Source organism: Bacillus sp. 3255 (genome assembly GCF_031456485.1).
In the GTDB taxonomy this organism is placed as follows: Bacteria; Bacillota; Bacilli; order Paenibacillales; family NBRC-103111; genus Paenibacillus_E.
On record NZ_JAVDUS010000027.1, the window covers coordinates 1 to 57,671 of the forward strand.

The following is a 57,671-nucleotide window of genomic DNA, read 5'->3' on the forward strand; positions in this document are numbered from 1 at the left end:
TCGGGTCAAATTGGCGGAATAGCGTCGCAGCAGTCCGTTAGCGTTATAAATCTGCGGGGAATCGCCGAATAAGCGCATCTGTGTCCGTTAGCCGGACGGCGGACGCGGCGCATCCTTGAGATATTAATTTTTTATTCACAAATATCCGGTATGATGGAGTCATAGATCCAATGTTCAGGGGAGTGTGACGTGTGAAAACCGTACTGGTGGTAGACGACGATCTTAATATTTGCCGCATAACGAAGCTGTATCTGGAGAAAAGCGGCTATACGGTAGTGACGGCGCATGACGGGGAGCAGGCGCTCGTGCAGTTCGAGCTCCTTCAGCCCGACTTCATCGTGCTGGATATCATGCTGCCGAAGAAGGACGGCTGGTCGGTATGCCGAAACATTCGCACCATGAGCGATGTGCCCATCCTGATGCTGACAGCCCGGGGCCACGTGGACGAGCGGATCGAAGGCTTGCAAATGGGAGCGGACGATTATTTGGTGAAGCCCTTCGATCCGAACGAGTTGGTCGCCCGCGTGGGGACGATCCTTCGCCGGACGCTCGCCCGGCCCGAAGCTGCGGTACCGTCTCACATTTATGAAGCCGGCAGCCTGCGGGTGGACGCGCTGTCCCACGACGTCACCGTGGATGGCCAGCTGGTCGCTCTGCCCAAGAAAGAGTACGAGCTGCTGCTGTTTTTCGTACGTAATCCGAATCAAGTGTTCACCCGGGAAGATTTGATCACGAAGATTTGGGGGTGGGACTTCGAGGGCGAGGATCGCGTCGTCGATCTGTACATCAAGCGGCTGAGGCAGAAGCTGACGGCGCCTGGCCAAAGCAAAGCGGACTGGAGTATCCGCACGGTCTGGGGCATCGGCTACAAGTTTGAGGGGCCGGAGTCATGCTGAACTCTTTTTACCGTAAAATGCTGTTCATCTATATGTCCATCACAATCGTGTCGATTATGGCGATTTCCGGGACGATCGGTTATTCCATGAAACAGAAGACGTACGACCGCAGCGAAAAGCTGCTGCTGGAGAAGGCCGACCAGGTCGATGAGCTGGCGAAGGCGCTGTTCGACGGTTCTACGCTGCAGAAGGATTTCCGCAAGCAGATTAGCGCCATCGAGAAGTCTTCCAACGTGCGCGTTGCTGTCATTAAGCATCCGAAGGCCATTAACGATAAAATCCAAACGATCGGCGAGACCCCTGCCCGTAAGGAGTGGCTGGAGAAGGTGCTTGCCGGGAACCAAGTGACGGCGCGGGGCAACTTCGCCCCGAACAGCACGGTCAAAATGCTCATCGTCGGCCGTCCGGTAACGCTGGAGAACCGCGTGGCGGGAGCGATATTCCTCTATACGCCGATCATCAATATCCAAGGCACCATTAACGATATCAACCGGGCTATCTTCGTCTCGGCCATTTCGGTGGCGCTGCTGGCGATAGCGGTGCTGTATTTTGTGTCGCGCCATTTTGTGAGGCCGATTCAGCTGATGAGCAAGACGGCGGAGGCGCTTGCTCTGGGAGATTTCAGCGGCAGGGTGCCCGTCCGGGGGAAGGATGAGATCGCCTCGCTATCCGGCTCGCTCAATCGGATGGCGGGCAAGCTGCAGAAGGTGGAAGAGGGGCGCAAACGATTCCTCTCCGAAATCTCCCACGAGCTGAGGACGCCGCTGACGACGATTCGGGCTTCGCTGCAAGGGATCACGGATGGCGTTGTAGAGCCAGAGGATGCGAAGGAGTTCATCCAGGTTTCGCTGCAGGAAACGCTGCGGCTGAGCGCATTGGTGGATGATTTGCTGGAGCTGTCGTCTTTTGAAGAGAAGCAAGTGAGGCTAAGCTTTCAGCGGACAGATGTGTCCGAGGTCATCGGGCTTGTCGTGACGCAGTTGAAGATGAAAGCCAAGTCCAAAGGGATCGAACTGCATGCGGACGCCCCGGTGCCTTATAGGGTGTCTGCGGACGCCGACAGGCTGAGGCAAGTTTTCATCAATTTGCTGGACAATGCCATTAATCACATTCCGGAAGGCAGCGAAGCGGGGATTCGTGTGAGAACGGTCAAGAACGAGCGTTGGATCGAGGTCTGGGACAACGGTCCGGGGATTGCACCGGAGAAGCTGCCCTATCTGTTCGACCGCTTCTACAAAGCGGATGAAAGCCGCAACCGTTCGGGAGCCGGGCTCGGACTCACGATCTGCAAGCATATCATGGAGGCGCATGGCGGTTCGATTCGAGTGGAGTCCGGGCTGGGATCGGGGACGGTGTTTAAACTGTTTCTGCCGGAAGCCGCGACGGGGGCGGACACATGACAAACTTATGACATAACTATTCGCTATGATAGGTTCGTAAGGCGAGCATAACCAAATTCGAATCGAGGAGCGATACTTATGCTGAAGAAATTGACAGGATTTGCATTAGCGGGAGCGATTGCGTTAGCTGTTCCGGTGGCGGCTTTTGCTGCGGACTCGCAGGGTTCGGCGTCACATCCGCTTCACCAATTACTGCAGGATAAAGCGCAGGCTTTCGGCATATCGGTGGACGGCAAAACGAACAAACAGCTTAAGGATGAGCTGAAAGCCGCTCTCACGGCTAAGCAAACCGAGCGCTTGAACAAAGCTGCAGCGAAGCTGGGCGTCTCCACGGATGGCAAAACTGCCGAGCAGCTCAAAGCAGATATTAAGGCGGCTGCGCAGGCGAAACTACAAGAGAGAGCGGCGAAGGCCGGGATCTCCACGGATGGCAAAACGAGCAAGGAGATCAAAGAGGCGCTGAAAGCGGCAGCCTTGACGAAGCTGAAGGAGAAAGCGGCCGCCGCCGGCATCTCGACCGATGGCAAAACCGCGAAGGAGCTGAAAGAAGCTCTGAAAGCAAGCAAAGACGCGAAAAGATCGGCCGCGCTGAACCAAAGAGCCCAGAAGCTGGGAATCTCGACGGATGGCAAAACGGCGGACCAAATCTTCGCTGAGGTGGAAAGCGCACTGAAAGCGAAATGGGCAAAAGCAGCAAAATAGGCCGCTGGATCAAAAAGGGACAATCTGGATGGTGGAGATTGTCCCTTTTTGACGTTCATCACTTTGCCGGGACTGGTTTTATGCATTCAAAATATGGAATTCCCTCGAATCTGCATTCGGTGCGAGAAAGGTAAGGAGACGATTGGCTTCGGCTTCTACTGCTTGGAGTTCGTTATCCGGCATGGAGCTGAATAGGGTGACGGTCAAGACGCCCGCCTTGCGTTTCTCCGCGAAGGACCAGATGCCGCGGACAAATCCGTTGACTAATAGGGTGGCGCGGATGATCCCATTGTCTGTGAATACGCGATGCTTCAGCTCATCATCCATGATGCGCGCGCGGTTCTCATAGGATAGGAGCATATTATCGAACTCCCCCAGGAACCGGGGCGGAGCAGGGAGGGAGGCGTCCGGTCTGGGCGCCTCCGGCAGGTCGAAGAGCTCCGTCCCCTGCTCATCGCGGAATGTGAGCAGGCTAGGGCGCAGCCGTTCCACGACCTCGCGCAGCCGGGTAAGCCCCGACCATACCTGCATATCCTTCACAGATGCAGGTCCGAAGGCCGCCAAGTAGCGCAGCACCATGGCTTCCAAGCTGGCCGCCTCCGCCAGCGGACGCCCGAGCCATGCCTCCGCCGTCGTATGGACGGCCTGTCCCGATGTGCCCCAGATGCCTCGCGGGGGCACTTGAACCAGCGGCAAGCGGCAGCGCGCCGCTTGCGCCATAGCCGTGGCCTCGCCATGCGGCCACAGCTCTTGGAGGCGCTTGCCGAGCTCACTGAACGTGAGCGGCTGCGCCTCCAGCAGCGCTCGCCCCGCGGAGGCGAGCGCGTCCAGGTCCAGTTCGGCGAGCTTCTTGCCGAACGCGCCTTGCAAGCCGCGCTCCTGCACAGGCTGCAGGAGCGGACGAAGCGTCACGCAGTCGTCTGACGTGACGAGGTGGATGGTAGAGCGCATGAGGGCGATGCGCACGATATGTTTGTCCAGGATGAGCTGAGAGAGCTGATCCTGGTGGAAGTTCTGCAGGCGGGTCCACAAGCCTATGTAGGGCGGATTGGGGGCTTGCGCCTGCAGGCCGACCAGATGCTTAACCGCTGCGAGGACGGGCATGTCCGAACGCGCGAGAAGCAGCTGCCGGGCCAGGAGGGCGCGGTTGAGATCGCGGCGGCTGACGATTTGATTCGGTTGGTTGGTCATGTACATATGCCTCCAGCGGTTCATTCATTTCCATTGTAGAACATGCATCCTGACAGCTGTTTGTCAGTGATGAAGAGGAAATTGTACTCCCTGTCTCTGCAGCTGTATATTTCTTCAAGTTAATTGTATAATATTGTAAGTTATCTGTATAATATATACAACGTGACGAGGGGATATGGCTGCATATGCACTTATTTATGGCATTTTTTACGATTTGGGCATCGTATCGTTGGGGAGATTGGCGGAATTGGCAGAAGTATCACCCGACGATGATGTATTTCTCGTTAGGCAATCTACTGTACAACTTTCTTTGTGCCGACCACATGCTGTGGTCGTTGACGCCCGACCTCTATAATAACGGGTTTACGGAAATGCTGTACACCTTCATTATATTCCCGGCCACGGCCCTCTTATTTCTGACCAATTACCCGGAAGGCCGGAAGAAAATTGTGTTCCACTACGTGCAATGGATCCTGATCTATGGCGGCATGGAATACATCTACTCTCTGACGAACCGAATTGATTACGATTACGGCTGGTCGCTGGGCTGGTCCGTCCTATTTGACTGCATTATGTTTCCCATGCTCAAGCTGTTCTCGGTTAAACCGTTGTTGGCTTACGGGATTTCGGTTTGTTTGACCGCATTTTGGATGAAGCTGTTTCATGTTCCATTTCTAGGATGAGCGATTGAAGTAGGAGTCTGCAAGGAAGCCAAATGGGCACGGGTTCTGCCAGATAAGGTTTTGGGGGATTCGAGCACAGTTTGAAGGGCCAAACATATGAGGTTCAAGATATGTATTTTGTAACTGTCTTGGAGTAAAGTGTTTTGAAGGCTTCTCCCGCCGTCCCAAACGGCGGGGAAGGGCCTTAGGAGTTATGGATGACTTATTGAATTAGCAGCAAGCAGGTTCACAGCAAGCGACTTGAGTTTGTTTTGATTTAAATGAGGCAGCAGTTCTTTCGAAGATATTACTAAATGGCTTGTGGCGTTGTGGTTGTGGTTCCATGGACTCCTGTTGCTTAACAGGGTTTTCTAACTGATACTGATTGACATACATAAGCTGTGGATTTACATCGTGAAGCAGCATGCGACTACACTCCTTTGATCAAATAATTTTGATTTATTAATTAAAAAAAATGATGAACTGTTTAAATGCGCATACACGATCTGCGGTCGAAAAGGGTCGTAATGTTTTTACCTGATCAATTAATCAAAAATTATTGATTTAATAATAATATATACCATAATAAGCCATATTGCAATACTAAATCAAAAATATTTGATCATTTAAAGGTTTACAAAACCTTAACTTTTATATATAACTGAATAATTATATAATCATTTACGAATAAATGGTGAGAAGGCTATAGGAACTCTTAAGAGGTTTGAATGTGCCGATGTAAAGGAGCGTGTAATTTTGACCGATATTGAACAATTATCCGACATGTGTAAGCTGCTTGGGGACAAAATGAGATTAACAATCCTCTCTTTGCTCAAAGAACGTGAGCTGTGCGTATATGAGATTGTTGAACTCTTACAAACCAGTCAGCCTAATGTGAGCCAGCATATGCGTAAGCTGAAAGCCGGCGGTTTAGTGAAGGAAGCCAAAAAGGGGCAATGGGTGTTTTATTCGTTAAACATTGAGGATAAGCCCTATCTGCATGAGTTTTTTCAGCACCTGCCATCCCAAAAAGAGAAAGTGGATGCGGTATCTTGCGCAGATCTCAATTGTTGTGATTAGGAGGAAGCATGACTTACATTGCGGTATTTATTTTTCTGCTTACATTAACATTCGTTATTTGGCAGCCCAAAGGTCTTAACATCGGATGGTCTGCTTCTGGCGGCGCCATCCTTGCGCTTATTTTCCAAGTCGTGTCTTTCCAAGATGTCCTGACGGTCACCTCCATCGTTTGGAATGCTACGCTCGCTTTTGTCGCGATTATTCTCATTTCTTTAATCTTAGACAATATCGGATTCTTTGAATGGGCTGCCTTGCATATGGCGCGAATTGCCAAAGGGAACGGAAGGCTCATGTTTGTTTACGTCATTTTATTAGGTGCGGCCGTTGCTGCCTTCTTCGCAAATGATGGTGCAGCGTTAATTCTAACGCCCATTGTATTGGCCATGGTTCGAGCGTTGAAGCTTCCGGACCCTATGATTTTGCCTTTCATCATGGCGAGCGGTTTCATTGCGGATACAACTTCTCTGCCCTTGGTTGTCAGCAACTTAGTGAACATCGTATCGGCTGACTTCTTCGGCATCGACTTTGTCACCTATGCAAGCCGCATGATTGTCACGAGCCTCTTTTCATTAGCGGCAAGCCTTGTGGTCTTGTATCTGTTCTTCAAAAAAGACATTCCAATGAGTTACGATATCAAACAGTTAAAACGCCCCGTCGACGCTATCAAAGATCTTAAGTTATTCCGCATGTCGTGGGTTATCCTCGGTATCCTTCTTGTCGCCTATGTGAGCAGCGGATTTATCAAAATTCCTGTTTCCATCATCGCGGGTGTCGTAGCCTTGCTCTTTATAATCATGGCGAGGTCTTGCAAAGTGATCGAAACAAAACGAGTGATTAAAGATGCCCCATGGGCGGTTGTTATCTTCTCCATTGGCATGTATGTGGTGGTGTATGGCCTTAAAAATGTGGGTCTCACCGATGCCCTTGGTAACGTGATTGAAAACCTGGCGGGACAAGGCTTATTGGCTGCAACAGTCGGAATGGGCTTCTTGTCGGCTGTTTTGTCCTCCATCATGAATAACATGCCGACGGTTATGATTGATGCGCTTGCCATTAAGGGGACGAATACAGAGGGCATGATTCGAGAAGCATTGATTTATGCCAACGTTGTTGGAAGCGACCTTGGACCGAAGATTACACCGATTGGGTCACTCGCAACCCTATTGTGGTTACATGTTTTATCTACAAAAGGTGTTAAAATCACTTGGGGGCATTATTTTAAAACCGGTATTATCCTTACTGTGCCAACGCTTCTCGTTACCCTTATAGGGCTTTATTTGTGGCTCTATGTTATCCATACTACAAGTGTGAACATTTGGTTGTTCATTGTTGCGATTGCAGTGGTTGCGGTAGTCGCTGCGCTGGTCATAAAGGCAATTTTAGGCACAAAACAATTGAAAAAAGGGCACTAAGACGCTTAAGCTTGATATGATCTACACAAAAGGAGAAATGAAACCATGGAGAACAAGAAACCGTTAGTCTATTTTCTTTGCACAGGAAACTCATGCCGCAGCCAAATCGCTGATGGCTATTTAAAAGCTCTAGGCGGGGACAAATACGAAGTAAAAAGCGCGGGCTTGGAAGCGCACGGATTAAATCCGCGAGCCGTGGCAACGATGAAGGAAGCGGGTATCGACATTTCGAACCATACTTCCGATGTCATTGATCCTGGCATTTTGGCTCAAGCTGACTATATCATTACTTTGTGCGGCCATGCTAACGATAACTGCCCCGTTGTTCGCAATGATAAAGCGGAAAGATGGCATTGGGGATTCGACGATCCTGCCAAAGCAACGGGCACTGAAGAAGAAATCACGGCGAAATTCCGTGAAGTGCGTGAATCCATTAAGAACCGCATTGAACAATTCGTAAAAGAAGGCAAGTAGGATGACCGGAGTAGCTATCTTCTTATAAAGTGGTGGGAACATGATAACAATTGGACTTGCTGGATGGGGAGATCACGATGACTTATATGAGATTGGAACCAAGCCTCAAGATAAATTGAAAGTATATAACAAATACTTTTCCGTTGTTGAAGTAGACAGTTCCTACTACGCCATTCACAAGGAAAGTTTGTTTTCCAAATGGGCGATGGACACATCCAATGAATTTACGTTTTTAATAAAGGCCTATCAAGGCTTAACAGGACATACGCGGCAGCCTTATACAGCTGAAGAGACAGATGCAATGTTTCATAGTTTTATCGAGTCAATTGAGCCTGTCATTCGTGCAGGCAAGCTAAAAGCGGTTCTCTTTCAATACCCGCCTTGGTTCGATTGTAACAGGGACAATGTACATTTATTACGGTTAACAAAAGAAAGAATGGGCGATATCCCTGTAGCCCTGGAATTCCGCCACCAGAGCTGGTTTAGTTCGGAAATGAAAGAAAAGACATTATCTTTCATGATGAAGGAAGGCTGGATCCACAGTATATGTGATGAACCTCAGGTGTTTCCGGGATCAGTTCCGACGGTCTTAACCCCGACTAACAAGACCCTAACCGTTGTTCGTTTTCATGGGAGGAATGTATCAGGCTGGACTTCGAGCAGCAACGCAAACTGGCGGGAGGTGCGCTATCTTTACCGTTACAATGATGAAGAGCTGCTTGAGTGGAAGAAACAGTTGTTGAAGCTTGAAGAGGAAACCGATGAGGTTTGTGTGATCTTTAATAATAACTCGGGAGGGGATGCTGCTTCTAATGCTATGAGGCTTTCCGATCTCCTGGGATTTGAACAGAAGCACCTACCTCCGGAGCAACTGGATATGTTTGAATGAATTGGAAAAAGGGAAGAAGATGAAGAGTCGAATTCGTTTGCTTTTAACGATTTTGCCAACTTCATCTTCTTTATGTATTTTCATTTTTATTTATACCTATTAATTTCTGTCCGCATCCGCATCAAAACGAACAAAAAGACTGCCCCAAGGTCACTAGACCTTAGGACAGTCCCTAGAATCAACTTACCACTCCGCTACAGTACCGTCCTCTTGGCGCCATACCGGGTTCTTCCAGTTATGCCCGATAGCCGCCATTTCACGGACTTTGTCCTCGTTGATTTCGATGCCGAGGCCCGGCGCCGTGAGGTTCCTGACGAAGCCTGCTTCGTATTGGAACACGGTCGGGTCTTTCAAATAATCAAGCAGGTCGCTGCCTTGATTGTAGTGGATGCCGAGGCTTTGCTCCTGAATGAACGCATTCGGGGAGCAAGTGTCGAGCTGCAGGCACGCGGCCAAAGCGATCGGTCCTAACGGACAGTGCGGGGCCACGGCAACGTCGTACGCTTCGGCCATAGCGGCAATTTTGCGAGTTTCCAGGATGCCGCCGGCGTGGGACAGATCCGGCTGGATAATGTCCACATAGCCTTGGGCCAGCAGATCTTTGAAGCCCCAGCGCGTATACATGCGCTCGCCGGTAGCGATCGGGCAGGAGGTATACCGGGCGATCTCGCGAAGCGCCTCATTGTTCTCCGGCAGCACGGGCTCCTCGATGAACATCGGCCGGTACGGCTCCAGCTCTTTCACCAAAATCTTGGCCATCGATTTGTGGATGCGTCCGTGGAAATCGATGCCGATGCCGATGTCTTTGCCGACGGCTTCGCGAACGGCCGCGATCCGGGCGATGGCCGCGTCGACCTTGCTGAGCGAGTCGATATAGTGCATCTCCTCGGTAGCGTTCATCTTCACCGCCGTGAAGCCCGCAGCGACCTGCTGCTTGGCGGCCTGTCCGACATCGCTCGGACGGTCCCCGCCGATCCAGCAGTACACACGTGTGCGGTCACGGCAGGCGCCGCCTAGCAGGTCATAGATCGGGGCGTTGTAGAACTTGCCCTTAATGTCCCACAGCGCTTGCTCGATACCGGAGATTGCGCTCGTCAACACCGGTCCTCCGCGATAGAACCCGCCGCGGTACAGCACCTGGAACAGATCCTCGATGCGCATCGGATCGGTGCCGATAATATGCTCGCTCATCTCCATCACGGCAGCGGCGACGGTATCCGCTTTCCCTTCCACGATCGGCTCTCCCCAGCCGGTAATGCCTTCATCGGTCTCCACCTTTAGAAACAGCCATCTTGGCGGCACTTTAAACAGCTCTAACTTCGTAATTTTCATGGTTAACGTCCTCTCCCATAACTTAGAATGTCTTACTGGTTCACGGCCGCCATCAGCTGCTCGGCGTAAGTTGTAATCGCTTTATAATTCCCTTTTTCAATTTCGCTAAGCGAAACCAGACTTCCTCCCACCCCTACGGAAAAAGCGCCCGCAGCCAAATAATCCGCTGCATTATCCTTCGTGATTCCGCCGACAGCAAGAAGATTGACATCGCTCAGCGGTGCCCGCACTTCTCGCACATAAGACGGCCCCAGGCTGGAGCAGGGGAAAAGCTTCACGACGGATGCGCCGTAATTCATCGCCTGCACGATTTCGGTAGGCGTAAGCGCACCGGGAATCGGAAGCACCCCGCTCGCCAAAGCCTGTTCGATCATGCCGCCATCGACATTGGGGGAGATCAGGAACTGTGCGCCGGCCTGTATGGCTTCCCCGGCTAACTTGGCATTCAGCACCGTACCGGCGCCGATCATCATGCGGCCTTCGTATTGCTTGCGCATCATCTGGATGATTGGCAGTGCGCTCGGCGTATTGAGCGTTACCTCGGCCAGCTCGATCCCGCCTGCGGCCAGCGCCTCGAACAGAGGCTGAGCCTGAGCGGGCGAGATCCCCCGGATGATGGCAATGACTTTGGCGGACTTCAGCTTGGCCGCAACTGCAACGGCTTCATCGCTGCTCATAGGGTCATCCTCCTTTCTACGAATATTGATCGCGATATTCCTGCGGCGTCATGCCGTAGTGCTTCTTGAATGCGTGGTTGAACGAATGCGGCCGCTGATAGCCCAGTTGGGTGGCAATTTCATATATTTTGTCTTGGCCGTTCTTCAGCAAGTAAGCCGCTTTATCCATACGCACCCGGTTCACATAATCGCTGAGGTTATCGCCGGTTTCGAGCTTATAAATTTTGGAGACGTAGACCGGATGCAGGAAGACGTGATCCGCAATCGACTGGAGCGAGACATCGCTGGCCAAGTTCTGGTCGATAAAGGTGCGAATATCCTTAATCAGCGTGACGCGGCTGTCTTTGCGCTCCTGGTCCATATCTTCTCTCATAAGGTGCAGGGAACGAATGGACCAGTCCCTCAATTGATTCACGGTACGAAAGGGGATCCCCTCCGTCATCCGGTTATACTCGCCGCCGATCAACTGGTGGAGAGGTCTGCCGTTCTTATGGGCAATGTAGGCGAAAGCCGACGCCACCGAGAAGTAAACCTCGAGCAAATGCTCCTGTGACTCGGAGAACCGCGCTTCCATTTCATCGAAAATCAGGCTCAGCTTCTCCTCCGTGTCCTCCCAACGCGCAGCCTCCAGCAGATGATTGAGCGTAGGCGGCTCATACAGTCGCTGCAAGGCGGACAACGCAGGTTGGACAGCCTCGTCGCCAAGCCGGATCAGCAGCTCATGCTCGCTGCCGATCTGTTTGCGGAACGCGTTCAATGAAGCGTTATACAGCGCCGTAACATCCACCGGGAAGGCTCCCCAACGGCTGAGCAATATGGAGATTTTGCCTTTCAGGTAGTTATTCACGGCCGATTGCAGTCCGGAGGCGGTTCGCTCGAGCCAAGCCGGATCTTCTTGATCCGCGTCCAACGGCTTCTTTTTCATCACAAAAATCAAATAATCATGCGCATCCTTCGTATGCCAGCTATCGAATTTCTCCGCGAACAATTCCTCGACCATATTGCTGATGGCATATTCCATCAAGGACAGCCTGCTCATGTCGTACTCAAGGAAATCCGATTCCAGCCGGATCATCATCAGCACGCAGGTCTGCTCATGGAAGTCGGGAAGCTCCAGCATTTGCATTTTATCCCGCAGCGACTGTTCGCTCAGTTTGCGCCCTTGCAGGAGATCGTTCAGCAGGTTACCGCGGAGCAGAGGCAGGTTCTCCTTGACGGTGTAAGCAAGACGCTGCTTGGAGATGACCTCCTGCCACTCTTGCTCGAGCTTGCCCTTGACCCTGCCGACAGCAGCCAATAGGTCCTGCTCGGTGACGGGCTTCAGCAAATAATCCTCGGTGCCTTGCAGGATCGCTTCTTTGGCGTAATTGAAGTCGGAGTAACCCGACAATAGAATGCATTTGGTTTTCGTCCATCTGCGGTTAATTTCGGCAATAAGCTGCAAGCCGGAGATGCCCGGCATCTGGATGTCGGTAAGGACGATATCAATGGAGAACTGTTCCAGCAGCTCCAGCGCTTCCTGGCCGGAATACGCTTTGAACACCTGCTCGATTCCTATGGATGCCCAATCGATAGTCGTATGAAGACGGTCGACCACATGCGCTTCGTCATCGACAATGAGTAGTTGGATCATAGCCGGATCCCCCCGTCGGCAGCCGGAAGGGACTTGTGCGCTTCGCGTTTCCAGGTTAACACAGCCTTCAAGCCTCCTTGGTTACCGGGTTGGAACGTCAGTCCCGATCCTTCCCCGAATTGATAAAACAAGCGGTGGTGCACGTTCCACGTGCCGCAGCCGATATCGTCGGACATCGGCGATTGCAGCTGGGCGTGAAGGGCGGCCAGTCCCGCCTCGTCGAGCCCTGTGCCGTTATCTTCGACTATGATGCGGTTCCAGTTCTCATCCTGCTCGCCCGTGATGGCGATGCGGTCGCCCTCCACGCTGCGCTCGATGCCATGAAGAATGGCGTTCTCGACCAGCGGTTGGAGAATGAGCCGGGGTACGGGCTCGTCCAGCATCGCCTCAGGGACGGTAATATCATATTTCAGCCGGTGAATGCGAAGATGCTGAATGTTCAGGTAGTGGCCGACGAGGTCGAGCTCATCCCGGAGCCTGACGGCCTGCTTCTCCACCCGTGTCGTATACCGGTAAAATTCGGCCAAATTTTGCGCCATCGCCACGACGGATTCCTTATCCTCCATCTCGGCCGAGTTAATGATGAAGAACAAGGAGTTATACAGGAAATGCGGATGAATCTGCGATTGCAGCTGCTTCAAGGTAGCTTCCCGGGAGCGTATTTTCTCCGCAAAGACGTCCTCGACCAGCACCTGAATGCGCTCCGCCATTTCATTGAAGCGCTGAATAAGGAAGTCGAATTCATTCTTGGCTGTATATTCGATCCGGGCGGACAGATCGCCGCGTTTTACTTTTTGCACGCTTTGAATCATTTTCCCTAGAGGGATCTGGACGTTCCGGTACAGCAGGAAGGAAGCCAACACACTCATGATGAGCAGCAACCCGATGGTGATGTAAAATAGGTTGCGCGTCATCGTAATAGGCGACAGTATTTTCTCCACAGGCACGTAGTCGACTAAGTACCAGCCTAGCTGTGCGGATTTCACATAGGAAATCAAATATTGCTGGCGGTCGATTTCGAATTGCACTTGACCGGAGGCGGGCAGGTCCGCTTTCGCGGCCAACTGCGCTTGGATCTCGCCGGCAATCTCCCGGTTGGAGGAGCTGTTCAAGATGAGGCCCGTTCGGCCGTTCACCAGGAAAGGATCGCTGCGCTTATCCTGCTTGTACACATCCATGAGATGCATCATGTTCTGCACGCTGAATCTGACCTGATACAGCACGTTAGCTTGATCCACCGTCTGGGCGCGAATCGGCTCGCTGATCTCCCGGATGAACGATCCGACGCCTTTATCGCTTTCTCGGACTTCATATGTCCAGGTGCGGCGGATTTCCTGCTGCCAGGGCCATACATCGGTACCATTGACGAAAATGCTGGACGACAGCACCTGCTTCCCCTTCGGGATGGCGACCGTAAGCTCATTGACCCAGCCGCTGGATACGCTTTGGAGACTGAGCTTCTGAATTAATCGGGATTGCTCCTTCAGCACGTCATAATCCGGCGAATCGCTGAGGTTGATATACTCTCTCATATAAGGATCGCTGCCGAGAATGACGGGGGACATGGACAGACGCTCCACATCCGCATCCAGCTGATGCATGAAGAAGGAAAGCTGGTTCAAGTTCGATGACTGGATTTGATCCTGTACCACATGGTTCGTAATCCGGTTCGTATAGCTGTACAGCAGCACGATCGGAATAAGGAGCAGGACGAGCAGAATCAATATTTTGCTGAAAATGTTTAGTTTATAGGGCATGCTGACTCACCTTCCGAATATCCGCTAAGCGTTAGTACTTAGAGTATACGCCTACGAGAGAAGTCATCCAAATACATGGACAACCTCTCTCGCAGTTGCATCCTTCGGCAAGCATCAGCCTTTGACGGCGCCTGCGGAAAGTCCGCTGACGACATAGCGTTGGGACACTAGCGCGATCACAAGGACCGGCAAGGTGATGATGCAGGCGGCGGCCATCAAGGCGCCCCAGTTGATTTCGGAGTAAGACATAAAGTTAAAGACGGCGATCGGCAGTGTTTTCGTCTTGTCTCCGGCCAGAATGACCGAGAACATGAAGTTGTTCCACGAGAAGATGAAAGAAAGCAGCGAAGCCGTAATGACACCGGGACCGGAGATCGGCAGAATGATCCGCAGGAAAACCTGATGGTGCGTACAGCCGTCAATCAGGCCCGATTCTTCGATTTCTGTCGGCAGCGCCTCGAAGAAGGAGATCATGATCCAGATGATGAAAGGCAGACCGACGAGCATATGGCTTAGAATAAGTGCGGTATACGTGTCTACCAGATGAATTTTGGAGAACAGAATAAACCACGGAATCAGGAACGTAATCCCCGGTATAATCCGGGCGACGAGAATGAGCAGGCCAAGCTTCTGCAGATGGTGCCTGGCAATCGCATAAGCCGCAGGGAGTCCTAGAATCAAGGACAACAGGGTGGAGCCGAAGGCAACGACGAAGCTGTTCCAGACGAATTTCAGGAAATCGTACTCCTGAAACACGGAGACATAGTTATGAAATGTCGGCTTGAAAATAAACAAATCGCCTGTCGACAAAATTTGCGATTGCGTCTTGAAGGAGGCAAGCAGCATCCAGACGAACGGGAATGCAAAGACGATCAGCACAACGAAGGTGAGCAGCGTTTGCATAATGCGGGGGAACCTTTTTTGCTTCTTCATGATGCCGCACCCTCCATTCGTTTACGCATCCAAATCATGAATAAGGTAAGACCCATGACCAGCGCGAAGAAAATAACCAGCAGCGACGAGGCCATGCCGAGCTTGAAGTATTGGAAGCCAAGCACATAGCCGTACAGGTTCAGCGTCTCCGAAGCGAAGTTCGGTCCGCCCTGTGTCGTGGCATAGATGATGTCAAATGTTTTCAAAACGTCGATTAAACGCAGCATAGCGGCAACGATAATCGTTGGTCTCAGCAGGGGAAGCGTGATGGAAACGAACTTCCTCCATGTGCTCGCGCCGTCTACGTCGGCAGCTTCATAAGGATCCGTCGGCAATGTAGCCAAGCCGGCCATAATAATGAGCGCAATCATCGGCGTCCACTCCCACACGTCTACGATGACGAGGGACGGAATGACCTGATTCGGGGAAGCGAGCCACAGCAGCGGCTCGAAGCCCAGCGATTTGAGCATCATGTTGGCGACGCCGATCGTCGGCTCATAAATCAGCATCCAGACGAGGCCCATCGCTACCGGGGTTGCAACCATGGGGAGCAGGAACACCGTCTTGACGAGATTTTTGCCGCGAAATTCCCTGGACAGCAGCAGCGCGATGGCGATGCCGAGAATCACTTCCAACGACAGTGCGGCGATGGTGAAATAAAACGTGGACCCTGCGGCATGCCAGAAGCGCTCGTCTTTCAGCAGCGCCGCATAGTTGGCGAGACCGACCCACGCGGGAGGCGTAGTCGCCGACATGCTCCACTCGTAGAAGGAGATACGAACGGTATATATGATCGGAAACAGCATCATCAGCATGACGAAGATGACGGCCGGGAGTGTATAAATCCATTTTAAGTTGCGGTTAAACCAGCTGTATTGCATCTGCAGTCACCCTTCCTGATGTTAATGGGGGGAATCCCTTATCTAAGGAATATCACCCCGGGTAAAATCCATTCCTTGCTGGCCAACGGGATTTTACCAAGAATGAAAGGAAAAAGGGTCATCAGATGACCCTTTTCACCCCTGAACTTTCGTTATCTCGTTTTATCTTTATCCATGATCGTTTGCAGCGCTTGGTTCGCTTTGTCCGCAACCGGTTGGATGTTCGTTTCGCCGGACATAACCTTTTGCACGATTTCACCGACAGCATCGCGAGCTTCGCCTACGCTGATAACGGTCGGACGGTCGTGGTCGACGCCTGTTTTGGCGCTTTCCTTGATGATCGGAACGAGCTCGGCCGGGAAGCCGGTTGTACCCTCCGGTTTATCCCATACGGATGCGCGGGCGCCCGGGTTGCCTTTTTGCTGGGTTTTCAACACGACATCTTTGCTTGTAGCCCATTGGATGAATGCCCACGTCGCATCTTTGTTACCGGACTTGGCGTTCATCGCCAGACCCCAAGATGTGATGCTGTATGGCTTGGAGCCTGCTTTGCCCCCAGGGAACAGCGCGAAACCAACTTGATCGGCTACTTTGGATTTCGCCGGATCCGTCGCGTTCTGGTACAAGGAGTTCGCGTCGGTCAAGAATGCAACCTTGCCTTGTGCGAAAATACCGAAGGCTTGCGGCCAGGACATGTTGAGCACGCCTGGAGGTGCGTAGTCTTTCAGTAATGTGCCGTACGTGGTGAAAGCTTTGATCGCTTCCGGCGTATTGATGCTAGCCTTGTCGCCTGTCGTGAAGTCAGCGCCTTCCGAGTAGAGGTAGGAAGAGACTTGGGTGACGAGCGGGGATCGCTGGCCCCTGGCAACGAAGCCGTACATTTCGTTCTTCGGATCGTGCAGCTTCTTCACCGCAGCGTTCAGCTCATCGAGCGTCTTTGGTACGGCGATGCCGGCCTTTTGCAGCAAATCCTTGCGGTAGTACAGAATCTCTTGCTCCGTAATGATCGGAATACCGGCCAGCTTGGAATCTACCGTGGTGGAGCCGATCGCCGATTTGGAGAAATCATTAAAATCGTAGTCCTTGGCTTTCTGCGCGTAATCGTCCAGAGGCTGTACCCAGCCGTTCTTGTAGAACAGCTTGCCTTCCTGAAGCGGACGATACATGAACACGTCAGGTGTTGCAGAGCCGGAGGTGAATTGAACCGTTAGCTTCTGCGTCAGCTGATCCTCGAAGAAGCTCTCCACATTCACTTTAATACCCGTTTCTTTCTCGAAGTCTGGCAGCAAAGGCTTGATGGCTTCCGCCCAAGGGTGGTTGGCTGTGACCAGCGAGATCGTTTTGCCTGCGTATGGCTTGGCGTTAGCGGTTGCCGCCGCGCCTGCGCTTGGTTGTGCGGATGATTGCGGGGTATTCGTCGTGCTTCCGCAGCCTGCAACGAACGTTGCGGCCATGACAGCCGTCGTACCTACGCCAATCCATTGTTTGAGTGATTTCTTCATCTAATATGTGACCTCCCGTGTACGCTGGAATGTATGTGCTTACATGTCTAAGAGTACCCCATTCCGCTTTCCGGTTATATAACTAAGATTTAAGATGTATAACTACGGCTGAAGGTAATTGAACTATGTTAGCTTTCCCTGTTTATCTTTTCCAAAACGTATTTCCCAAAGCCACGGACCTGGCTAACGGACACCACGGCCGTTATATCAATAGAAATGACGCCGCTGCGAATCGAACGGACACCAGAGCGCTTATTTGCCGATTTTGATAGGGAATTCGAGTACAAAGTGGCAAATAGCGGCGGTGGTGTCCGTTAGAAATGCGAAACGCTCCATATTCATTGAATAAGGGCAGCTGTGTCCGTTAGCCGGAGTGGGCAGCTCAAAGCGAGCTGACCTGACTGAATTGGTTATCCTACAATTCGTAATAACGTCTACGGAGCGCAAGCAGCTCCTCGTGCATCCAAATGCGCCAACGAATCCGGTGGCATACCCGTGCACTGTCGAGCGCATCTGAAATTCGCCTTTGCGCGGCTCCGCGTTTATCGGGTATTGTATAGGATAAGGCGCGAAATAAAGGAAACGGACGGTTACGGGTAGCGCTCGTTTCAATTCGAGTGACGCCGTAAGCAAGTGCCGACTAGTCGGATTGTTAGGACCTCCTGGAGGTGCCGGAGTGCCCGTCTGCGACTTCTGCTGCCCCGCGTTTCCCAGCTGGAGACTGGAAGACTGTAGGCTGCAGAACGGATAGAAGCGCAGAGCCAAATCATCTAACGGACACAGCGGACGTTAGTTGGCCGATTTTAAGGAAAACGAAATCTAACGGACACACATGCCGCTAATAGGCCGAAATGGACCCCAAATGGCGCCAAAATGAGCAAATAACGGCTATGTAGTCCGTTAGCTCTATAAGCTGTGCGAATATGCCAAATAGCGGCTCTCTAGTCCGTTACAACAGGGACAAGCTGCTGCGAAAGGAGAGTGAAAGGCATGACAGGTGCCATCATTTTGGGCGTTATCGCCCTTGTCATCATACTAGGAGCTACGTTCTGGGTGACGCGCAAAGCGTACTCCCGCAGATGGGACGAAGAGGAGCACGATTGAGAAGATAGAAAGAAGCGTCTATCAGGCATTAGACAGGCATGAACAGGCATCAGCCAGACATCTAGCCGGCAAACTGCCGTTCATGCCTCTAGCCAGTTATACGCTTTCTTGCTATGATTGAGGCAGTAAATATAAAGGTGGCTGGCCCGATGAACCGAATGGAGGCCGAATTCAGTAACCTGGTGAAAGCATATCGCAAGAAGCATATGGGCAAAGGGCCTGAACGCGTGACGACAACCTTCTGCAAATGTTGGGCGATCTGCGAAATGGCCGGCAATTTGTCCCCGGTGGAGAAGTTCATGGCGAAGACGGGCGATGGCAGACAAATGCTCCGCACGGCTCGCACGGAAATGGTCAAAGAAATTTACCGGGATCATCCTCCTGTCGAGATGGAGGAGCTGCTCGGAGCGAAGTTCGTTCAGCTGTTCGTCGATATCGATATTGAGCAGGATTTGGGGATGTCGGTGTTCGTATTCGATCAGGATCTGGAGAAGAAATTTGGCGGCAGAGGCCGTTAGGAAATGATGGCCCGCCGTCCAGGAAGCCCTTATTGGGCAAGTTCGGGCGTGTCCCGCATATACATAAGCATAGTGCTTGGCACTTGGTAGCGAACCTGCCGGAGACTAACCACTGTGAAGCGTGCTTGCAGACTTCCTCGCATAGAGGAGGGCTGGAGCTAGCTTTGCGGTGGTTTTTTGCATAAATACACCTAATCGTGCATAAGAGGAGCTGCATAACATGGGGAAAACCAAACACACCGGGCCGATCAAGCTGCCCGCAAAGCCGGATCCGCAGCTGTGGGTCAGCAAAATGCCGTTCGGACTCGGCAAGGTAAAGCCGCAGCACATCCGCGAAACGGCGAAAATCGCTTGGCAAAATCGGGATAACCTTCCATATGCCTACCGAATTCTGACGCAGGGCGTCTGCGACGGCTGCGCGCTTGGGGTGTCCGGGCTGTACGACCAGACGCTGGCCGGACCGCATCTCTGCACGACGCGGCTGAACGTACTTCGGCTGAACACGATGCCCGCGATTCGCGAGGACGTGCTGCACGCCGATATCAAGGAGCTGCGCCGGATGAACAGCACCGAGCTGAGGCAGCTCGGGCGCATTCCGTATCCGCTCATTCGCCGCAAGGGGGAGCGGAATTTCCGCCGCGTCACCTGGGACGAGGCGCTGGACACGGTCGCGGCGAAAGCCCGGGCGATCGATCCGAAGGGGATGGCCTTCTATCTGACGGCCCGGGGAATCACGAACGAGTCGTATTATATGGCGGCGAAGGCGGCGAGGCTGCTCGGCACGAACAACATCGACAACGCCTCGCGCATCTGTCATTCGCCGTCGAAGACGGCGCTGAAGCGTTCCGTCGGCGTCGGCGCTTCGACATGCAATTACAAGGACTGGATCGGCACGGACGTCCTGGTGTTCTGGGGCAGCGTGGCTGCCAATAACCAGCCGGTCTCGACGAAGTATATGTATGCGGCCAAGCGCCGGGGGACGAAGATCATTGTCATTAACCCGTACTACGAGCCGTCCATGGAGAAGTACTGGATCCCCTCCATTCCCGAATCGGCGCTGTTCGGGACGAAGCTTGCCGACGATGTGTACCAGGTGAACATCGGCGGCGACATCGCCTTCATGAACGGCGTCATGAAGGTCTGGTTCGAGATGGAGGAGCGCGAGCCCGGCTCCGCCATCGACCATGCGTTCGTGCAGGCGCACACGAACGGCTTCGAGCAGCTGCGCGCCCACATCGCGCAGCAGGACTGGACGACGCTCACGCAGTCGTCCGGCCTGTCCCGCGAACGCATGCGCGAGTTCGCGGAGCTGCTGGCGCGTGCCGGCAGCGCGGTTTTCGTGTGGAGCATGGGGCTCACACAGCACCGCTTCGGCACGGACAACATCTCGCAGGTGGCGAATCTCGCCCTCCTGCGGGGCTTTCTCGGCCGCGAGCACTGCGGCTTGATGCCGATCCGCGGCCACAGCGGCGTGCAGGGCTCCGGCGAGATGGGCGCGGACCCCTTCTCCCTGCCCGGCGGCGACATGAGCAGCGCAGCCGACCGCAGCCGCATCGAGCAGCTATGGGGCTTCGAGCTGCCTAGCTGGCAGGGTGACATCGTCGGCGTCACCCTCGAGAACGCGCTCCTGCCCGAGGAGCAGGAGCGGAAGCTCCGGCTGTTCTACACATCCGGCGGCAACTTCCTGGAGACGATGCCGGATCCGGCCTTCGTCCGCGAAGCGCTGACGAGCGTCGATGTTCGCGTCCATCAGGACATCCTGCTGAACACCTCCACGCTGTTGGACGCCCGTGAGGCCGTGGTGGTCCTGCCCGCGATGACGCGCTACGAGCAGCCCGGGGGAGGCACGTCCACCTCGACGGAGCGGATGGTGTACTTCTCGCCGGAGATCGCCGGCCCGCGCATCGGCGAGGCCCGCGCGGAGTGGGCGATCTATGCGGATCTCGCCCGCCGCGTGAAGCCCGAGGCCGCGGCCCGGCATCTCGGCTGCGAGAGCGCCGAAGCGATCCGCGCGGAAATCGCCAAGGCCGCGCCGAGCTATGACGGCATCCAGCACCTGCAGAAGCGCGGCGATGTGTTTCAATACGGCGGCGCATGGCTGTGCGAGGACGGTGTCTGTCCGACGCCGGATGGGCGCGCATCGCTGCTGCCGATCGAGCTTCCGCAGTTGCGGAAGCCGGAGGGGCATTTCGCCGTCACGACGCGCCGCGGCAAGCAGTTCAACTCGATGATCTACAGCGACGTCGATCCCTTCAATGAAGCGGATCGCTACGATGTGCTGATTCATCCGAAGGATGCGGCTCCCTTAGGATTAAGCGAGGGGGAAGCCATTGTGGTCTACAACCGGTACGGCAGCATGCACGGCCGGGTCAAATATGCCGAGGTCAAGCCCGGCAACATCGAAGTGCATTGGCCCGAGGGGAACAGCTTGATTCCCAAAGGGGTTTATGAGCAATATGCGGGTATCCCCGAATACAATACGGCCGTTATCGTGGAGAAAGCGGAAACGTACCATGCGCATAAGGATACGCGGTACGTGGAGAAACGGATCGAAGAGCTGGAGTTGGAGGTGGAGTGATGGACAACGATAACGACCATGATAAGGACCAAGTCCGGCGGCAAGATCGGCCCTCCCCAACCGCAGTGTGGCCCTTGTACCGCTACGACGGAACCCGTATCGTTCCTCAAGAGGACACGATTGCCGTAGAGGCGCCGCTCACGATCAAGCTCGATGGCGAGGAATTCGCCACGCTAGTCCACACGCCGACCGAGACGGTCGATCTCGTCACGGGCTTCCTGGCTTCCGAGGGGTTGATTCGCTTCGTCGACCAGATCGAGTCGCTGAAGCTGGACGAAGAGCGCGGCTTCGCCGACGTGAAGCTGCGCCATCTCCATCAATTGAGCCGGGAGATGGTTTCCAAGCGGTTCATCGGCTCCTGCTGCGGCAAAAGCCGCCAATTTTATTTCCACAACGATGCCCGCACGGCCAAAACCGTCCGTTCCCAGCTCCAGCTCACGGTCCGGCAGTGTTTCCATCTCATGAACCTTATGCAGGAGCAGTCGCTGGATTTCCAGGCAACGGGCGGATTGCACAATGCGGCGCTCTGTACGGCGGATGAGCTGCTCCTGAGCAGGTCGGATATCGGACGGCACAATGCTCTGGATAAAATATTCGGCAACATGCTGAGGCAGCGCATTCCTGCCCGCGACAAAGCGATTGCCTTCAGCGGAAGAATCTCCTCCGAAGTGGCGCTGAAAGCGGCCAAGATCGGTGCCGGCATCCTGCTGTCGAAATCCGCACCTACGGATTTGGCGCTGAAGCTGGCTGAGGATCTGGGCATTACAGTCGTCGGCTTCATTCGCCGGGACCAATTGGCGGTGTACACGCACCCGCAGCGTATATCCGAATGTCGATAAATCCTGTTTCTTGTGGGAAAATTTGTGTTGTCTCTCTATGTTAAATATGCTAGATTCTAGCTACTGTCATATTTTGTTAAGAGGGGAAGACCACAAACCATGGGGAATTGGAACGTTTTTAAGAAAAAGGGATTCGCAGCGCTGCTAGCGGCTTTCATGATCGTTACTTGGCAAGGTCCGGCGCCCGCGTCTGCAGCCGAAGTGAATGCGGAGATTCCGAAGGTCATCGAGAAGACCACGCCGTCCGTCGTGGCCATTATCGGCAAGCCTTCTTATGATGCGGATAAAGCGCTGGAGAAGAACCGGTTCAATCTTGCGCACGGTACCGGCGTCATTGTCGCATCCGATGGGGTCATTGTGACCAATGCGCACGTCGTTAAGGATATGAAGAACATTGTGGTCGTCACCTCAGACGGAACAACCTATAACGGGCATGCCACGAATGTGGACGAGGAGAGCGACCTGGCTTTGGTCAAAATCGAAGCTACCGGCCTATCGCCGGCGACATTCGCCTCTTCCTCCGATATTCACGTCGGGGAGACCGTAGCGGCGATCGGAACGCCGATTTCCTTCGCCTTACGGAACTCCGTCACGGTCGGCATCGTCAGCGGACTTGACCGTTCGGTGAGCTCGCAGTACCAGCTTATTCAGACCGATGCCGCCATTAATCCCGGCAATAGCGGTGGGGCGCTGATCAACATGAAAGGCGAGGTCATCGGCATTAATACGATGAAATATGCCGATTTCGGCGTTGAGAACCTCGGCTTCGCCATTCCGGTCGATACGGTTCAGTATGTATTGAAGCATTTCCAGCTGTACGGCAAGGTGAAGCGCCCTTATTTGGGATTGGAGCTGGAAGAAAGTTGGGAGGCCGTCGTCGGTTTGCCGAGCTCAACGGGTCTGCGCGTTGCGTATGTCGATCCGGATTCGCCGGCTGCCGCGGCAGGGATCGAGCAGGACGATCTTGTCGTATCTATCGGACCCAGCAAAGTGAAGACGCTCGTTGATTATAACGAGGCGATCAAGAAGTATTTGCCGGATGAGAAGGTGGACGTGTCCATTCAGTCCGGAGGCTCCGTCGTTACGAAGTCCGTAACGCTTGGCGAGGCGCTCCATACGGAGACGAAGTGGACGCAGCAAGCGGACGGGGAGGACCTCGATGCGGACCGCGGCAAAACGAAAATCGGGGACAGCCACTTCGGCTGGTCTATGAAATATCCGGCTGGCCTTGTGAAGGGGCGGCAGTCCGAAGACGGCGATTCCGTCAACTTCGCGGATGCGAAAGGGGAATTCTCGCTGTCCATTCAGGTGGAAACGGAGAGTGACGAGCTGTCTCCTCCGGCACTGCTGGCGAAGCTGACGGGCGGCGGGGAAGACGAGTACGACTATGACGATTATGGAACGCCATCGACGATTCTGGAGCGACAATACGTGAAGCGGGGAGAGGCTCCTTTCGCCAAAATTGTCGGCCGTTCCGGCGACGACGGCTACATCCAGACCCGCGGGTATCTTCACGAAGGGAAGCTGTACACAGTGCAGCTATTTGTATCCAAAGATGCCTATAATAACAATTTTAAGCAAAATAGCTTCAACGATCTGCTAGATTCTTTCAAGCTCGCGTTCAATGCAAAGGACGAATCGCTCCGGGATATCTCCGTCTACTCGGATGAGAATACGACTTATACGAATGAGTACGGCTTATCGTTCGATCTGCCTTCCACCTGGCAGAGAGCCGGCTATACCGGCGGTTCGACGTTCTTCAGCGACGATTGTTCGCAAATGCTCCAAGTGGAAGTGACTTCAGCTTCCTCCGGGGATACGCTGGCCGCATGGGTGCAGCGGGAGCGCGAGCAATTCGAAGCGCAGTATGTGCCGGAGTACCGCAAGGTTGAGAAGCCCGAAGAGCTGACTTTGGCCGGCGTGCCTGCACTGAAGGTAGCCTTCGCCGCCTCGCTGGGAAATAAGTGGAAAGCGGGATATTCTCTCTTTTTCATGAAAGATAAGTATAAGTACGAAGTTCAGCTGAATTACCCGCAGGAAGAAGCTGATGCCGATCTCCAAGAGCTCTTGCAGACGCTGGTCTCGACAATCGATGTGGATAAAAACAGCATGGATCCGGAATTGGGCTTCATTCAGGATCTCGATGAGCTGATGGACCCGGATCGTACCGTCACGTACAAGAACGCGAAATATAAATACGCACTGCAGATTCCGGAAATTTGGACAAGCAGTAAGTCCTATGACAACAAAGATCAGGCGAGGCAATCGTTCCTCTTCACCGGAGGGTATATGACCATTGACGCGGATAACCAAGCTTCCTATGAAGAAGCCGTGAAAGACGCGGACGATGAGCAGAAGAAGAGTCAGGAGAACGATAGCGAGTACAGATATACGGGTTCGGAGACGACGATCCTTGGCGGTCTGAAAGCGAAGAAATATGAGATCAACTACGTAACTTCGAAGATTCCTTACCAGGAAACCGTTTATATTTTTAATCAAAATCAAATTACGTATACCGCGACGCTGCGGATGGATGAGGCTGTGAGCACGGAGGCGAACGAAGCCAGACTTGCCAAGGCTTTCGCTTCCTTTCGACTCTTGGAAGCTTCCAAATGAGAAGGAGCCAAGCCCGTTTGCTCTTATGGCTGATTTTCACCGGTTACACGAGTTGTTTGGTGTATTGGATGTTTCTCGGCTTTGGGCGAAGTGTGAGGATGGAGGGATCGCTAGCCTACAATGTCATTCCGCTGCAGACCATCGGTCTGTACATCCGGCACTTCGACTCGTTTCCGATACGCACCTGGACCATCAACGTGCTCGGTAATATCGGCGTGTTCATGCCATTTGGGCTATTGCTTCCCCTCCTGTTCAGAAGGGCTCGGGAGTACCGCGGGTTTCTGCTGCTTTTTACCGGTCCGCTGGCTGGCTTGGAGCTTCTGCAGATGGTGCTGCGGGTGGGCAGTCTGGACGTTGACGATGTGATACTGAATGTGCTTGGAGCAAGCAGCGCGTATATCGTCTGGAAAGTCTCCGACCGGCGCTGGGCGGTCAAGCGGGTTGAAGTGAAGTGAGCGAAACGAAGGGTATAAAAGGGGTGGAAATGCCTCAAGCTAAGTAAAGCCCTTGTAACGATTTCAACTCTGAGGAGGCTCATCAACTATGACCAAGCAAGATTCTAGCCTGCAGTCACAGAATCCGATCTCATCCGCACAAAATTCCGTCGATAATGTCCATCAAGCCGTTAATCATGCCATGTCGCACCCTACGCCGCAAACGCTGCAGGAGGCCCGCAATGCCATAGGCAAAGCGGAGAACTCGCTGGACCAAGCGGCTGATCAATCCGATGCGCCGGCTGTGCAGCAAGCGATCGAATCCTTGAATGAGGATGAAGCGAGACTGCAATCCCTGGAATAAGAAGAAGGGCTATTCCTCAGCAGCTGACTGCTGGCGGAATAGCCCTTTATTCTTATTTCCGGTATAGCGCGTACCCCGGATCCTTCGGGACGTCGATGGCGATGAGACGCATGCCTTGATCCGCATCGGCCTGTAAGCGAAGGGTTTCTCCGCCGGGAAGATCCGTCCCTGCAATGACGAACTCCTTATGAGTCAACGCTCGCGGCGAGCTGCCGTCCGCCGCTGTGCCTTGTCCTCTAATCACGAGGAAGGCCAGTTGGCGGTTCGGATCGAGGGAGTAAGTGAACGCTGAGCCCGGCTCAAGAAGCCAATCGTACATGTTCACATCGGTATCCAGTTGAATAGGCGCACTGCCGCCGATGACAGCCTTCGCGGTGACGCCCTCTTGGCGGCTTACCGGGAATTGGCCGTGGTCGTACTGATTGTAGGTCGCAGGCTTCTTCACCGTCTCGCTGAGGTGGGGCTCGAACCAGATCTGCATGCCCTCTGTGCCTGCGCTCCGGAACGCTTCGGAGTGGAAGACCCCGGATCCGGCCTGAATCACTTGGGCCCCGCCGTTCGTCACCGTTTCCAATGAGCCCAGCGAATCCCGGTGTTCCACAAGGCCTTCAATGACATAGGTGACGATCTCGAACGCTTTGTGGGGATGCATGCCAATCTCCGCCACATCGGTCGCATGGCCCCATGCCCAGTAAAATAGGGGGCCGACGCGGTCAACGGCCGTTTTCTCGCCGGGAAAGCTGATAGCGCGCTGTTCCAGGAATTTGCCTCCGTCAAAAGCCCCTGTACCTTGTTGGTCCGCGGAAAAAGTTTGTATATGCATAGCCATCGCTCCCTTACTTTAAAATATTTAATTACTTATTTTATGTAAGTATTATACCTTGTTTTTCGCCTTATGTAAAGGAGGCAGACAGGAGGGGCTGGTCATGCCTGCTTCCCGGCGATATGTCTTGACTTTCAGGCGCTGTACCTACTACAATTTGTAGTGTAAGGAGTGAGCCTCTTATGAAAATGCATAACTTTAAATATGAAGGAAGCGGGCTTAACCGCTTTTTCGGCCCTCTGGAGGCCAAAATAATGGAAATTCTCTGGAACGAAGCCGGAGAACTCACGATCAAGGACGTCCAGTTGAAGCTGGACAACGATGCGAAGTCGAACAATTTCAACACGGTGATGACCGTGATGAACCGCTTGGTGGACAAAGGCATTTTACAGAAAAAGTCGGTTGCCCGCTCTTCGCTGTACCGGCCTGTCGTGACCAAAGAAGCGTTCATGGAAACGCAGTCGAAGGAGCTTACGCTTGACCTGATCGAGGAATTCGGCTCTTTGGCCGTGACCCACATGGTGGATGCGCTGGATAAAGTGGATCCCGGGCTGCTCGACCAGTTGGAACAAAAAATCAAAGAAATGAAAAAGGACCGGTAACCATGATGATGGAAAAGCGATTGAAATGGCTGTTTGCTGCTTCTTTGGCCGTGTCAGGGGTTGCGCTAGTACAGATGCTGCTTTATGCGTGCCAGCACCTCTTGGGATGGAGATCGCCTTATAACATCTTTGATTTGTGCGTGATTTTATTTGAAAAGCTTCATGTGCCTGCCCCGATTGCCTTCCAGATTGTGAATGCGCTTGTCCTCTATACGCTGAGTGCCGTCGTCTTCTTAACGGCTCGGCAAATGTTCCAGGCATGGAAAGCGATGAAACTGGTTGAGAAGCATCAAGATGCGGCCTTGACGCTGCGTTATCGCGTCGATCATCTCTTGGCTAAGCACCAGCTACAAGTCATCTCGGCCAAGAAGCCGATCGCGATGACGATCGGCTTGCGGAAGCCGCGGATCATCCTTTCGACCGGACTGCTCGGCATGCTGGAGCCCGGCGAGCTTCAAGCGGTGATCGAGCATGAGAAAAGCCATCTGAAGCATCGCGACCCGCTGGCGATTTTCCTGCTTTCGGTCATCTCCAAAGCGATGTGGTATATCCCGATCTTCGCGTGGCTGGAGCGCAAATACCCGATTATGATCGAGCTCCGTGCCGATCAGTATGCCATCGGTCAAATGAGCCAGACTACGGATTTGGGCAGCGCGCTGCTCAAGCTGCTGAAGCAAACGCCAAGAATGCACTTATCTTTATCCCACGCCTCCTTCGCGGAAACGTCGATGAACCTCCGGATCCAGCATCTTCTGGATCCGCAAACGAATTTGCCCTTGCCCTTGCCGTTCGTACGGCTTGCGATCTCGATATGTATGTTTATCCTGCTGATGGGACTCATCTAGAGTCCTGGCACACCTGCCAAAAGGGGTATCTACCAGATCTTCGGACCTGGAGATACCCCTTTTTGTGATGTGCGTATGTCGATAGATCAAGCAGGCTCGTCCAGCTCCATTTCTTCCAACGTGTAACGATTCTCCCACAGGAAAACGATATCGTACTGTGTCGAATCCCGCTTAATAAACCGGGCGATAAGCGCAACGACACCCCCGATGATGACCCCGAACGCGAATATCCAGCCTATCAATTCAAACACTTGGTCGACCATGCACATTCACTCCCTTGTATGCCAGGTGTACCGCCACATTCTATAAATATGCCGCGCGAATTTGAAACATGTGTGACAATTCGGATAGTTGGTTATAGTCTTTTTCTCCGATTGACACAGGCTTGATTAGGGTGTTAAGATCACCTCTGTAAGCGCAGTTATACAACTTTTGGAAATGATGAGGACGCAAGCGGTTGCGGTCAAGAAGGAGGGTTTCAAGATGATTGTGTTGTTTACAGACGGGCATGTACAGTTGAATCGCCAAGCAGCTCACCAACTAATTTCATACGAAGTAACCCGCCTGTCTGCCGGAACGAAAGCGCCTTGAAGGAGTTCGTTCGGCTGCTGCCACCCTTCATATACGCTGATGGAGCGCGGGTTACGAAGAAGTTCGTAACGAGCGCTTTTTTATTGGGAAAAGGCATATCGCTGCGTGCGGTATGCCTTTTTTTGTGCGAATAATCAAGTAAAGGAGTGATTGTCCCGATGTTTACGGTATTGAAAAAATTAGCGTGGTTCTTCCGCATGAATTGGAAAAGATACACGATCGCCATCGGATTATTGATCATCGTCGGCATCATCGATGTTATCCCGCCGAAGCTGATCGGCTACGCGATCGACGGCATTCACATGGGAACGCTGACCGGCAGCAAGCTGTTCCAGCTGCTGGCTTTCTGGGGCGCGCTCATCGTAGCCGGTTACGGGTTGTCCTACATCTGGCTGTATAAGCTGTTCGGAGGAGCCTTCGTGCTGGAACGCGTGCTGCGTTCCCGGCTGATGAGACATTTGCTGCGCATGACGCCAACCTTCTATGAGCGCAACCGCACTGGCGATCTGATGGCCAGAGCGACGAATGACCTGCAGGCGGTCTCGACGACAGCGGGGTTCGGAATTCTGACGTTCGTGGATTCTACGCTGTTCATGCTGACTATTCTGAGTATGATGGGCTTCTTCATCTCTTGGAAGCTGACGTTCGCCTCGATTCTGCCGCTGCCTTTCATGGCGGCCGCGATTACGATTTACGGGGGGCGCATTCATGAGAGATTCATTCGCGCTCAGGATGCTTTCGGCCAAATGAATGACCGGGTGCTGGAGACGATCGCCGGGGTGCGGGTGATCCGCGCTTTCGTTCAGGAGAAGGCCAGTGAGCAAAGCTTCAAGGCGATGACGGACGACGTATTCCGCAAAAATATCGCAGTGGCGCTGATCGACGCTCTTTTTGAACCAACGGTCAAAATTCTCGTCGGTATTTCCTATTTGATCGGGCTTTGCTATGGCGGGTATATGGTTTTTCACAGTGAATTAACGCTTGGGGAGCTGGTCTCCTTCAATACGTTCCTTGGCATGCTGATCTGGCCGATGTTCGCGATCGGCGAGCTGATGAACATTATGCAGCGCGGGAATGCCTCGCTTGACCGGGTGAATGAAACGCTGGGCTACAAGCCGGACGTTCAAGACGCCCCGAATGCGACGACGCTGCTGCTGCCGAACTCCATTCGCTTCACAGATGTAACGTTCCGCTACCCGTCATCGTCCATCGATAATCTCGTGCGGATCTCCTTCCATCTTGAGCGGGGGCAGACGCTGGGCATCGTGGGCCGCACAGGCAGCGGGAAGACGACGCTGCTTAAGCAGCTGCTGCGCGAGTATCCGCTAGGCCAGGGATCCATTACGATCTCGGATACGCCGGTCGAGCAGTTGAGCATCGAAACCGTCCACGGTTGGATCGGGTATGTGCCGCAGGAGCCGATACTTTTCTCCAAAACGGTGAAAGAAAACATCATGTTCGGCCGCAGCGAAGGTACGGAGGAGCAGCTTATTCAAGCATTGGAGCTTGCCGCCTTCCGCAAGGACGTCGAATTCCTGCCGGAGGGGCTGGAGACGATGGTCGGGGAGAAGGGCGTAGCCCTGTCCGGCGGTCAGAAGCAGCGGGTCTCCATTGCGCGGGCGCTGTATGTCGATCCGGAGATTCTCATGCTGGACGATGCGCTCTCCGCGGTGGATGCCAAGACAGAGGCGGAAATTATCCGCGGCATTCGTTCGGAACGCGCAGGCAAGACGACCTTGATTACTACGCATCGCTTGTCGGCGGTGCAGCATGCGGATTGGATTATTGTGCTCGATGAGGGGTATATCGTCGAGGAAGGGACGCATGAGCAGCTTCTGGCGCTCGGCGGCTGGTATAAGGAGCAGTATGACCGTCAGCAGCTAGAGGAGCAAACAAAGGTATAACTTTACGCTTGATTAGATGATAGATATCTGGGGAAAAGAAGGTGAGAACCGGAATGAAACAAACAGGATTACGATTATTTCAATACGCCGCGATCTTCAAGAAGCCGCTGCTCATCGCGCTGCTGTGCTTATCCGTCGCTGTTGCGACCGAGCTGGCGGGGCCCTTCATCGCTAAGAAAATGATCGATACGCATATTCTCGGCATCGAGAAGCCGTGGTACGAGACGACATCGGCGGTGCAGACGGAGCATGCGGTGCCGAGAGGCGGAGGCTTCTATAAGCGGAGCGACCACTTCGCGGCAGGGGAGCTGCGCGGGCAGGAGGTTCGCATTCTTCAAGTGGGCACCCAATTCGTATGGGTGAACGGGCCGATTGCCTTCGACGGAGCGCGAACGCTGACCGGAGATGGCAAGCTGGCGATCAGGCAAGGGACGGAACAGGCTCAGTACGATGTCCAGAAGCTGAGCGTTGCCGAGCTGTACACGTTCTACAAGCCGGAATTTATTAGCTTGATGAAGCTCGCCGGCCTTTATTTTGGGCTTATCGTGATCGGAGCGGGTTTCACGTATGGCCAGCGTTATCTGCTGCAATCGGCGGCGAACCGGATTATCCAGCGCATGCGCAGCGACGTATTCGCCCAAATTCAGCGGCTGCCGATCAACTATTTCGACAACCAGCCGGCGGGTAAAATCGTGTCGCGGATTACGAACGACACCGAGTCGGTGAAGGACCTATACGTGCAAGTGTTGGCGAACTTTTTTACGGGTACGATCTATATTGTCGGCATCATTATTGCTTTATTTATTCTAGACTACCGCCTGGCGTTATTTACGCTGCCGATCCTTCCTCTGCTGTATGCTTGGATCATTGTGTACCGCAAGTACGCGTCTCACTATAATCACGAGATTCGCGAACGGATCGGGTCCATTAACGGAATGATCAATGAGGCGATCCAAGGGATGACGATTATCCAGACGTTCCGCAGGCAGAAGGAAACGACGCAGGAATTCGAACAGCTGAACGACGAGTATACGAAGTATCAAAACAAATTGCTGAGCTTGAACTCGCTCACGTCACATAACCTGATGAACGTGGTGCGGAATCTGTTCTTCTTTGGCTTGATTTGGTACGTCGGGGGCAGCTCGCTGCACTCGCTGATCACGGTGGGCGTGCTGTACGCATTCGTGGATTACTTGAACCGCATGTTCCACCCCATGGTCGGGATTGTCAACCAGCTGCCGAACCTGGAGAGAGCCATCGTATCGGCGGACCGGGTGTTCGAGCTGCTGGATGAGAGCGGCTTGGCCGTAGCGGAAGGGAAGGCGGAGCGTTATCAGGGCAACGTGAAGTTCGAGGGCGTCCGGTTCGCTTACAAAGAAGGGGAAGACGTGCTGAAGAACATCTCCTTCGAGGCGAAACAGGGGCAGACCGTAGCGCTTGTCGGGCATACCGGGTCAGGCAAAAGCTCCATCCTGAATCTGCTGTTCCGCTTCTACGATGTGAATGAAGGCCGCATCACCGTCGACGGCCGCGATGTCCGCGAGATGCCCAAACAGCTGCTCCGGCAGCACATGGGCATCGTGCTTCAAGACCCGTTCCTGTTCACAGGGACGATCGCTTCCAACGTATCGTTGGACGATCCGTCCATCACCCGGGAACGGGTGGAGCAGGCGCTGCGCGAGGTTGGCGCAGCGGAGATGTTTCAAAGCCTGCCGCACGGCTTCGACGAGCCCGTGATCGAGAAGGGCAGCACGCTGTCGGCCGGGCAGCGGCAGCTGATCTCGTTCGCCAGGGCGCTGGCGTTCGACCCGGCGATCCTGATCCTCGATGAGGCGACGGCCTCCATCGACACGGAAACCGAGGCGGTCATTCAGGCCGCGCTCGAGGTGCTGTCGAAGGGTCGGACCACCTTCATCATCGCGCACCGCCTGTCGACGATCAAGAGCGCCGACCAAATTCTCGTGCTCGACCACGGGGAGATCGTCGAGCGGGGCAACCACGAGGAGCTGATGGCGCTCCACGGCCGGTATTATCAAATGTACCAGCTGCAGCAGGGACATTCGGATACCGCTACAGCCGCCGATAGCGAAGTGCGGTTGTAGCATAAAGACCGTCAGGCCGAATGAACCGTCCCCCAATTGTTAGACAGAGTCTAACCTTGGAGGTGCGGTTCAGGAGGGCTTGACGGTCTTTTTTTGGGCGCATGCTGCCGATCAAGGCTGCTCGTTATCGCGCCGACATACGGTGAGGCTGCACGCTTTCAGTAAATTATCGGCGTAGGCGCGCTGCAGCTCCTGTACGGACATTGCGTCATATTTCCGGCGCAGATGCTCGATCCGTCCGGGATCGGGCTGCTGCGTGTCCTTCTTGCCGGTCGGTGCGCAGGTCTGGATGAACAATTCCTGGAATTCCACGAGCGGGATCAGCAGCTTGGACCAGATATCCGGCGAAATCTCTCGCTCGATGGCGTGCAGCGCAAATTCGGCGAACAGGAAGTCTACGGCGGGATCCGGCTCCAAATGTCCGGGATATTTGCTGCTGCGCAGCTCCCCGTTTCCATACAGCTCGAAGCCGGTTTGTACGGCTTCATAATCCAGCTGCCCGTCATGGTCGTGAAATTCCGAGTAAAGCTCCAATTGTGCGTCCGACAAGTACCTCAAATCCTGATCATCCAAGGCGGGCAGCTCGCCTGCCTGCGGAATGCGCTTCGATCTGGCAGCCAGCTCCCGCAGCGCAACCCGGGCCTGCAGCGTCTGTTCGGCCCGCTGAACGAGGTCGCACAGCCGGCGCCTTTCTTCCGGCGGGATGCGGCTGATATTGGCCGCTAGAGCAGGGCGGAACCGGCAGGCATACGCTTCGAAAAATTGCTGATACCGGATGATCGTGAAGTCGATGTTCGCAATTTCGGAGCGCACGAGGTGTCCGGCTATATCGTGATCGTTGATTTCGGTCAGAAAGAAGTTGACGGAGGCTCCGCTGTGCAGTTTGATGAAGTTCCACTGATTGTAACGAAGAGGCGGAGAGGAAGCATCGTTCGTAAGCAGGGAGCTCCGCGATAGATGACCGCCCAAATAATAGGGATTCATGTACGTAAGAAAAAATTTGAACACGTGGTCTGTCGTCACTGCCAGTTCAACCCAGCGATTCAATAAATCCGATGACGGCGCATATTTTCTCATGGGCGATTTCTCCTTAGCACAGAATAATCCCAATAATGTATGTCCCATTAACGGAAAATAGAACCGGAGCCGGCGATAAGGGCATTCAGGGCCTCGTTTGTGGGAGATATTCCCCTTACGCACATCGAAGCTCGTTGCTTCGCGTCATACGCAAATGGACGGAAAAGAAGGTACTTTTCCTTTTTCGCGCATGCTACAATATGAAGGTAGAAATCATTTCCTTTGCAGAATGGAGGGGCTATATGCGTTCAGATACGATTCGTTTGCTTAATCTGCTGCAGCTGCTGTCCGAAATTGCTATTGCCGTCGGGTATTTGCTGGGACTGATCCCATTCGTGTACCTGTGGTCATGCGCATGGGTCATTCCGCTCGTGTTCGCCAATCTGGTCTTTGCGATTCTGACTCACAACGGCACCACGATGAAGACGGCTATTAATATCGTCATGTCTTTCTTAAGCTTCATTCCGGTCGTGGGCTACTTGTTCCGGATCGCAGGTATCGTCATTTCGGGGCTGAATCTCGCTGCCTTATCGAAGGAAAGAGCGAGACGCTATTAAAAAAGGATGGAAGCCTGCTACAGGCTTCCATCCTTTTTTAATACGCGATGCCGACCCGGCATCCGACATACTCCCCATGGCAGGCGACCCTGTACGTGAAAGCTGCCGTATCGCCGACCGAGATCGACGTGCCGCCCTCCGGCAGCACATCGCGTGCTGCGCGGTACGTGCCGAGCGCCTCGCCGTCCGGCAGATAGGTCGGACAGACGACCGTCCATGCCAGTCCGGATGCGGCGAGCCGCTCCCACGCCCGGCGGTGCTCCTCTGCGGCCCGCGTGGAGGAGCGTCTGGCGTCCGGCGCCTCGTAGCGGAGCAGCCCGGGATGCGTGGCGCTCTGCAGAATACCGGCTGTGCCGACGGAGACGATGCGGTTCACGCCGCGCTCTTTCATCGCATCGATGAGCAGCGGGATCGCCTCCGTGAGAACTGTGCCGCCATCGGTGCTGAGGCAGCTGATAACGGCGTCTGCGCCCTGCAAGGATCGCCGGATGTCCGCAGCGCTGCGGGCGTCGCCTTGCAGCAAGGTAAGCCCGTCCGAGGTCTGCCGCACGCTGCCCGGGCTGCGAACGAGCGCCGTAACCTGATGGCGATCCGCCAGGGCCAATTCCAGAACGCGGGCTCCTACTCGGCCGGTAGCCCCCAAAATAAGTACATGCATATATAATCTCCTTATTCTTATCATTGTACTCTATTATACGCTTCTTACGGCTGCAGCCCAAATGACAGGTACAAGCAACCGTGGCTATTCATCTATTTGTTGCAGTGCTAGGTTAATAGAGGAGACAAACTGCCGCTAGGCGTCATACGCTGATACATCCCCTTATAAAAGGAGAATGCATATGGCGACTTTTTACGAGGCTTTAAGGCACAATGAGAGGCTTTACCCTATGTTGAGCATGCCGGACGTTACCGGCACAGGCGTAGGCTTCGCGGACCCGGGCAACCCCGGGCGCGGTGCGGCGATTATCGTCTACACGCGCAAAGGCGCGGCAACGACGGCAATCGGCAAGAGCATCGCCAGGATGGTCGGCCCCAGCATTCCCGTGCGTTTCATTGCATCCGGTCTTTTCAAACCGAATACCGTTGTAGAGCCTAAGAAAATCGCCCGGTCGATGAAGTCGCCTGCGAAGCGGTTCCGGGCGGCGCAGTTCAGGGGCAAGCATCGTCCGGTTCCAGGCGGCGTCAGTATCGGCAGAGAAAACCGGGGCACGGGGACCTGCGGACTGATCGTTATCCAGAACGGCCAACTCCTGATGCTCAGCAATAATCACGTGCTGATTACGGAGAACCGTTTCGGCGCTAACATTATTCAGCCGGGGAATCTGGACGGAGGCGTCAATGGAACGGATCGTGTCGGCACGACGTTCCGGTTCGTCCCGTTTAATTTGACAGGCCCTAACTTTATGGATGCCGCAACGGCTATTCCATTCAACAACGGCTTGCTGACACCGCGATATTTGGTAAGCAGTACTGGCCAATTCGTGAACCCGCGCGGCCATTTGCTCAGCTACCGAGTAGGCGACCGCTTCTTCAAGTCGGGGCGCACCACAGGTCTGGTTACCGGTACCGTCGAAAGTATCGGCGTCACAACGACAATTGGGCCGTACCCTGAACTGGGAGGCGCTAACTTGCAATTCCGCAACCAGACGGTCCTTACGTCTTCGACCAACATCTCCCTGCCCGGGGACTCCGGCTCCGTCTGGATGCGAGGACAGTTCGCCGCAGCGCTCAACTTTGCAGGAAGCGGTCCGCGCTCCATCTCCACGCCGATTGCCAGTGTGATGAATACGTTCAATATCCGCGTTGCGGTTCTGGCGAGAACAGGCACATACAAAGCGGGTGCGGCGATTAATCCTGCGCCTGGTGGCAATTATTCATATGTCCGGCCATTGACGCCTGCACAACGCAAATACGTGCGCGTCGTTAAAGCTGTGCCCAAGTCATAGGTCGGCAGGAACCGCCTCATCCATCGGATTGTGGGCGGTTTTCTTTTTTAGAGCAAGCGAACTTGAACCGAAGTAACGAATCCAGCATAATAGGAGTTATCTATCGAATAGGATTACGGCAAAGAAGGGATCTCCCAAGGATGAGAATCAATAAGTATATTAGTGAAACAGGCGTCTGCTCCAGGCGGGAAGCGGACAAGTGGGTGGAAGCGAAGCGCGTTACGATCAACGGTGAAGTCGCCTCGCTCGGAAGCGTGGTAGGACCGGGCGATGAGGTTCGGGTTGACGGCAAGCCGATCGGCGAGAAGAAGGAGCACGTTTACATAGCGCTGAACAAGCCTGTGGGGATTACAAGCACGACGGAAGCCCACGTGAAAGGAAACATCGTTGATTTTGTCGGTCATAAGGAACGGATCTTCCCTATCGGCCGGCTGGACAAGGATTCCGAAGGGCTTATTCTCCTGACGAATAACGGAGACATTGTGAATCAGATTTTACGCGCGGAAAATAATCATGACAAAGAGTATATCGTGACGGTGAACCGTCCGATCACTCCGATGTTTCTGAAGGGGATGGCCGGCGGTGTCCGCATTCTCGGTACGGTAACGAAGCCTTGTGAGATCTATCCGGTTGGTGAGCGGGTGTTCCGCATTATTCTGACTCAGGGGTTGAACCGGCAAATTCGCCGTATGTGCGAAGCGTTCGGATACCGGGTTGTGCGGCTGCAGCGCGTCCGGATTATGCATATCCATTTGGGCAATTTGAAGGTGGGCCGGTGGCGCGATTTGACACAGGGGGAAATGAAGGAACTGATGCAAACGCTCAGTCAGGAAGGCTCCCGGCAAGGCGAAACGCCAGGCCGCTCTAAGTGATAACGGCACATGTCCGTACTTCGGTTGATCCGGGGGCGGGGATGTGCTTTTTTATTTTTATTTTTTGTGAATTTGCAGCAACCTTTTTCCAGTTCGCAGCGTCAAGGAGTATTATGGAAATATTTGCGCTCTGAAGGAGGAAGATTTCTTTGAAAATCGTCAAACAAGCAGGTACGCTTATGCTCGCTTCAAGCTTGCTGCTTACGGCTGCTCCGGCTGTCTGGGCTAATGAAGTCAGCGTCGACGCCAAGACTATCAGCATCCCGGCATATCCAGGCGGCGGCGAAGGCCAAGTGCTCGATGCCAAAATCACCAAGGAACAAGCGCTGGAACGTGCGAAGTCGTACATCGCCCTGCCCGAAGGCTACACGATGCAATCGATCAGTCTGAACGCTTACTGGGGGATGGGCGGCCGTAATTTCCCAACGTGGAACATCAGCTATGTGAAGAAAGTGAAAGAGAAGAACTACGGGTACATGAACGTGTCCATTAACGGTTTGGACGGCTCGCTGACCGCCTATTCCATGAACGACAACGACCCGGACCGCAAGCCCAGCTACCCGCCGAAGGTAGATTTCCAAGGGGCCAAAGCTGTCGCTTCCGCCTTCATTGCCAAAGTAAATCCAGACAAGCAGCATGAGCTTGTGTATAACGATTCGGAAGAGAAGGCGTTCCGTACGCCGTTGAATGGCAATTATCAATACAATATCCGGTTCGACCGTTCCGTAGACGGGGTCCCCTTCGCCATGAACGGGGTTTCGGTAAGCGTGAACGGGGATGGCGAAGTCACGAATTATAACTACAATTGGATGGATAACGTCACGTTCCCGACCGGCGTGAAACCGATTGCCCAGGAGAAGGCGGCGCAGTTGTTCCATGACAAGGCGGCAATGTCGCTGCTGTATCAGATTCCATATGGGGCCAAGGGGAAGAAGCTGCCCATTCTGTCGTATATAATGGGCGGATTCTCGCTGAACGCGGAAACAGGCGAGCCGTGGAATCCGGGTCCCCAGCTGGCGGTAGGGAAGCCCCTCACCGACAAACCGCTCGCTGAGCTGCCTGCAGCCACGCTCAATCTAACGAAGGAAGAAGCGGCGAAGAAGGTAGCGGCAGCATTCAACCTCCCGGCAGACTACAAGCTGCAGGAAGCTAGCTATAATGAATCGACGAATCCGGAAACCGGACAGACCGACTCGTACTGGAATTTGAACTGGACGGTCACCTCCGAGAAGGACCCTTCCGGCAAGCTCGGTTCGAGAGGCGCATGGGCGGGAGTGAACAGTACAACCGGAGCAATTACGAGCTTCAACAGCTACATGCCATATGGACCGGAGGGGGATAAGGAAATTGTTGGGAAGATTTCCCTGGATGATGCGGTAGCGAAGAGCGTGGAGTTCGTCAAAAAGCAGATTCCGGCTTACACCGATCAACTGGTGCTGAGCGTTCAAGCGGAGAAAGATATTCCCGCTGAGCAGCTGAAGCATATGCGGAATTGGAACATCAGCTTCAACCGGGTCATCGATGGCGTGATCGCCGGCCAAGAAACTGTATCGGTCAGCATTGACCGCGTGACCGGTGAGATGGTCAGCTATCAGTTCGGTTTGAGCAACATGCCGTATCCGAAGCAGAAACCAGAGGTGTTGGCGCTGGATAAAGCCAAGGATCTGTGGCTCTCCCAATTTGACATCAAACTTAATTATGTTCTGGAGGATGGCGGCTACAATGGCCCGATCCCGTTGGAGAAATACAATGTGATGGTGGCAGCCGGAGAGATGCCTCCGACCGCTGCTGCAGCGAACAAGGACGAGAAGCTGCAGGCTAAGCTGGTCTACACGCTCAACCCCAAATTCAACCGCGAGCCCTTCCTGTTGGATGCGCAAACCGGCGTATGGCGGAACAGCCAAACCGGCGAAACGGTGTCCTTGGATAAAGTGACGGTAAGCGATATTGATAATCACTGGGCTAAGAACGAGCTGCAGCTAATGCTCGATTATCAAGCTTTGGATGTGCAGGATGGCAAAGTGAACCCGGATCAACTGATTAAGCGTGGCGAGCTGGTCAAAATGCTGGTCATTGCCATGAACGGCGGCAACGGCGGCATCTATTACGGAGCTGAACGCAAGGCGTCCTTCGCCGATGTGAGCAACGCTTCGCCGTATTTCGCTTATGTGGAGAATGCCGTGGACCGTGGCTTGCTCGAGGCGGGTACGGAGTTCAACCCGGAAGCGACGCTCGACCGTGAAGAGATGGCGCAGCTGATCGTGAAGGCGCTCGGTTACAAGAGCCTGTCGCAATACGACGGCGTGTTCAATTCGCAGTTCGCTGACGCCGCAGAGCTTAAGGATGTGGGCGTGGCGGCCATCGTGCTAGGGCTGAACATTATGACGCTTACGGACGGGAAGTTCGCACCGCAGCAAGAAGTCTCCAAAGCGCAGGCAGCCAGCGCCTTCTATCGCTTCCTTCAGAAGCGTGCCGAGCTGCAAGAGCCTCCTCGCTACTACTACTAGGATAACGATTCGCTGCAAGTGAAGAGGGCTGCCGGAAGTAGTCGTAACTACTTAAGGCAGCCCCTTTCTATTGCCGTATAACGATCTTAGAACAAAGGAAATACATATTGAACGAGGAAGTACAGAATGCCGAAGGTGATGACGATGTAAGCCGCATACTTGATGAAAGTCGATGCTACTAAGCTGGAATCCGATTTCTTCTCCACATGGCGTTCTTCGATTTCATAGTTGCGTGATGGCTGAGTCGACATAGCGATCACTCCTTTGCAGGTTCTTGTTTCTTTAATACCCTCAGGGATGGGATCTGAAACAGAGACTTTTATGAAGCTTGCGGAACCTTTCCAATAATATTCTCGTACAGCCGCTCTGAGATATGCTACAATAATCTTTAAATTTTTCATTCGCATATTTTGGAGAGAAAGGAAGTAAGAGAAGAATGGTTGTTTCCGGAAAAGTAGGTTTGGAAGAAATTATTAGGGCCAATCATGTGCTCAGCAAGGTGATCGAACCGTCGCCTTTACAACGCAATGAGCTGCTCTCTAACTTGTATGAATGCAACGTTTATTTGAAACGTGAAGATATGCAGGTCGTCCGGTCGTTCAAAATTCGCGGCGCGTACAATGTCATTCAAAGCTTGACGCCTGAGGAACGCGAGGCGGGTGTCGTGTGCGCCAGCGCGGGCAACCACGCGCAGGGAGTGGCGTACTCCTGCAAGCAGCTCGGCATCGAAGGCAAAATTTTCATGCCGACAACGACGCCCCGACAGAAGATTTCGCAGGTGAAGCTGTTCGGCGGGGCTTTCGTCGAGGTGATTCTGACGGGGGACTCCTTCGACGATTCCTCGGCGCAGGCCAAGGCCTATTGTGAGAAAGAGAACAAGGTGTTCATTCATCCGTTCGATGATATTCGCACGATTGCGGGGCAAGGAACGGTCGGTCTCGAAATTATGAACCAAATGTCGGATACGCCGGACTTTATCTTTGCAACAATCGGCGGAGGCGGGCTTGTGGCAGGCGTTGCAACTTATGTGGACAGCGTTTCGCCGTACACGAAGATTATCGGCGTTGAGCCGGAGGGCGCTGCCAGCATGCAGGAGGCACTGAAGCAAGGCAAGGTTGTGACCTTGAATTCCATCGAGAAATTCGTGGACGGCGCGGCCGTGAAACAAGTCGGTGAACTGACGTTCGAGATCTGCAAGGAGAAGCTGGATGACATCGTGATTATTCCGTCCGGTAAGGAGTGCACGACAATCCTTGAGCTGTACAATAACAATGCGATCGTGATCGAGCCGGCGGGTGCGCTGCCCGTTGCGGCGCTTGATGCATACCGGGAGCAAATTCGCGGCAAGAACGTCGTCTGCATCATTAGCGGCGGTAATAACGATATTGACCGGATGCAGCAAATCAAAGAGCGTTCGCTTATCTATGAAGGCCTAAAGCATTACTTTATCCTCAACTTCCCGCAGCGTGCAGGCGCCTTGCGCGAATTTCTGGAGGAGGTACTGGGACCTACGGACGATATTACCCGGTTCGAGTATACGAAGAAGAACAACCGTGACGATGCGCCCGCTCTGGTCGGCATTGAGCTGAAAAACAAAGATGACTACGAGGGGCTCATTGAGCGCTTGTCCCGCAAGGACTATGGATACATCGAAATCAATAAGGACCCGAAACTATTTAATTTACTAATTTAAGTAAAAATAGCCAAAATGAAAGCCTCTGTGATATAGTTATATAGTCCCGTTTTTTACCTGAATATGGTTAAAGGCAAACTTGCCGAAAGGTAAGGACGCAAAGCTCCAGGTCTTAGGTTGCCTTGCAACGATGACGGCTGAGCTGCCGAGAGGATGCAGTTTACCGATACAGGTGCGCCTACGGCTATTCCAAGTGGAATAGCCTTTTTTGATGATTGAATGGAGGTTCCCCGATGAGAAGCTTACTCTTGAAGTGGATTGAACGGATACAGGTGCAGGAACAGCGCTATGTGGGCATTCTGGCCTTCTTTGTACTGACCGTCAATCTGCTTGCAGCCGCTTCTTTCAGATTTACGCCGCTGCTGTTACTGTGGTTGCTGGTTCAAGCCTTGGTCTGCCTCTTGGTTGCCATATGGATCCGCCAACTGCGGCTGACGCAGAGGCAAGAGGAAGAGAAGAGCAAACAGCTTGCGTATTTGGCCTATCATGATACGTTGACGGGTTTGCCTAACCGCCGGTTGTTCGATGACCGGTTGAAGCGGGCCTTGCTGCATGCGCAGCGCAATGAAGAGCTGGCTGCGGTCGTCTTCCTGGATATGGACCGGTTCAAAGAAGTGAACGATTCCTTAGGTCACGCCTATGGGGACCGTCTGATTCGTCAGGCAGCCGATAGATTGCTAGGCTGTCTGCGCGGTTCGGATACGGTCTACCGGCAGGGCGGGGACGAATTTATTATATTGCTTGAAGCTTTCGCCAAGCCGGAGGATGTCAGAGTGGTGGCCTCGCGTATCCAGGCGGTATTGGATGAGCCGTTCATACTGGACGGGAAGCCGGTTATCATCACGGCTAGCATGGGCATTGCCCTGTACCCGCTGGACGGCACCCAGCCCGAGCAGCTTCTGCAATATGCGGACGATGCCATGTATACAGCCAAAAGTCTTGGTAACAACCGCTTCCAATTCTACGCCTCCGAAATCGATGTCATGGTAAAAAGTAAAGCTCACATGGAAAGTGAGCTGCGCACTGCGTTGGAGCGCCAGCAGTTCGAACTGTTGTATCAGCCGCAGTATGAGATCGCGAGCCGCCGGCTCATCGGGATGGAAGTCATCTTGCATTGGGACCAAGCAGGCAAGCGGCTCTCCTCGCCGGTGGACTGGAGGAAGGCGGCCGAAGAGCTGGGCCTTATGGTCCCGATCGGCACATGGGCGATTCGGACGGCGTGCAGGCAGCTGCAAGCGTGGCAGGATGCTGGGCATAAGCCCTTGAGAATGACGATGCCGATCACGGCTTCGCAGTTCAAAGATGCAGGCTTCACGATGGAAGTCGCACAGCTGCTGCAAGAAACGGGCATTGATCCTGGGCTGGTCGAGCTGGATCTGACGGAGAGCATCACATCTTCCAACGTGCAGGAAGCCAGCGAGAAGCTGATTCTGCTGAAGAGGCTGGGCGTGCGCATCGCCATGGATGACTTGAGCACGGGGCTGTTAACGCGAAGCGGTATGGAAGGCTTGCCATTCGACAGTGTGAAGCTGGACAGCACGTTGATCAGGGATTTGGTCGAAGACGACGAGAACAAGCAGCTGGCTGTCGCCATCACGCGCATGGCTGAGCGCTTGGGACTGAAGCTGATTGCGAAAGGTGTCGAAACCGAGGAGCAGCTCGAATATTTGAAGTTTTTGCGGTGTTCGGAAGTGCAAGGACAGTTGTTCAATCCCCCTTTATCCCCGCGCGATTTCCTACGTTTAATGGCCGATTAGATTTTATAATGGGTCATCTAGATTTTATTAACCGATGGTTGTATAATCAGTAATTGGGGCTTTGAACCTATATTGTGGGGCTTTACAAAAAGATCATGTCAACTTGTTTTACATAACGAATTATGTTTAATTACGCGTGGATTTCTTTTCTCCCATCATCCAAAATGATACACTCAATCTATCGTAAGCATTACATAATTGAACTTGATCTGGCCATACTATAATTTGGGATTCAAGGTACAATTTTAAATTTATCTTTTGGGGGTAACATTGATGAAAAAAGTACTCACAACGGCGCTTATGGCAGTAACGGTTTCCGCGCTTGCTTTGGCGGGTTGCGGCAAAAAAGAAGAAACGCAACCGGCGGCCTCTGCGACTCCGGCAGCTAGCAGTGCGGCATCCGCAGCACCGAGCAACAACAGCGGTAAAGATTTCAAAATCGGCATGGTTACTGACATCGGCGGCGTAAACGATAAATCTTTTAACCAAAGCGCATGGGAAGGCCTGAAAGGGCTTGAGAAACAAACAGGCGCAAAAGTGAAAAACCTGGAAAGTAAAAGCGACGCGGATTATGTGCCGAACTTGAACCAATTCGTGAAGGATAACTACAACTTGACTTGGGGAATCGGCTTCTTGATGGGCGATGCGCTTAAAACGGTTGCAACGCAAAATCCGAACGCGAAGTTGGCGATCATCGATAACGTTGTGGAAGCTCCTAACGTGGAATCCGTTACGTTCTCCGAGCAAGAAGGTTCCTACCTCGTAGGGGTTGTAGCCGGTCTTACGACAAAATCCAACAAAATCGGTTTCGTCGGCGGTATCGACATTCCGGTTATCAAACGCTTCGAAGCTGGTTTCGTTGCCGGCGTGAAGGCCGTTAACCCTAGTGCCACGATCAAAATCAACTACACAGGCGCATTCGACAAGCCTGACCTTGGGAAAGCGGCGGCAGCTACGATCTACAACGACGGCGCGGATATCATTTTCCATGCTGCAGGCTCCACAGGTAACGGCGTATTTAACGAAGCCAAAGACCGTGTGAAATCCGGTAAAAAAGTATGGGTTATCGGTGTAGATAAAGACCAGTCCCTTGAATTCGGCGACGAAGTGACATTGACGTCCATGTTGAAGCGTGTCGACAATGCGGTTGCACGTGTGTCCAAGGACCTGATCGACAACAAATTCCAAGGCGGCAAAGTCGTGACATTGGGTCTGAAAGATGACGGCGTAGGTCTTCCGGAAACTTCCAAGAAAAACGTATCCGCCGAAATCTTGAAAAAAGTTGACGAGTACAAAGCAAAAATCATCAGCGGCGAAATTAAAGTTCCTGAGAAACCATAATAGGTGCATACAAGGCATAGCGGTTACGAACGATAGGTTTGCTTATGTTCAAACAAGGCTAGTTATACTAACTAGCCTTGTTCTTAGTTTAAGGTAATAAAAAATTGATCCTAGGGTGATCTGATGAGTGAAGTAGTCCCTGTTGTTGAACTTAACGGCATAACCAAGCGGTTCCCGGGCATTGTGGCGAATGACGCCATCTCGCTGAAGCTGATGAAGGGTGAGATTCACGCTCTGCTTGGTGAGAACGGCGCGGGTAAATCCACGCTGATGAATATTTTGTTCGGGCTGTATCAGCCGGACGAAGGTCACATTAAAGTGCAAGGCAAGGAAGTTGCGATTGACAGCCCGAATCGGGCGATTGAGCTGGGCATCGGGATGGTGCATCAGCATTTCAAATTAGTTCAGCCGTTTACCGTAACGGAGAATATCATTTTGGGCATGGAGCCCAAAAAAGGGCTGAATGTCGATTACAAGACTGCGCAAGAGAAAGTGCGCAAGCTCTCTGAGCAGTATGGGCTTCGCGTGGATCCGAAAGCCAAGATCGAAGACATTTCCGTCGGCATGCAGCAGCGCGTTGAAATCTTGAAAACGCTGTATCGCGGCGCCGATATTCTCATTTTTGACGAACCGACAGCAGTACTGACGCCGCAAGAAATTAGCGAATTGATGGTGATTATGCGCAATCTCGTGAAAGAGGGCAAATCCATCATTCTCATTACACATAAGCTGAAAGAAATTATGGAAATTGCAGATACGGTGACGATTATCAGACGGGGCAAAGTGATTGATTCCATCGCTAGCGCCACCGCGAATCCGCAAATTCTGGCCGAGAAAATGGTCGGCCGGGATGTCTCTTTCAAGGTGGATAAGAAAGAGGTCAAGGTTGGAGAGCCCGTTCTTCAGGTCAAGAACTTGGTTGTGCGGAATCAGCAGGGACTGGCTGCGCTCAAGGAGCTTAACTTCGAAGTGCGGGCAGGGGAAGTGCTGGGCATCGCCGGCGTGGACGGCAATGGACAGAGCGAGCTGATCGAAGCGTTGACGGGGTTGCGCCCGGTTGATCGTGGACAAGTGCTGCTCGCCGGAAGCGACATTACGAATATGACGCCGAGACAAATCTCGGAGGCAGGTTTGTCGCATATTCCCGAGGATCGGCATAAGCATGGGCTTGTCCTTGATTTCTCCATGAGCGAGAATATGGTATTGGAGACGTACTTCCACCCTGCTTACAATAAGGGAGGATTCCTCAGTTACGAGGCGATTGACCGCCATGCGGAAACGCTGATCAAGCAGTTCGACGTGCGGACGCCGAGCATTTACAATAAAGCCCGTTCTTTATCGGGGGGCAACCAACAGAAAGCAATTATTGCCAGGGAAATACACAAGAATCCAAATCTGCTCATCGCGGCGCAGCCTACGCGCGGACTGGATGTCGGTGCGATCGAATTCGTGCATCGCCAATTGATCGAGCAGCGGAACAAAGGCAAGGCGGTGCTGCTGATTTCTTTCGAGCTGGATGAGATTATGAACGTATCGGACCGCATTGCCGTTATTTATGAAGGACAGATTGTGGGCGAAGTGCTTCCGCAGGAGACGAACGATCAGGAAATCGGACTTCTCATGGCCGGCAGCAAGCGCACGGGGAAAGGAGCGGCTCATGAATAAGGTTGCTCGTATTTTTACAAGTGAATCCGCGGTGAATCCGATCGTTGCGATTGTGCTCGGGCTCCTGTTCGGAGCGCTCGTCATGCTGGCCGGCGGCTACAATCCGATAGCGGCCTACGGGGCGCTGTTCGCACGTGTATTCGGCAACTCGTACGACATCGGGGAAACGATCCGGGCGATTACACCGCTCATTTTGACGGGGCTGTCCGTCGCCTTTGCCTTCCGCACGGGCTTGTTCAATATCGGTGCCGAGGGGCAGTTCGTGATGGGCATGACAGGGGCTACCCTCATCGGTGTGAAAGTGACGGGTCTTCCTTGGATCATTCATGCTCCGTTAGCGGTCATCGCGGGTGCATTGCTTGGCGGTCTCTGGGGAGCTATCGCCGGCTATTTGAAAGCCAAACGCGGCGTTAACGAAGTTATTACCACGATTATGCTCAACTGGATCGCACTGTTCCTGTCCAATTATATCGTGAATACGTTCCTATTAGAGCCTAAGCAGCAGCGCTCTTATATGATTCAAGAGACGGCTTCACTCAGCATCGGTTGGTTGTCCGATTTGATGAATCATGCGCGGATTCACTGGGGCATCCTGGTGGCGCTCCTCGCAGCAGTCGTATTCTATGTGATTCTATGGAAAACGAAGCAGGGCTACGAGCTGCGCGCCGTCGGCCATAACATCGACGCCGCGAAGTATGCGGGGATGAACGTGAATCGCAACATTATCAAAGCGATGTTCATTTCCGGTATTTTCGCCGGGCTGGGCGGCGTCTTTGAAATTCTCGGCGTGTTCCACTATCAGGTCGTTGCCGCGGGTTCCCCGGGTTATGGGTTTGACGGCATCGCTGTGTCCTTGTTAGGCGCTAACAATCCGCTCGGGATTGTCCTCGGAGCCGCGCTGTTCGGCGGTTTATCTTACGGATCAGCGGGGATGAGCTTTGGTGCCGATGTGCCGCCGGAGATTATCCGTATCGTCATCGGTTCGGTTATATTCTTCGTAGCTACGCAAGGCATCGTCAAATGGGTGCTCATCCCGTTCTATAGCAAACGCAAGAAAGAGAGGGCGTCGTAACATGGACCTGCTCACAATGCTTGACGCGTTTTTCACGAAATTCAGTGAACTAATTAATACGACACTCGTTTATTCGACGGCTCTGATCTTCGGCGCGATGGCCGGTATCTTCTCAGAGCGTTCCGGTGTCGTCAACATCGGGATCGAGGGGCTCATGGTATCGGGCGCCTTCGCTTCCGCCGTAGGGGCATATTACGCCGAAGAAGCGAATATGGGCGTATGGTCGCCATGGATCGGCTTGCTGACGGCTATGGTCTTTGCGCTCATCTTCGCGCTCATTCATGCCGTAGCGACGATTACCTTCAAGGCGAATCAAGTCATCAGCGGCGTAGTCATCAACTTCCTGGCCGCCGGCGTTACGCTGTTTCTGGTGAAGGTGCTGTTCGAAGGCGCCGGTCAGACGGAAACGTTGAACGATGTGTTCACCAAGTGGGAATTCCCGCTATTATCGAAAATTCCGTATATCGGGTACGCGATCTTCACGGCTTATCCGACAACGTATATCGCTTTGATTCTTGTTGCTTTAACGTACTACGTGCTGTTCAAAACACCTTTCGGTCTGCGCCTACGCTCCGTCGGCGAGCATCCGAGCGCTGCGGATACGGTGGGGATTAAAGTTAAGCGCGTTCGTTATATCGCAGTTCTCATCAGCGGTCTGCTCGGCGGGCTTGGCGGTGCGACGATTACGCTGACGACGACGAGCGCGTTCTCGCATAACACGATCTCCGGCCAGGGCTTTATCGCGATGGCCGCGATGATCTTCGGCAAATGGCATCCGTTCGGCGCACTTGGCGCAGCCGTCTTCTTCGGGATGGCGCAGGCGCTGAATAACTTCATGCGGCTGTTCGATTTCTCCAAGAATATCCCGCAGGAGTTTCTCTACATGCTGCCGTACGTGCTGACGATCTTGGTGTTGGCGGGAGCTGTAGGCCGGGCAAAAGCGCCGTCGGCGCTTGGCGAGCCTTACGATCCGGGCAAACGGTAAAATCAGCACCACCTTGGGAAGAAGCCAACCCCCTGATTACAGGGCGTTGGCTTCTTTTGCTGCATAGTAGGAAGGATATCGGGGGCTGAAGCCCAAAGAGACCGCAACACGTTGTGATGTGGTCTCTTTGTTATGTACGCGTATAGCACGAGATTTCTCACAAAACCACCTAAGTTCCCGGAATGTCGAATAAAAGAGGAATTGTGTCGAACGATGACGAAAATACTGCTTCAGTTATCTCATGCTGCGGCATAGAAATAGATGAAAAGGGGAGAAAGTTATAGATGTCTATATTCAAAACGTTAACGGGAGCGAAGTCGCTTAGGGTCAAAATGCTGCTGCTGCTCCTCACTGTCTCGCTGATTCCACTGCTGGTCTCTATGCAGATTCTTACGAACCAATCCTCGAAAATGGTGGAAACGGAAACAAAAGAACAGCAGATCCACATCGCCGATTTAACGGCCAATGAGGTGAATGCATGGCTGAATGGGAAAATTACTTCGCTGCAGTCTGTGGCCAAAGCGCATCCTGACTTCGTCAATGCCAAATCAAGTACGATTATGCCGATCTTGAAGGTGATGGCGGAGAGCGATCCGGAGATTTACAAAATGGCGTACGTGGACCCGCAGGGCCAATCGACGGACACTGGCGGAGGCAAGGTGGACGCATCGAAATTCGACAATTTCAAGAAGGCTGCCACCGATAAGAAGCTGGCGGTTTCCGAAATTGTTACGGAGGCCAGCAGCGGAAAAAACATCATTATTATCGATTTGCCGATCGTTGATATTAAGGGTGAATTCCGCGGCGTCATCCAATCGTTCCTCCTGCCTGAGCAGATCTTGTCGATCATCAATCACACCAAGTTCGGCGAAACGGGTTATGGTTATCTGTTATCGGCTGGCGGTACTTATCTCGTACACCCTACGAAATCAGGCCAAAAGCTGGAGGAGTCCTCTACATCTGAGAAAATGGAGCTATACAAAAACACCGTTCTTAAGGAGGCAAACGGATACATTTTGTACAAGGAGCCGGACGGCACCTTAAAGTCCGCAGCCTATCAGACGATTGGCGCTACAGGGTGGAAGCTCGTTCTGACAGGCGAGCAGTCCGAAGTGTATCAGAAAGTGGATCAGCTTCAGAACAATGCGCTCATCATGCTGGTGATTTCCGCCATTCTCGTTACTGTACTTGCCATCGTCGTCGCTAGAGCGGTCGTCCGTCCGATTACAACGATCTCTTCGCTGATGCAGCAAGTAGGGGGAGGTGATTTGTCCGGGCGATTGACGGTTCACGGAGAAGACGAGCTGGCTTCCATGCGCAAAAATATTAATGTCATGCTCGACTCGTTCTCGCAAATCATCGGGAAAATATCGGATGCCGTCGCCCATACCGCGGCGTCTTCCGAAGAGCTGACGGCGATCGCGAACGAGTCGACGAAATCCTCCGAGCATATCACGCTTGCCGTCAAGCAAGTAGTCGGAGGCTCGGAAGCGAATTATCAGGCTTCCGAACAAATTTCGACGGCGATGGTTGAAATGTCGTCCGGCGTGCAAAAAATAGCGGAATCTTCAACCGGCGTGTCGGAAACGGTGCAAGGTGTTGTGCAGCAAGCAGACAGAGGCAACGGGGACATTCAGCAGGCTATCGTTCAAATGCAGGAGGTCAGCCATGTCGTCGAGCATACGGCAGCCTTGGTGCTCGGCCTGGAGGAGAAATCCGAGCAAATTCGCCAAATTGCCAGCTTCATTGCGGGGATTGCCGGGCAAACGAACCTGCTGGCCTTGAACGCTTCCATCGAAGCGGCACGGGCTGGAGAGCATGGCCGCGGCTTCGCCGTCGTCGCCAACGAGGTGAAGAAGCTGGCGGAGCAGACCAGCGCAGCGACGGTGAACATCACCGCAATTATTAGCGAGACGATTGCGGCGACCAAGGAAGCATCCGGCTCCATGCGCGCCGGACTGGACGAAGTGGAGAAGGGTGCGGAGCTGGTGCGGACGGCGGGCGGAGTGTTCCAATCCATTCTGACATCGGTTCGCAGTGTCAATGATGAGATTCAGGAGGTGTCGGCAGCCTCCGAGGAAATATCGGCAGGGACGGAGGAAGTGGCGGCCTCTGCGCAAGAAACGGCAGGCGTCGTGAAGCAAGCGCTGCAGGAGCTGCAGGAGATAGCGAAGCTTTCAAGCGGGCAATTGCAGTCGATGGAGGAGATTTCCGCATCTTCGGAGTCGCTCAGCGTCATGGCTGTGGACCTTCAAGAACAGATCAGCCGGTTTAAACTGAAATAAAGGAAAGGGCTGCCCAGGAAAAAGACAATCCTGAAGCAGCTCTTTTTGCCGTTCTTACAGCGATTTGATTTGATTGCGATATTCGCTTGGTGAGACGCCGTATAAGCGGCGGAATTGTTTGGAGAAATATAGCGGATCATAAAAACCGACAGACGATGAAATTTGTTCAATCGTCAATTCCAGCCGCTCGCGCAGCAGCTGGCGCGCTTTATCGACCCGCAGCTTCAGCAGGAACGTCACCGGGGTCACCTTCGTATGCCGTTTGAAGAGACGGGACAGGTAGGCGCGGTTATAGCCCAAGCTCTCGGCCATCATCTCGATGGTGATCGGTTCGGCGTACTGGGTGGAGAGATAGTGGATTGCTTGTTGGACAACGCGGTCGCTTTCGGCTTCAGCAACAAATCCTGCGGCAGTTGAGGCCGATAAAGCCTCACAATATTCGCCTAGCAGTTGGTATAAGTAACCTATCGACTTAAGTTGCGCATTCGTATGCCTAGTGCGCAGCGCCCGCTGAATGTGCCGGAAAATAACGGGGATATGCCGATTGCGGGTGTTATGAATGATAGGCCGCAGGGGATTGATGCCTGCCGATGCGATCAGCTCGGACGCTTGCTCGCCTGTAAAGGCAATCCAGCAGTAGTGCCACGGGTCGTGCTCGTCCGATACATAACTGATCAGCTGCTCGGGCTCGATCACGAAGCTGTCCCCGGGACCAAGCTCGTACTCCTCCCCCCGCGAGGAGAAGACGCCTCTTCCCGAGATGACATAATGGATCAGGTAGTAGTCATACACTTTGGGTCCCAGACGGTGGACGGGCTTCGTTTGGCTTTCTCCGGCAAAAAGGACGGTCAAAGCGCCTTCCCCGGGCGGCAGCGGATTGGAAACGACATAATAGCTTTCCTTGTTAGGCATGGCTTCTCACAACTCCTATCGCGAGGTCCTCGGTTTCCTTTCAATGTACCATATTTGGCGTACAGGGACCATGTGTGAAATCACATTTATCCATGTGGAAATTACATGCCTCCATAGCCAATAGCTGCAGTTTCTCTTATACTGAAGTTACAAACTTGCTCCTGCAGCAATCCTATTAAATACTAAAGGCGGTGCCCGAATGGCAGATTTGCAAGCATTAAAAGACACGTTTATTGAAATTTACGGAGATTCCGGGGCGGCAATTTCAGCGTTTCATGCTCCGGGCCGGGTCAATCTGATCGGCGAGCACACGGATTATAATGGCGGCTATGTGTTTCCGGCGGCGTTAACGTTCGGAACGACCCTGCTCATTCGTCCGAGACAAGACCGCGTTGTCCAATTTGCATCGACCAATCTGGCACTTCGCAAACAAATTTCCATAGACGATTTCGCTTATCGGGAAGAAGATGACTGGATCAACTATCCGAAAGGCATCTTCGTCCACTTGGCTCAAGAGGGCTTTCCGGTAACGAAAGGCTACGATCTGTTGTTCCACGGTGAAATCCCGAACGGCGCCGGCCTGTCCTCCTCGGCTTCAATCGAGGTTGTTACAGCCTTCGCCTTGGAAACGCTGGAGAAGTACCCGGTTGATACGGTCAAAATAGCCCTGTTGGCGCAAAAAACAGAGAACCAGTTCGTTGGCGTCAACTGCGGGATCATGGACCAATTCGCTGTAGCGAACGGCAAGAAGGATCATGCGATCCTGCTGATGTGCGACACGCTGGAATACCGCCACGTGCCGTTCCAGAGCGGCAGCTACAAGCTGGTGATCGGCAACACGAACAAACGCAGAGGTCTTGTGGACTCCGCTTATAATGAGAGAAGAAGCCAATGCGAGCAGGCGGTCGCTTATCTGCAGAAGCAGTTCCCGTCTATCACCCTGCTGGGACAACTGAACCTTGCACAGTTCAACGAATACAAGCACCTGATCCCCGACGAGACGGTTCGCCGCAGAGCGCAGCACGTTGTCGAAGAAATCGATCGTGTGCTCAAATCGATCGAGGTGCTGGAGAAGAACGATCTCGAATCCTTCGGCAAGCTGATGATCGGTTCGCATGATTCTCTGCGCGATCTTTATGAAGTCACCGGCTTGGAGCTGGATACGATGGTTGCGGCTGCGCTGAAGGTTCCGGGTGTGCTCGGAGCTCGCATGACAGGTGCAGGCTTCGGCGGATGTACGGTTTCGTTGGTTCACGAAGACAGCGTTCAAACATTTATCGAGCAAGTCGGCAAGGAATATACGGAAATTACAGGTTTGACGCCGAGCTTCTACGTTTGCGATATTGGCAATGGTGTCGAACAAATTGGGGAGGCGTTGTAAATGGCGATTCTAGTCACAGGTGGAGCGGGGTATATCGGTTCGCATGCAGTAGCTGAGCTGTTGGATAAAGGAGAAGAAGTCGTAATTGTCGATAATCTGCAGCAGGGGCACAAGGAGGCCGTTCTTGGCGGCAAGCTGTATGTCGGCGATCTGCGTGACGGTGAATTTCTAGACCGCGTGTTTACAGAGAATAGCATCGACGCGATCATCCATTTCGCCGCGAATTCGTTAGTCGGTGAAAGTATGACGAACCCGGGTAAATACTATCATAACAATGTGTATGGTACGTTGTGCCTGCTGGAGAAAATGAATCAATACGGCGTGAAGAATATCGTCTTCTCCTCGACGGCCGCCACGTACGGCGAGCCTGAGAATATTCCGATCCTCGAGAGCGACCGCACGCTGCCGACGAACACGTATGGCGAGACGAAGCTGGCGATGGAGAAAATGATGAAATGGTTCGACACGGCCCATGACATCAAATATGTCTCCCTTCGTTACTTTAATGCGGCCGGCGCGCATGCGGGCGGAAAAATCGGCGAAGATCACAGTCCGGAAACGCACCTTATTCCGATCATTTTGCAAGTCGCGTTGGGCCAAAGAGCTCACATCTCTATCTACGGCGATGACTACGCGACGGAAGACGGCACCTGTGTGCGCGACTATATTCACGTCAGCGACTTGGCCAGCGCACACGTGCTTGCGGTGGAGAAGCTGCGCGGCGGAGCTCCCAGCAGCATTTACAATCTCGGTAATGGCACCGGCTTCTCGGTGAAGCAAGTGATCGACATCGCCCGCAAGGTGACGGGACATCCGATTCCGGCCGTCGTTGAGCCGCGCCGGGCAGGCGATCCGGCTACGCTGATTGCCTCTTCCGAGCGGGCGAGAGCGGAGCTTGGCTGGAAGCCGACCCGCGATTCCTTGGAGGAGATCATCGCAAGCGCATGGCAGTGGCACCAGAATAACCCGAATGGTTATGCGGAATAGCCCGGTTTAGGAAAGGAAAGTGACACATGGAACGGACAGTGAAAGCGCCAGCGCAGACGGCGCTGACGATCGAAAGACTTCTTCAATTCGCGATCCAGAATGAGTTGATTCAAGGGCTGGATGTCTATACTTCACGCAATGCGTTGCTCGATCTATTCAGACTGGCAGAGCCTTATGCCGGGGAAGTGCCGGAGGAGCGGCTAAGCAGCCCTGTGGCGCTGCTGGAAGAACTGCTCGACGCTGCCTTCGAAGCAGGGCTGCTGGAAGAGAACACGACGACGTACCGCGATCTGCTGGACGCCCGCATCATGGGGATGCTCATGCCGCGCCCTTCCGAAGTCGTCAATCAATTCTGGCATACCGCCAAGACGGTCAGCGTCGAGGCGGCGACGGATTACTTCTATAAACAATCGATCGATTCCAATTACATTCGAATGGATCGTATTCAGAAGAACGAGTACTGGTTAGCGGGTACCGCTTACGGCGAACTCGAAATTACGGTGAACCTGTCCAAGCCGGAGAAGGATCCGAAGGAAATCGCCCTGCTCAAGACGCTGCCCCAAAGCAGCTACCCGGCTTGTCTGCTCTGCGCGGACAACTTGGGCTACGCAGGCCGGGTGAATCACCCGGCAAGGCAGAACCTGCGGATTATCCCGCTGGAGCTCGACAATGAGAAGTGGTACTTCCAGTACTCGCCGTACGTGTATTACAACGAGCACAGCATCATTTTCCATGAGAAGCATATCCCGATGAAAACGACAGCGAACACGTTCTACCGGCTGCTGGATTTCATCGACCAGTTCCCGCATTACTTTATCGGTTCCAACGCGGATCTGCCGATCGTAGGCGGCTCCATCCTGAATCACGATCATTTCCAAGGCGGCCGCCATCAGTTCCCGATGGAGAAGGCGCCGAGCGAGCAAACCTTCACACACGCGGATTATGCCGGCGTGAAGGCTGCCATCGTGAAGTGGCCGATGTCGGTTATCCGCTTGAGCGGGCACAGCAAGCAGTCGATCTACAAGCTGGCCAGCAAGCTGCTTGACGACTGGCGCGCGTACAGCGATGCGGAAGCGGACATCCTCGCCTTCAGCGAGAAGGATGGACAGTCTGTTCCGCATAACACGATCACTCCAATCGCCCGCAATAACGCGCGGGGCGAATACGAGCTGGATCTGGTGCTGCGGAACAACCGCACCTCGGAAGAGCACCCGGATGGCATCTTCCATCCGCATCAGCACTTGCACCACATCAAGAAGGAGAACATCGGCTTGATTGAGGTTATGGGGCTGGCGGTGCTGCCAGGCCGACTGCAAGAGGAGCTGGCGGATATCGCGCAGATCCTCACCGGCGCAGCCGATTACGGCAGCGCGATTCAGAGCAATGCCGCGCATCCGCTGCATAAGCATGCGGCGTGGATCGAGGCGATGCTCGCGCAGTATGGCGCCTCGCTGACGGCGGACGCCGCCAAGGCGGTACTGCAGGCGGAGGTCGGCAGCAAGTTCATGGACGTGCTGCTCGACGCCGGCGTGTTCAAACGCGACGAAGCCGGTCAAGCGGCGTTCGGACGGTTTTTGGCGGCTGCGGGCTTTGCGCAGCAGCAATAGTAAGGAGCTCCCGGTCCGGGTTTGGGCCGGGGGCTTTTTTGGATTTAAACGAATCGCACCTTTGAATCCCGACCCCGATTCTAGTAAACTAAATTAGGTGGAAGTTGGAAAATCAAGTCACTTGATGCAATCCTTCATGAACAGGGAGGCTAAGCCGGATGGACAGCTTTAAGGCATTGATGGTGGAACGGGCAGAGGAGCGGTTTGCTGCCGAAGTGAAACAACTGCGGATGGAGGATTTGCCGCAGGGTGAAGTGACGATACGTGTACGATATTCAGGAATTAATTATAAAGATGCGCTGGCCTGCAGTCCGAACGGACGCGTCATACGCACCTACCCGATGGTGCCGGGCATTGACCTGGCGGGGACGGTCGCCGCTTCGGCGGATCCGCGCTACCGCGAGGGCGATGAGGTGCTGGTGACCAGCTATGAGCTAGGTACGGGGCACTTCGGCGGGTTCAGCGAGTATGCGCGCGTTCCGGCCGATTGGGTGGTCCCTCTGCCGCAGGGCCTGTCTCATCGGGAGGCGATGATCCTCGGAACGGCAGGCTTTACGGCTGCGCTCTCCATCCATCGCATGGAAGAGAACGGGCTGAGCAAGGAGAAGGGACCTGTGCTCGTTCGCGGAGCGACCGGCGGTGTGGGCAGCAACAGCGTATCGATGCTGGCTGCGCTTGGCTACGAGGTGGAGGCAAGCACTGGGAAGGCGGCCGATCACGCGTACTTGCTGGATCTGGGGGCGAAGCGGGTCGTGCCGCGCGAAGAGCTGTCGCCTTCCGTAGTTAAGCCGATCGGCAAGGAATATTGGGCCGGCTGTGTCGACCCCGTCGGCGGCGAATCGCTGGCTTATGTGCTGAGCCGGATGAAATACGGCGGCTCCGTTGCCCTCAGCGGGTTAACGGGAGGCGGCGACTTCAGCGCCACGGTATACCCTTTTATATTGCGCGGCGTGAATTTATTAGGTATCGACTCGGCTTATTGTCCGGCTGAAATTCGCGGACCGATCTGGCAGCGTCTAGCTGGCGGTCTGAAACCGGCTATGCTGGAGCGGATGGTCTATAAGGAAGTGGGCTTAGACGAGGCTGTCGGAGCAGCACAGGAAGTTCTGGCAGGGAAAGTCCGCGGGAGAATACTTATCCGCTTACAGCCCTAAGCGGGAAGGCGGTGACAAGTTCACAAGTGAAGGAGAATGAAGAGATGAAAATGCGCGTTTCGGCGGTTCAGTACCATTTACATACCATCCATAGTTTTCATGAGTTTGCGGCGCAGGTAGAGCATTATGTGAAAGTGGCTCAGGAGTTTGAGGCGGACTTCGTGCTGTTCCCGGAGCTGTTCACGACACAGCTGATGTCGATTGGCGATGAGCAGGGCCAGGCGCTGCCGATCGAGGCGCTGCCTGCGTTCACGGAGCAATACCGGGAGCTGTTCCAGGGGCTGGCGAAGCAGTCCGGCATGCATATTATCGGCGGTACGCACATTACTTCCGAAGAGGGGAAGCTGTATAACACGGCCTTCCTCTTTTATCCCGACGGGCGCATCGCGGAGCAGAAGAAGCTGCATATCACCCCGACTGAGGTGAAGGAATGGAACATGGGGGCAGGGGACTCGCTGCAGGTGTTCGACACGGACAAAGGGCGCATTGCGATCCTCGTCTGCTACGACGTCGAATTCCCGGAAATTGTCCGCATGGCCCGCGCGCGCGGGGCCGACGTGCTGTTCGCACCGTCCTGCACGGACGATCGCCACGGCTTCCACAGGGTTCGTTACACTTGCCATGCGAGGACGATTGAGAACCAGATTTATGTCGTCACGACGGGCACGGTCGGTGCGCTGCCGACGGTCGATTTCATGCGGGCGAATTTCGGACAAGCCGCTGTCATTACCCCGAATGATGTGCCTTTCCCGCCGCGGGGCATTCTGGTCGAAGGCGAGATCAATAATGATATGGTGGTCACGGCCGATTTGGATTTGGACCTGTTGACCGTTGTCCGCGAGAGAGGCTCCGTAACGACATGGCGCGACCGCAGAACGGACCTATACACCGACTGGGCATAGGCAGGTAGGCAGGCTGTGAGTGGGTCAGAAGGAGGAGTCTTGCGATGGATGCAGGAGCAGGTGAGAAAGACGCTAATCTGTATTATAAAAAGCTGTACGTTTTCGACGGCAGCAGGCCGGTCGAGGCGGTCATCCGGCATTACGGCCGAACGGATTTCGAGGCGCTGATTCGGGTGCAGCAGGAAAGCTTTCCCCCTCCCTTTCCGTCCGAGCTGTGGTGGAACGAGGAG

51 protein-coding genes, 1 pseudogene and 1 riboswitch (1 of these 53 running past the window's edge) are annotated in these 57,671 nt (G+C 53.7%); of the genes and pseudogenes, 36 read left to right on the forward strand and 16 right to left on the reverse strand.

The features are described 5' to 3' along the window. Positions 1 to 191: 191 nt before the first annotated feature. The 3 genes from J2X61_RS31860 to J2X61_RS31870 all read left to right on the forward strand — a co-directional run bounded on the left by J2X61_RS31860 (position 192) and on the right by J2X61_RS31870 (position 2,998). A complete protein-coding gene (locus tag J2X61_RS31860; RefSeq protein ID WP_274471791.1) occupies positions 192 to 896 on the forward strand; it encodes a response regulator transcription factor in 705 nt (234 codons plus the stop codon). Further along, entirely contained in the window at positions 890 to 2,296 is a 1,407-nt protein-coding gene (locus J2X61_RS31865; protein WP_310193957.1) for a sensor histidine kinase, read from the forward strand. Before J2X61_RS31860 ends, J2X61_RS31865 begins: the two co-directional genes overlap by 7 nt. A 78-nt stretch (positions 2,297 to 2,374) precedes the next feature. Further along, positions 2,375 to 2,998 carry a hypothetical protein gene (locus J2X61_RS31870; protein ID WP_310193959.1) on the forward strand — a complete coding sequence of 208 codons (624 nt, stop codon included), beginning with the start codon at positions 2,375 to 2,377 and terminating at the stop codon, positions 2,996 to 2,998. 78 nt (positions 2,999 to 3,076) lie between these two features. On the opposite strand, the gene J2X61_RS31875 is transcribed toward J2X61_RS31870, so the two are convergent. Further along, positions 3,077 to 4,213 (reverse strand): winged helix DNA-binding domain-containing protein, encoded by a 1,137-nt coding sequence (locus tag J2X61_RS31875; protein WP_310193962.1) that lies wholly within the window; start codon positions 4,211 to 4,213, stop codon positions 3,077 to 3,079. A 173-nt stretch (positions 4,214 to 4,386) separates the two neighbouring features. Between J2X61_RS31875 and J2X61_RS31880 the strand changes: the two genes are divergently transcribed. Beyond that, positions 4,387 to 4,872 (forward strand): CBO0543 family protein, encoded by a 486-nt coding sequence (locus J2X61_RS31880; RefSeq protein ID WP_310193964.1) that lies wholly within the window; start codon positions 4,387 to 4,389, stop codon positions 4,870 to 4,872. A 210-nt stretch (positions 4,873 to 5,082) separates the two neighbouring features. Here the strand turns inward: J2X61_RS31880 and J2X61_RS31885 are convergent, their stop codons facing one another. Then, complete coding sequence (locus J2X61_RS31885; protein WP_310193966.1) at positions 5,083 to 5,277, reverse strand: hypothetical protein; 195 nt, start codon at positions 5,275 to 5,277, stop codon at positions 5,083 to 5,085. 330 nt (positions 5,278 to 5,607) lie between these two features. On the opposite strand from J2X61_RS31885, the gene J2X61_RS31890 reads away from it, so the two are divergent. The 4 genes from J2X61_RS31890 to J2X61_RS31905 are packed head-to-tail and all read left to right on the forward strand — an operon-like array spanning position 5,608 to position 8,706. After that, complete coding sequence (locus J2X61_RS31890; protein WP_274471785.1) at positions 5,608 to 5,931, forward strand: ArsR/SmtB family transcription factor; 324 nt, start codon at positions 5,608 to 5,610, stop codon at positions 5,929 to 5,931. An 8-nt stretch (positions 5,932 to 5,939) separates the two neighbouring features. Then, positions 5,940 to 7,343 (forward strand): arsenic transporter, encoded by a 1,404-nt coding sequence (locus tag J2X61_RS31895; RefSeq protein WP_310193970.1) that lies wholly within the window; start codon positions 5,940 to 5,942, stop codon positions 7,341 to 7,343. A gap of 45 nt (positions 7,344 to 7,388) precedes the next feature. Then, the gene (gene arsC, locus J2X61_RS31900) at positions 7,389 to 7,817 is read left to right on the forward strand and encodes an arsenate reductase (thioredoxin) (protein ID WP_274471783.1); all 429 of its coding nucleotides are present in this window, start codon (positions 7,389 to 7,391) and stop codon (positions 7,815 to 7,817) included. Positions 7,818 to 7,857: 40 nt separating this feature from the next. After that, positions 7,858 to 8,706, forward strand: coding sequence for a DUF72 domain-containing protein (locus tag J2X61_RS31905; protein WP_274471782.1), 849 nt, complete (start codon positions 7,858 to 7,860; stop codon positions 8,704 to 8,706). Between the two features lie 183 nt (positions 8,707 to 8,889). Here the strand turns inward: J2X61_RS31905 and dgoD are convergent, their stop codons facing one another. The 7 genes from dgoD to J2X61_RS31940 all read right to left on the reverse strand — a co-directional run bounded on the left by dgoD (position 8,890) and on the right by J2X61_RS31940 (position 17,421). Then, entirely contained in the window at positions 8,890 to 10,038 is a 1,149-nt protein-coding gene (dgoD, locus tag J2X61_RS31910) for a galactonate dehydratase (RefSeq protein WP_274471781.1), read from the reverse strand. A gap of 32 nt (positions 10,039 to 10,070) precedes the next feature. Further along, positions 10,071 to 10,715, reverse strand: coding sequence for a bifunctional 4-hydroxy-2-oxoglutarate aldolase/2-dehydro-3-deoxy-phosphogluconate aldolase (locus J2X61_RS31915; protein ID WP_310193973.1), 645 nt, complete (start codon positions 10,713 to 10,715; stop codon positions 10,071 to 10,073). 16 nt (positions 10,716 to 10,731) lie between these two features. After that, a complete protein-coding gene (locus J2X61_RS31920) occupies positions 10,732 to 12,348 on the reverse strand; it encodes a response regulator (protein ID WP_274471779.1) in 1,617 nt (538 codons plus the stop codon). Further along, positions 12,345 to 14,105: a sensor histidine kinase gene (locus tag J2X61_RS31925; protein WP_274471778.1), complete on the reverse strand. Its 1,761-nt coding sequence runs from the start codon at positions 14,103 to 14,105 to the stop codon at positions 12,345 to 12,347. Before J2X61_RS31925 ends, J2X61_RS31920 begins: the two co-directional genes overlap by 4 nt. Before the next feature lie 114 nt (positions 14,106 to 14,219). Continuing rightward, positions 14,220 to 15,038 (reverse strand): carbohydrate ABC transporter permease, encoded by an 819-nt coding sequence (locus tag J2X61_RS31930; RefSeq protein WP_274471777.1) that lies wholly within the window; start codon positions 15,036 to 15,038, stop codon positions 14,220 to 14,222. After that, positions 15,035 to 15,919, reverse strand: coding sequence for a carbohydrate ABC transporter permease (locus J2X61_RS31935; RefSeq protein ID WP_274471776.1), 885 nt, complete (start codon positions 15,917 to 15,919; stop codon positions 15,035 to 15,037). The genes J2X61_RS31930 and J2X61_RS31935 overlap by 4 nt, the downstream gene beginning before the upstream one ends. A gap of 152 nt (positions 15,920 to 16,071) precedes the next feature. After that, a complete protein-coding gene (locus tag J2X61_RS31940) occupies positions 16,072 to 17,421 on the reverse strand; it encodes an ABC transporter substrate-binding protein (protein ID WP_274471775.1) in 1,350 nt (449 codons plus the stop codon). Between the two features lie 1,253 nt (positions 17,422 to 18,674). Between J2X61_RS31940 and J2X61_RS31945 the strand changes: the two genes are divergently transcribed. From J2X61_RS31945 to J2X61_RS31970, 6 genes are all read left to right on the forward strand, one after another. Further along, complete coding sequence (locus J2X61_RS31945; RefSeq protein ID WP_274471774.1) at positions 18,675 to 19,043, forward strand: Na-translocating system protein MpsC family protein; 369 nt, start codon at positions 18,675 to 18,677, stop codon at positions 19,041 to 19,043. Between the two features lie 220 nt (positions 19,044 to 19,263). After that, the gene (locus J2X61_RS31950; RefSeq protein ID WP_274471773.1) at positions 19,264 to 21,621 is read left to right on the forward strand and encodes an FdhF/YdeP family oxidoreductase; all 2,358 of its coding nucleotides are present in this window, start codon (positions 19,264 to 19,266) and stop codon (positions 21,619 to 21,621) included. Next, entirely contained in the window at positions 21,621 to 22,460 is an 840-nt protein-coding gene (gene fdhD / locus J2X61_RS31955; protein WP_274471772.1) for a formate dehydrogenase accessory sulfurtransferase FdhD, read from the forward strand. The genes J2X61_RS31950 and fdhD overlap by 1 nt, the downstream gene beginning before the upstream one ends. 99 nt (positions 22,461 to 22,559) lie before the next feature. Beyond that, complete coding sequence (locus J2X61_RS31960; RefSeq protein WP_310193980.1) at positions 22,560 to 25,076, forward strand: S1C family serine protease; 2,517 nt, start codon at positions 22,560 to 22,562, stop codon at positions 25,074 to 25,076. Then, positions 25,073 to 25,531: a VanZ family protein gene (locus J2X61_RS31965; RefSeq protein ID WP_274471770.1), complete on the forward strand. Its 459-nt coding sequence runs from the start codon at positions 25,073 to 25,075 to the stop codon at positions 25,529 to 25,531. Before J2X61_RS31960 ends, J2X61_RS31965 begins: the two co-directional genes overlap by 4 nt. 88 nt (positions 25,532 to 25,619) lie before the next feature. After that, on the forward strand, positions 25,620 to 25,874 hold the full coding sequence (locus J2X61_RS31970; protein WP_274471769.1) for a hypothetical protein: 255 nt from the start codon (positions 25,620 to 25,622) through the stop codon (positions 25,872 to 25,874). A 52-nt stretch (positions 25,875 to 25,926) separates the two neighbouring features. On the opposite strand, the gene J2X61_RS31975 is transcribed toward J2X61_RS31970, so the two are convergent. After that, on the reverse strand, positions 25,927 to 26,697 hold the full coding sequence (locus tag J2X61_RS31975; protein WP_310193985.1) for a pirin family protein: 771 nt from the start codon (positions 26,695 to 26,697) through the stop codon (positions 25,927 to 25,929). Positions 26,698 to 26,879: 182 nt separating this feature from the next. On the opposite strand from J2X61_RS31975, the gene J2X61_RS31980 reads away from it, so the two are divergent. Further along, positions 26,880 to 27,299 (forward strand): BlaI/MecI/CopY family transcriptional regulator, encoded by a 420-nt coding sequence (locus tag J2X61_RS31980; protein ID WP_274471767.1) that lies wholly within the window; start codon positions 26,880 to 26,882, stop codon positions 27,297 to 27,299. A 2-nt stretch (positions 27,300 to 27,301) separates the two neighbouring features. Further along, positions 27,302 to 28,144 carry a M56 family metallopeptidase gene (locus tag J2X61_RS31985; RefSeq protein ID WP_310193988.1) on the forward strand — a complete coding sequence of 281 codons (843 nt, stop codon included), beginning with the start codon at positions 27,302 to 27,304 and terminating at the stop codon, positions 28,142 to 28,144. A gap of 86 nt (positions 28,145 to 28,230) precedes the next feature. Here the strand turns inward: J2X61_RS31985 and J2X61_RS31990 are convergent, their stop codons facing one another. Beyond that, complete coding sequence (locus J2X61_RS31990; protein ID WP_274471765.1) at positions 28,231 to 28,407, reverse strand: hypothetical protein; 177 nt, start codon at positions 28,405 to 28,407, stop codon at positions 28,231 to 28,233. A gap of 233 nt (positions 28,408 to 28,640) precedes the next feature. Beyond that, the gene (locus J2X61_RS31995) at positions 28,641 to 28,832 is read right to left on the reverse strand and encodes a hypothetical protein (protein ID WP_310193991.1); all 192 of its coding nucleotides are present in this window, start codon (positions 28,830 to 28,832) and stop codon (positions 28,641 to 28,643) included. Between the two features lie 61 nt (positions 28,833 to 28,893). Here J2X61_RS31995 and J2X61_RS32000 point away from each other — a divergent pair, with 61 nt between their 5' ends. Both J2X61_RS32000 and J2X61_RS32005 read left to right on the forward strand, forming a co-directional pair. After that, positions 28,894 to 30,639 carry an ABC transporter ATP-binding protein gene (locus J2X61_RS32000; RefSeq protein WP_310193994.1) on the forward strand — a complete coding sequence of 582 codons (1,746 nt, stop codon included), beginning with the start codon at positions 28,894 to 28,896 and terminating at the stop codon, positions 30,637 to 30,639. A gap of 53 nt (positions 30,640 to 30,692) precedes the next feature. Continuing rightward, entirely contained in the window at positions 30,693 to 32,741 is a 2,049-nt protein-coding gene (locus J2X61_RS32005) for an ABC transporter ATP-binding protein (protein ID WP_310193998.1), read from the forward strand. A 111-nt stretch (positions 32,742 to 32,852) separates the two neighbouring features. Here the strand turns inward: J2X61_RS32005 and J2X61_RS32010 are convergent, their stop codons facing one another. After that, on the reverse strand, positions 32,853 to 33,818 hold the full coding sequence (locus tag J2X61_RS32010) for a hypothetical protein (protein ID WP_274471762.1): 966 nt from the start codon (positions 33,816 to 33,818) through the stop codon (positions 32,853 to 32,855). 200 nt (positions 33,819 to 34,018) lie between these two features. Here J2X61_RS32010 and J2X61_RS32015 point away from each other — a divergent pair, with 200 nt between their 5' ends. Continuing rightward, positions 34,019 to 34,375, forward strand: a complete 357-nt coding sequence (locus J2X61_RS32015) for a hypothetical protein (RefSeq protein ID WP_310194002.1) — start codon at positions 34,019 to 34,021, stop codon at positions 34,373 to 34,375. Between the two features lie 37 nt (positions 34,376 to 34,412). On the opposite strand, the gene J2X61_RS32020 is transcribed toward J2X61_RS32015, so the two are convergent. Beyond that, on the reverse strand, positions 34,413 to 35,033 hold the full coding sequence (locus tag J2X61_RS32020; protein WP_274471995.1) for an NAD(P)-dependent oxidoreductase: 621 nt from the start codon (positions 35,031 to 35,033) through the stop codon (positions 34,413 to 34,415). A 238-nt stretch (positions 35,034 to 35,271) separates the two neighbouring features. Here J2X61_RS32020 and J2X61_RS32025 point away from each other — a divergent pair, with 238 nt between their 5' ends. From J2X61_RS32025 to J2X61_RS32035, 3 genes are all read left to right on the forward strand, one after another. Next, the gene (locus tag J2X61_RS32025; protein WP_310194005.1) at positions 35,272 to 36,321 is read left to right on the forward strand and encodes a chymotrypsin family serine protease; all 1,050 of its coding nucleotides are present in this window, start codon (positions 35,272 to 35,274) and stop codon (positions 36,319 to 36,321) included. A gap of 140 nt (positions 36,322 to 36,461) precedes the next feature. After that, on the forward strand, positions 36,462 to 37,193 hold the full coding sequence (rluF, locus tag J2X61_RS32030; RefSeq protein WP_274471759.1) for a 23S rRNA pseudouridine(2604) synthase RluF: 732 nt from the start codon (positions 36,462 to 36,464) through the stop codon (positions 37,191 to 37,193). 149 nt (positions 37,194 to 37,342) lie between these two features. Further along, the gene (locus J2X61_RS32035) at positions 37,343 to 39,700 is read left to right on the forward strand and encodes an S-layer homology domain-containing protein (protein WP_310194010.1); all 2,358 of its coding nucleotides are present in this window, start codon (positions 37,343 to 37,345) and stop codon (positions 39,698 to 39,700) included. Positions 39,701 to 39,786: 86 nt separating this feature from the next. Here J2X61_RS32035 and J2X61_RS32040 read toward each other — a convergent pair whose 3' ends face one another. Beyond that, on the reverse strand, positions 39,787 to 39,951 hold the full coding sequence (locus J2X61_RS32040) for a hypothetical protein (protein WP_274471757.1): 165 nt from the start codon (positions 39,949 to 39,951) through the stop codon (positions 39,787 to 39,789). A gap of 185 nt (positions 39,952 to 40,136) precedes the next feature. Here J2X61_RS32040 and ilvA point away from each other — a divergent pair, with 185 nt between their 5' ends. From ilvA to J2X61_RS36535, 8 genes and pseudogenes are all read left to right on the forward strand, one after another. Continuing rightward, positions 40,137 to 41,393 carry a threonine ammonia-lyase IlvA gene (gene ilvA / locus J2X61_RS32045; protein WP_310194013.1) on the forward strand — a complete coding sequence of 419 codons (1,257 nt, stop codon included), beginning with the start codon at positions 40,137 to 40,139 and terminating at the stop codon, positions 41,391 to 41,393. Positions 41,394 to 41,455: 62 nt separating this feature from the next. Continuing rightward, a riboswitch (cyclic di-GMP riboswitch) is annotated at positions 41,456 to 41,543 on the forward strand. An 83-nt stretch (positions 41,544 to 41,626) separates the two neighbouring features. Further along, the gene (locus J2X61_RS32050; protein WP_310194015.1) at positions 41,627 to 43,150 is read left to right on the forward strand and encodes a putative bifunctional diguanylate cyclase/phosphodiesterase; all 1,524 of its coding nucleotides are present in this window, start codon (positions 41,627 to 41,629) and stop codon (positions 43,148 to 43,150) included. Positions 43,151 to 43,423: 273 nt separating this feature from the next. Then, positions 43,424 to 44,491 carry a BMP family lipoprotein gene (locus tag J2X61_RS32055; RefSeq protein ID WP_274471754.1) on the forward strand — a complete coding sequence of 356 codons (1,068 nt, stop codon included), beginning with the start codon at positions 43,424 to 43,426 and terminating at the stop codon, positions 44,489 to 44,491. 123 nt (positions 44,492 to 44,614) lie between these two features. Continuing rightward, positions 44,615 to 46,156, forward strand: coding sequence for an ABC transporter ATP-binding protein (locus J2X61_RS32060; RefSeq protein WP_310194019.1), 1,542 nt, complete (start codon positions 44,615 to 44,617; stop codon positions 46,154 to 46,156). Next, positions 46,149 to 47,228: an ABC transporter permease gene (locus J2X61_RS32065; RefSeq protein ID WP_274471752.1), complete on the forward strand. Its 1,080-nt coding sequence runs from the start codon at positions 46,149 to 46,151 to the stop codon at positions 47,226 to 47,228. The genes J2X61_RS32060 and J2X61_RS32065 overlap by 8 nt, the downstream gene beginning before the upstream one ends. Before the next feature lies 1 nt (position 47,229). Next, the gene (locus J2X61_RS32070; protein ID WP_274471751.1) at positions 47,230 to 48,213 is read left to right on the forward strand and encodes an ABC transporter permease; all 984 of its coding nucleotides are present in this window, start codon (positions 47,230 to 47,232) and stop codon (positions 48,211 to 48,213) included. 410 nt (positions 48,214 to 48,623) lie between these two features. Further along, positions 48,624 to 49,547, forward strand: a pseudogene (locus J2X61_RS36530) (cache domain-containing protein); the annotation flags it as partial. Beyond that, positions 49,548 to 50,498, forward strand: coding sequence for a methyl-accepting chemotaxis protein (locus tag J2X61_RS36535; RefSeq protein ID WP_396135528.1), 951 nt, complete (start codon positions 49,548 to 49,550; stop codon positions 50,496 to 50,498). It begins immediately after the preceding pseudogene. 54 nt (positions 50,499 to 50,552) lie between these two features. Here J2X61_RS36535 and J2X61_RS32080 read toward each other — a convergent pair whose 3' ends face one another. Further along, positions 50,553 to 51,410, reverse strand: coding sequence for an AraC family transcriptional regulator (locus tag J2X61_RS32080; protein ID WP_274471749.1), 858 nt, complete (start codon positions 51,408 to 51,410; stop codon positions 50,553 to 50,555). Positions 51,411 to 51,609: 199 nt separating this feature from the next. On the opposite strand from J2X61_RS32080, the gene J2X61_RS32085 reads away from it, so the two are divergent. The 6 genes from J2X61_RS32085 to J2X61_RS32110 form a co-directional block, all read left to right on the forward strand. Further along, positions 51,610 to 52,791 (forward strand): galactokinase, encoded by a 1,182-nt coding sequence (locus J2X61_RS32085; protein ID WP_274471748.1) that lies wholly within the window; start codon positions 51,610 to 51,612, stop codon positions 52,789 to 52,791. Next, a complete protein-coding gene (gene galE / locus J2X61_RS32090; RefSeq protein ID WP_310194025.1) occupies positions 52,792 to 53,778 on the forward strand; it encodes a UDP-glucose 4-epimerase GalE in 987 nt (328 codons plus the stop codon). A 26-nt stretch (positions 53,779 to 53,804) separates the two neighbouring features. Next, positions 53,805 to 55,385, forward strand: coding sequence for a UDP-glucose--hexose-1-phosphate uridylyltransferase (locus tag J2X61_RS32095; RefSeq protein WP_310194027.1), 1,581 nt, complete (start codon positions 53,805 to 53,807; stop codon positions 55,383 to 55,385). 158 nt (positions 55,386 to 55,543) lie between these two features. Beyond that, positions 55,544 to 56,539: an acrylyl-CoA reductase family protein gene (locus J2X61_RS32100; protein WP_310194030.1), complete on the forward strand. Its 996-nt coding sequence runs from the start codon at positions 55,544 to 55,546 to the stop codon at positions 56,537 to 56,539. A gap of 44 nt (positions 56,540 to 56,583) precedes the next feature. Next, entirely contained in the window at positions 56,584 to 57,441 is an 858-nt protein-coding gene (locus tag J2X61_RS32105) for a carbon-nitrogen hydrolase family protein (protein ID WP_274471744.1), read from the forward strand. Positions 57,442 to 57,518: 77 nt separating this feature from the next. Beyond that, on the forward strand, positions 57,519 to 57,671 hold the beginning of the coding sequence (locus tag J2X61_RS32110; protein ID WP_310194110.1) for a GNAT family N-acetyltransferase. The gene runs 516 nt beyond the window's last position; 153 of the gene's 669 nt are visible here — the first part of the coding sequence; its start codon is at positions 57,519 to 57,521; its stop codon lies beyond the right edge, outside the window.

Bases quoted from the DNA above. Each gene is read 5' to 3' on its own strand.
- J2X61_RS31865 (WP_310193957.1), top strand. From the start codon at position 890: ATGCTGAACTCTTTTTACCGTAAAATGCTGTTCATCTATATGTCCATC.
- J2X61_RS31870 (WP_310193959.1), top strand. From the start codon at position 2,375: ATGCTGAAGAAATTGACAGGATTTGCATTAGCGGGAGCGATTGCGTTA.
- J2X61_RS31875 (WP_310193962.1), bottom strand. From the start codon at position 4,213: ATGAACCGCTGGAGGCATATGTACATGACCAACCAACCGAATCAAATC.
- J2X61_RS31880 (WP_310193964.1), top strand. From the start codon at position 4,387: ATGGCATTTTTTACGATTTGGGCATCGTATCGTTGGGGAGATTGGCGG.
- J2X61_RS31885 (WP_310193966.1), bottom strand. From the start codon at position 5,277: ATGCTGCTTCACGATGTAAATCCACAGCTTATGTATGTCAATCAGTAT.
- J2X61_RS31895 (WP_310193970.1), top strand. From the start codon at position 5,940: ATGACTTACATTGCGGTATTTATTTTTCTGCTTACATTAACATTCGTT.
- arsC (WP_274471783.1), top strand. From the start codon at position 7,389: ATGGAGAACAAGAAACCGTTAGTCTATTTTCTTTGCACAGGAAACTCA.
- J2X61_RS31905 (WP_274471782.1), top strand. From the start codon at position 7,858: ATGATAACAATTGGACTTGCTGGATGGGGAGATCACGATGACTTATAT.
- dgoD (WP_274471781.1), bottom strand. From the start codon at position 10,038: ATGAAAATTACGAAGTTAGAGCTGTTTAAAGTGCCGCCAAGATGGCTG.
- J2X61_RS31915 (WP_310193973.1), bottom strand. From the start codon at position 10,715: ATGAGCAGCGATGAAGCCGTTGCAGTTGCGGCCAAGCTGAAGTCCGCC.
- J2X61_RS31920 (WP_274471779.1), bottom strand. From the start codon at position 12,348: ATGATCCAACTACTCATTGTCGATGACGAAGCGCATGTGGTCGACCGT.
- J2X61_RS31925 (WP_274471778.1), bottom strand. From the start codon at position 14,105: ATGCCCTATAAACTAAACATTTTCAGCAAAATATTGATTCTGCTCGTC.
- J2X61_RS31930 (WP_274471777.1), bottom strand. From the start codon at position 15,038: ATGAAGAAGCAAAAAAGGTTCCCCCGCATTATGCAAACGCTGCTCACC.
- J2X61_RS31935 (WP_274471776.1), bottom strand. From the start codon at position 15,919: ATGCAATACAGCTGGTTTAACCGCAACTTAAAATGGATTTATACACTC.
- J2X61_RS31940 (WP_274471775.1), bottom strand. From the start codon at position 17,421: ATGAAGAAATCACTCAAACAATGGATTGGCGTAGGTACGACGGCTGTC.
- J2X61_RS31945 (WP_274471774.1), top strand. From the start codon at position 18,675: ATGAACCGAATGGAGGCCGAATTCAGTAACCTGGTGAAAGCATATCGC.
- J2X61_RS31950 (WP_274471773.1), top strand. From the start codon at position 19,264: ATGGGGAAAACCAAACACACCGGGCCGATCAAGCTGCCCGCAAAGCCG.
- fdhD (WP_274471772.1), top strand. From the start codon at position 21,621: ATGGACAACGATAACGACCATGATAAGGACCAAGTCCGGCGGCAAGAT.
- J2X61_RS31960 (WP_310193980.1), top strand. From the start codon at position 22,560: ATGGGGAATTGGAACGTTTTTAAGAAAAAGGGATTCGCAGCGCTGCTA.
- J2X61_RS31965 (WP_274471770.1), top strand. From the start codon at position 25,073: ATGAGAAGGAGCCAAGCCCGTTTGCTCTTATGGCTGATTTTCACCGGT.
- J2X61_RS31970 (WP_274471769.1), top strand. From the start codon at position 25,620: ATGACCAAGCAAGATTCTAGCCTGCAGTCACAGAATCCGATCTCATCC.
- J2X61_RS31975 (WP_310193985.1), bottom strand. From the start codon at position 26,697: ATGCATATACAAACTTTTTCCGCGGACCAACAAGGTACAGGGGCTTTT.
- J2X61_RS31980 (WP_274471767.1), top strand. From the start codon at position 26,880: ATGAAAATGCATAACTTTAAATATGAAGGAAGCGGGCTTAACCGCTTT.
- J2X61_RS31985 (WP_310193988.1), top strand. From the start codon at position 27,302: ATGATGATGGAAAAGCGATTGAAATGGCTGTTTGCTGCTTCTTTGGCC.
- J2X61_RS31990 (WP_274471765.1), bottom strand. From the start codon at position 28,407: ATGGTCGACCAAGTGTTTGAATTGATAGGCTGGATATTCGCGTTCGGG.
- J2X61_RS31995 (WP_310193991.1), bottom strand. From the start codon at position 28,832: ATGCCTTTTCCCAATAAAAAAGCGCTCGTTACGAACTTCTTCGTAACC.
- J2X61_RS32000 (WP_310193994.1), top strand. From the start codon at position 28,894: ATGTTTACGGTATTGAAAAAATTAGCGTGGTTCTTCCGCATGAATTGG.
- J2X61_RS32005 (WP_310193998.1), top strand. From the start codon at position 30,693: ATGAAACAAACAGGATTACGATTATTTCAATACGCCGCGATCTTCAAG.
- J2X61_RS32010 (WP_274471762.1), bottom strand. From the start codon at position 33,818: ATGAGAAAATATGCGCCGTCATCGGATTTATTGAATCGCTGGGTTGAA.
- J2X61_RS32015 (WP_310194002.1), top strand. From the start codon at position 34,019: ATGAAGGTAGAAATCATTTCCTTTGCAGAATGGAGGGGCTATATGCGT.
- J2X61_RS32020 (WP_274471995.1), bottom strand. From the start codon at position 35,033: ATGCATGTACTTATTTTGGGGGCTACCGGCCGAGTAGGAGCCCGCGTT.
- J2X61_RS32025 (WP_310194005.1), top strand. From the start codon at position 35,272: ATGCCGGACGTTACCGGCACAGGCGTAGGCTTCGCGGACCCGGGCAAC.
- rluF (WP_274471759.1), top strand. From the start codon at position 36,462: ATGAGAATCAATAAGTATATTAGTGAAACAGGCGTCTGCTCCAGGCGG.
- J2X61_RS32040 (WP_274471757.1), bottom strand. From the start codon at position 39,951: ATGTCGACTCAGCCATCACGCAACTATGAAATCGAAGAACGCCATGTG.
- ilvA (WP_310194013.1), top strand. From the start codon at position 40,137: ATGGTTGTTTCCGGAAAAGTAGGTTTGGAAGAAATTATTAGGGCCAAT.
- J2X61_RS32050 (WP_310194015.1), top strand. From the start codon at position 41,627: ATGAGAAGCTTACTCTTGAAGTGGATTGAACGGATACAGGTGCAGGAA.
- J2X61_RS32055 (WP_274471754.1), top strand. From the start codon at position 43,424: ATGAAAAAAGTACTCACAACGGCGCTTATGGCAGTAACGGTTTCCGCG.
- J2X61_RS32060 (WP_310194019.1), top strand. From the start codon at position 44,615: ATGAGTGAAGTAGTCCCTGTTGTTGAACTTAACGGCATAACCAAGCGG.
- J2X61_RS32065 (WP_274471752.1), top strand. From the start codon at position 46,149: ATGAATAAGGTTGCTCGTATTTTTACAAGTGAATCCGCGGTGAATCCG.
- J2X61_RS32070 (WP_274471751.1), top strand. From the start codon at position 47,230: ATGGACCTGCTCACAATGCTTGACGCGTTTTTCACGAAATTCAGTGAA.
- J2X61_RS36535 (WP_396135528.1), top strand. From the start codon at position 49,548: ATGCTCGACTCGTTCTCGCAAATCATCGGGAAAATATCGGATGCCGTC.
- J2X61_RS32080 (WP_274471749.1), bottom strand. From the start codon at position 51,410: ATGCCTAACAAGGAAAGCTATTATGTCGTTTCCAATCCGCTGCCGCCC.
- J2X61_RS32085 (WP_274471748.1), top strand. From the start codon at position 51,610: ATGGCAGATTTGCAAGCATTAAAAGACACGTTTATTGAAATTTACGGA.
- galE (WP_310194025.1), top strand. From the start codon at position 52,792: ATGGCGATTCTAGTCACAGGTGGAGCGGGGTATATCGGTTCGCATGCA.
- J2X61_RS32095 (WP_310194027.1), top strand. From the start codon at position 53,805: ATGGAACGGACAGTGAAAGCGCCAGCGCAGACGGCGCTGACGATCGAA.
- J2X61_RS32100 (WP_310194030.1), top strand. From the start codon at position 55,544: ATGGACAGCTTTAAGGCATTGATGGTGGAACGGGCAGAGGAGCGGTTT.
- J2X61_RS32105 (WP_274471744.1), top strand. From the start codon at position 56,584: ATGAAAATGCGCGTTTCGGCGGTTCAGTACCATTTACATACCATCCAT.